Genomic DNA, 55,226 nt, shown 5'->3' with positions numbered 1-55,226 from the left:
CCGGAGGGGTAGGCCAGCATCCGCTCGATGGCGAAATGCGTCTTGCCGGTGTTGGTCGGGCCCAGAAGGGCCGTGATCCGCGCTTGCTCGCCGCCCATTGGGCCTTCTCCGATCAGGCTTTGGGGGGGTCAGATGCGCTTGCCCATCACGGTGAATTCCAGCCGCTCGACGGCCTCCTTCACGTTGGGGCGATGCGGGTGGATCTTCAGCACTTCCTGGTAGGCGCTAAGCGCGCGGGCCTCCTCGCCCATGGTCTCCATGATGACGGCCAGCCCGGTGAGGGCCGCAAAGTGGCGCGGGTTCAGCTCCAGCGTGCGGCGGATGTCCTCCAGCGCGAGGCCATACATCTCTAGCTGGAAGAAGGCCGTGGCGCGGGCATTGTAGCCCTCGGCAAACTCCGGCGCATGATCGGTCAGCGCGGTGAGGTGCTCGATGGCAAGGTCGTATTCTTCGCGCTCCAGCGCTTCGCGCCCCTGTTTCAGCAGCAGGTCCATCGGAGCGGAGCCAGAGCGCGACCACTCGATCCAGATTGCATCCTCGATGCGCTGCCAGCCCATCTGCTCGGGCTGGGCCAGTTCGGCAAAGAGCTGATCCAGCGAGCGGCGCCCGCCCTCGGGCTCGGGCGCGGCGGCATCCACATCGGGCGAGGGCGTGGGCATTTCAGGCGGCGCGCCGGGCACTTCCTCGTCCTGCGCGGCGAGAGGTGCGGCAAATGCCAGCAGCACGGCAAATGCCGTGACGTGAAAGTTGAGGTGTCTGGCCAAGGGTCGCATATCTGTGCATGAGTTTAGCGCAAGCGCCGGGGGTTCCAAGCCCCCGGTCGGTCACATTGGAAGGAGATTGCCATGAGTGCTGTTGTGGAAGGGGCCGTGAAGGCCCTGAACGAGAAGCTGGACGGCGGGTTTGACGGCACCGCGAAGTTCGTTATCGAAGACGAGGGCGCCATCATGCTCGACCAGAACGGCGCCCGCGCGGGCGACGAGGAGGCGGAGGTGACCATGACCGCCGATGCCGAAACCTTCGAGGGGATTCTCTCGGGCGACGTCAACCCGACGGCAGCCTTCATGGGCGGTCGGCTCAAGGTGGATGGCGATATGGGCATGGCGATGAAGCTCGGCGGCGCCCTGAGCTGACGCCGTGGAGCCCGCGCCGCTCTTTGACGAAGCAGACGGCCCCGAGGGGGGCCGCGCCTTCTGGCTGACCTGCGAAGACGGGGTGCGGGTGCGCCTGGGCTGGTGGCCCGCCGAGGGGGCGAAGGGCACGATCCTCTTCTTCCCCGGGCGCACCGAATACATCGAGAAATATGGCCGCGCGGCGCGGGAATACGTAGCCGCGGGCTGGAACATGACGGCGATCGACTGGCGCGGGCAAGGTCTGGCCGACAGGCCGCTGGACGATCCGGCCACTGGCCATGTGGACGAGTTCGAAGATTACCAGCGCGACGTGGATACCATGGTGGAGGCCGTCGGCATGCTTGAGGGGGCCGCGCTGCCCCGCGTGCTCATCGGCCACTCGATGGGCGGCTGCATCGGGCTGCGCGCAGCCCACAGGTTGCCGCTGAAGGCCGCGGCCTTCTCGGCGCCGATGTGGGGCATCCGGTTTCACCCGGTCGTGCGCCCCGCGGCCTGGGTGCTCTCCGCGCTCTCTCGCCCGCTCGGCATGGGCGGGCGCTATGCCCCCGGCACGGTACCCGAAACCTATGCGCTGGCCGCCGAGTTCGAGGGCAACATGCTCACCCGCGACGAGGACATGTGGCGCTACATGCGGGCCCAGCTCACCGCTCACCCCGAGCTGGCGCTGGGCGGCCCGAGCCTGCACTGGCTGAACCGCGCCCTGGTGGAGATGCGCGGCCTCCTGCGCCGCCCTGCCCCCGACCTGCCCTGCCTGACCTACCTTGGCGGCAACGAGCGTATCGTGGACCCTGCCGCCGTGCGCGCCCGCGTGGCCACATGGCCGGGCGCGGAGCTTGTGGTGCCCGAGGGGGCGGAACACGAGATCCTGATGGAGCTGCCGGAGGTGCGGGATAGCTTCATTGCGCGCACCATCGCTTTCTTCGACCAGCACGCCGATGATCCTGTTTCAGAGCCATCTATGAACGACAAAGCGGGTGCGTAAAATCTGCGCCGTCGGGATCGCCTGGCACCCCAAGGGACAGCGGGATGACCCGTTGTCAATTCAGCGATCAGATTTCGGGAGGCCCCGCAAGCAGCGCTTCCTGCCTTGGTGAACCCGGGGCATGAACTGGCTGCCCCAAGCGTCGGGGCTGTATTGGGTCGCAACGCGCGCCAAATGCGCCGGATCAACAAAAGGAATGCGCCCGAAGGGCGCGCAATTTAACACGAGCCGGGCACGAAAAAGGCCCGCGCAGGGAGCGCGGGCCAGGTCTTCTCGCCTATGAGAACTCGATTATTCCAGCGAAAGCGCCACGAAGCGGGGCTCGCCCTCGCGGCGGATCAGCAGCAGGAGCGACTTGCGGCCTGCATCGCGGGCCTCTTCCACCCGGTCTTCCAGCTCGCTCACAGCGCGCACCTTCTGTTGACCCGCCTCGGTGATGATGTCACCGGCGCGCAGGCCCTTCTCGTAAGCCTCCGCCATTTCATCGACGGCGGTGATCACGAGGCCCTCATCGCTCGCGTCGAGGTTCATCTGGCCGCGCAGCTCATCGGTGAGGGTGGTGACGGTGAGCCCGAGAAGCTCTTGCTCCTGCGGGGCCTCAGGCGCGGTCTCGTCGCCCTCGGCCACAGCAGGCACTGCGCCCTCGGCCTCTTCGCGGCGGCCAAGCGTGACCTTGAGCGTTTCAGTCTCGCCGTCGCGGAACACCACCATGCGGACGGTCTTGCCCACCTCGGTGTTGCCCACGCGGCGCACGAGGCCGCGCACGTCTTCCACCTCTTTGCCGTCGAAGCTGATGATCACGTCACCCGACTTCATGCCCGCTTCCATAGCAGGACCCTCGGGTACATCCGTCACCAGCGCGCCCTTTGCCGGCGTCAGGCCGATGGCTTCGGCCACGTCCGGGGTCACGTCCTGGATCCGGACACCGAGCCAGCCACGACGGGTCTCGCCGTACTCCTTCAGCTGGTCGACCACGCGTGTGACGACGTTGGAGGCCATGGAGAAGCCGATCCCGATGGAGCCGCCGTTGGGCGAGAGGATCGCGGTGTTCACCCCGATCACCTCGCCGTCCATATTGAAGAGCGGCCCGCCCGAGTTGCCACGGTTGATGGCGGCGTCGGTCTGGATGTAGTCGTCATAGGTGCCCGAAAGCGCGCGATTGCGGGCCGAGACGATGCCGGCGGAGACGGAGAAGCCCTGACCCAGCGGGTTGCCCATGGCAATCACCCAGTCGCCCACGCGTGCGGTGTTGCTGTCGCCGAAGGGCACGAAGGGCAGCGCCTCTTCGGGTTCCACCTTCAGGAGCGCAATGTCGGTGTTGGCGTCGGTGCCCACCACCTCGGCGTCCAGCTCCTGTCCGGAGAAGAACTCGATCGTGATCTCGTCGGCGCCTTCGATGACGTGGTTGTTCGTCACGATGTAACCGTCTTCGGAAATCACGAAGCCCGAGCCCAGCGCCGAGCTGCGGCGGGGCCTGTCCGGGTTGCCTTCGCGGTCAAGGAAGTCACGGAAGAAGTCCTCGAAGGGTGAGCCCTCGGGCACTTGCGGCGTGGGGCCGGTGCGGCGCGATACCGTGGTGGCGGTGGTAATGTTCACCACGGAAGGGCTGATCTGCTCGGCGAGGTCGGCGAAGCTGCCGGGGATGCTGCGCGATTGCGCGTTCACCGTTTGCGCGGCCAGAAGGGCCAGGCCGATGAACAGGGCGAAAAGGCTGCGCAAGGCGAAAGTGCCTCGCCGCTCCTGCGGAATGGGGGTTGCGATTGCCTGTGATGTCACTGGATGGTCTCCCTTGATCGTCGGGGCGGGCCGGCCGGCGCGGCCTGGGGGAAGGCCGGTCAGATGCCCCTTTCTGCTTCTGCCTATTTCCCAGATAGGGAGGCAGAAGCGCAACTCAATGGCTATCGCGGTGTGTCACTTGGACGTGAAGGCCGCGCGAGCCCCTTGGTGCGAAGTGTCTCAGCCGGGGGGCTTTCGTGCAAGGGGCCGCGTGGGCAAGGAGCGTGAAAACACCCGTCATCCACCGATCCACGCCGCGGCCCAGAGCGACAGCGCCCCGGCGGTGAGGGCCAGAAGGCCCATTGTGCGGCGGGCTTCGGGCGGCTGCGACACGATCCAGCGGAGGATGTCTTCGTAAAGCGAAGGGGCCAGTGCAAGCACCAGCCCCTCGACAATGCAGATCGCACCGAGCGCATAGAGCGCCATGGCCATGGGTCAGTTCCCCGTGGGTTCGGTGCTGCCCGCTTCGGCCTCTGCCTCGGGCGCTTCCGTGCCGGAACCGATGTCACCCGCGGGCGCGTCGGTGGAGGCGTCTTCTTCCGAAGCCTCCGCCGCCGGGCCCTCGGCCGGGTCCTGCGGCGCAGCCTCGCCGGTGTCATCCTCCAGCGTGATCGGGTCGGGCATTTCCTCGGTCACGGCCTCGGCCTCACCCGCCGCTTCGCTCACAGCAGCCTCGGCCGCGGCCTTTGCGGCCTCGTTTGCCTCACGGGCGGCCTGCCGCGCAGCCTCGTCCACCGGCGCGGGCCGCGGCGTGCTGCCATCGGGCAGGCTGTCGGAGCGCAGGTAGTTGAAGAACTCGGAGTCGGGCGTCATCACCATGGAGGAGTTGTTGCCCTTCAGCGCGTTTTCATAGGCGGTCAGCGAACGGTAGAACTCGAAGAACTCCGGATCCTGCCCGTAGGCCTCGGCGAAGATGCGGTTTCGCTCGGCGTCGGCCTGACCCTGGATGATGCGCGCGTCGCGGCGCGCCTCGGCGAGGATTTCCTCGTAGGTCCGGTCGGCGGAGGCGCGCACCCTCTGGGCCGCTTCCTGGCCCCGGGCGCGTTCGTCGATGGCCTCGCGTTCCCGCTCGGCGATCATCCGCTTCAGCGTCGCGTCGAAGTTCTGCTCGGGCAGGTTCGTCTGACGCAGCCGCACGTCGACAACGTCGATGCCGAGCGCCTCGGCACGGGAGTTCACCCGGTCCTCGATCTCGTCCATCAGCGCCGTCCGCTCGGGCGAAAGGATGGTGTTGGAGGTCACGCCCTCATCACCGAGCACGGCGCGGATCTGGCCTTCGAGAATGCCCGAAAGCTCGCGCTGGCCGGCGCGCTCGTCGCCAGCACCCAGTGCCTGGCGGAATTGCACGATGTCTTCGATGCGCCAGAGCACGAAGGCATCGACCACGAGGCGGCGGTCATCGGCGGGGGTAACCTCGATCAGCGGGGTCTCGATGGAGAGAATCCGGTCTTCGTAGCTGACCACCTCGTCGAGCAGCGGCACCTTCAGGTACCAGCCCGGCTCCACGCGTTCCTGCTTGATCTGGCCGAAGCGCAGCACCAGCACCTTCTCGCGCTCGTCCACGATGAAGATGGAGGAGAGCAGCGCGGCGAGCGCGATGACGACGACGGGTATGAGATAGGATAGGCGGTTCATCAGTTGCTCCCCCCGGACGTGGTGGAAGAAGAGGTGCCACGGCGCAGCTCGTTGAGCGGCAGGTAGGGCAACACCCCCTGCCCGCCGCCGGTCACGGCGCTGTCGAGGATGATCTTGTCGACATCGCCAAGCACGCTTTCCATGGTTTCAAGGAAGAGGCGCTTGCGGGTCACCTCGGGGGCATCGCGATACTCTTCGAGCACCGAGATGAAGCGAGAGCTTTCACCGGTGGCGTCGTTCACCACGCGGGAGCGGTAAGCCTCGCTCTCTTCAAGGATACGCGCGGCCTGACCACGGGCGGACGCGAGCCTGCCGTTGGCGTAGGCGTCGGCCTGGCGCACGACCTGGTCGCGCTCCTGCTCGGCGGCCTGCACGTCGCGGAAGGCGTCGACAACCGAGGTTGTCTCTGTCTGGCCGTTCACGTTGGTCACCTGCACCGGCTGGTTGGGCGGCTCGGAGCGGTTGAAGTTGACACGGATGATGTTGATGCCGGTTTCCTGCTGGTCGAGGATCGACTGGATCAGCTCACGCACGCGCGCCTCGATCTCGGCCCGCTCCCGGTTGAGGATGGGCGCCAGCTCGGACTGGGCGATGACCTCGCGCATGGCGGATTCAGCCACCGAACGCACGGTGAGTTCGGGCGCTTCCAGCGAGAACAGGAAGTCGGCCGCATTCTTGACGTTCCAGACCACCTGGAAGTCGATGTCCACGATGTTTTCGTCGGTGGTGAGCATCAACCCGTCATTTCCCGACGAGCCACGGCGCACGCCGATCTCTTCGGTGCGGTTGGTGGTGACGTCGATCACCTCGGCGGTCACAACCGGCCAGGGCGCGAAGTTGAGGCCCTCGGTGCCGATGCCGGAATACTCGCCAAGAAACAGCTCGACTGACTGCTGTTCAGGCCGCACGGTGTAGAAGCTGGCAAAGGCCCAGAGCAGCACCGCCGCCGCGCCCCCGATCAGCACGGTGCCGCGCGTGAGCCACGGGGCACCGCCCCCGCCTCCGGGGCCACGGCCGCCGGGGCGCTGGCCGTTGCCACCACCGCGCCCGCCCATGAGCACCTTCAACTGCTCCTGGCCCTTCTTCATGATCTGGTCGATCTCGGGGATGCCTCCGCCCTCACCGGGCCTGCGTCCGCCGCCGCCGGGGCGGTCTGAACGATCACGGTCGTCTCCGTTGCCGCCGCCGGAGCCACCGCCCGACGATCCGCCGCCCCAGGGGCCGCCGTTGTTACCAGCCATATGTGTCTCTTTCCTCTTCCTTGCCGCTCCGCCGCATTGGGCGGATTTAATTGTCTCGTTGTAGCACAGGTGGTCATGCGCGCGCCAAATTCAACCGCGCCCGCTGGTCGCAGCGTCCTAGCGGACCGGCGATTTCATTGTCACCAGTTCCTCTGCCATGGTCGGGTGCACCGCGCAGGTGCGGTCGAAGTCTTCCTTGGTCGCGCCCATCTTGATGGCGATGCCCGCAAGCTGGATCATCTCGCCCGCCTCGGGGGCCACGATGTGGCAGCCCAGCACCTTGCGGCTGTCCTTGCCGACGATGAGCTTCATCATCACCCGGTCGTCGGTGTGAGCGAAGGCCGTCTTCATCGGGCGGAAGGCGGTGGAATAGACCTCGAAGGCCTCGCCGCCCGCCTCCATCGCGCGTTCGGCCTCATTCTCCGTCATGCCCACGGTGCCCAGCTCGGGCTGGGTGTAGACGGCAGAAGGCACAAGCTCGTGATCGACCGGCTGCGGCTTGCCGTGGAATACGGTGTTGACGAAGGCCACGCCCTCGCGGATGGCCACCGGGGTCAGCTCTACCCGGCCCGTCACGTCGCCGATGGCGTAGATCGAGGGCACATCCGTCTGGCTGTATTCGTTGACGATCACTTCGCCGAGGCGGCCCAGCTTCACGCCCGCCTCCTCCAGGCCCAACCCTTGGGTGTTTGGCGCGCGCCCCGTGGCAAAAAGGATCTTCTCGTAGATCCCCTCATGGCCGGTGGTGGTGCGGACCGAAACGCCGTGCTCCAGCTTCTGCATGTCGGTGATCGAGGTGCCGGTGTGGATCTCGATGCCAAGGCTTTCCATGTGGTCGGCGAGGTGGCCACGAGCCTCGTCATCGAAGCCCCGCAGGATCTGGGCGCCGCGCAGGAAGATCGTGGTCTTCACGCCCAGGCCGTTGAGAATGCAGGCCATTTCGCAGGCAATGAAGCCGCCGCCGATAATCAGGATGCTCTCGGGCAACTCATCGAAGAGAAACACGTCATTGGAGCTGATGCCGAACTCCTCGGCCCCCTCCAACGGCGGGAAGCTGGGCGCGCCGCCGGTGGCGATCAGGATATGGCGGCATTTGAATTCGGTGCCGTCGGCCAGCGCCACGGTGTGCGGGTCTTTCACCACGGCACGTTGCGCGTGGATCTCCACCCCGGCCTTTTCGAGGTTGCGGGTGTAGATCTGCTCGAGCCGGTCCAACTCGGCGTGGAGGTGGTGGCGGAACTTGCCCCAATCGAACCCACCGGCGTGCACCGTCCAGCCGTAGGCCTGCGCCAGCTTCATCTCTTCGGGAAAATGCGAGGCGTAGACCATCAGCTTCTTGGGCACGCAGCCACGGATCACGCAGGTGCCGCCCATGCGATATTCTTCGGCCAGCCCCACCTTCGCGCCCGCCTCGGAGCTGGCAAGCCGCGCTGCGCGCACCCCGCCGGAGCCGCCACCGATGACGAAGAGATCGTAATCAAATTCCATGTCTTGCTCTGCCTTGCCTCTCTGGCCGCCCTCTCCTCCTCAGAGGTCGGCGAAGATGTTGTCTCCCTCGAGAAGGTCGATTTTCTCTTCCTCCTCGGTGCCTTCGTTGATGTCGCGCACCTGAACGCGCCCGTCGCCGTGACCGACGATCACCACGTCGCAGATATCGATGAACAGGCCGTTTTCAACCACGCCGGGCACCTGGTTGAGCACGAGGCTCAACTGACGCGCATTGCCGATGCGGCGCAGGTAGAGATCAAGGATGTAATTGCCCTCGTCGGTGACATAGGGCGCGTCATCGTTCATCCGGAGCGAGGTATCTCGGCCCAGAACATCCATGTTTATAAGGGTTTCCTCGACCAGCGCCTTTGTGGTCTGCCAGCCGAAGGGGATCACCTCGATGGGCAGGGGGAAGGCCCCGAGCGCGGTTACATCCTTCGCCGCGTCGGCGATCACCACCATCCGGTCGGAGGCGGTGGCGACGATCTTTTCCTGCAAGAGCGCCCCGCCGCCGCCCTTGATAAGGTTCAGTTCGCCATCGAATTCGTCGGCCCCGTCGATGGTGAGGTCGAGCCAGCGGGCCTCATCGAGGGAGATCACCGGGATGCCCAACTCGCGGGCGAGGTCGGCCGTGCGGGTGGAGGTGGGAACGCCAACGATATCAAGGCTTTCCTCCTGTACCCGCTCGGCAAGGCACCGCACCATCCAGGCCGCCGTGGAGCCGGTGCCGAGGCCCACGCGCATGCCGTCCTGCACGTAGTCCACCGCGCGTTTGGCGGCGACGAACTTGGCCTTGTCGATCGGCGAAAGGTCAGTCATCTGCGGTCTCCCCCTGGTGGCCGTCCGGGCATGGTTATAGGGGCTGGGGCCGCAGGGTGCGAGGGCAAAACGGCCTCAGCCGTGACCGATGAGCCGAGGCGCCGGGCAGGCGTGGGCGGCGCATTCCAGCTCGAGGGTGGAATGGTGGATGTGGAAGCGCGCTGCGAGGGCGGATTTCAGCGCCGATTTGATCGCGTCGGCGTCGCCCCACCGGCCCTCTTCCAACACCACATGGGCCTCCAGCGCGGCCTCGTGCTCCTGCATCTGCCAGAGGTGCAGATGGTGCACGGAAGCAACGCCAGGAATGGCCGCAAGCTCTTGGGAAACCTCGGTAATATCGAGTCCGGGCGGGGCGCCGAGCATCAACATCCGGATGACGCCGGGCACCTCGGCGAGGGCGTGCCAGAGGATGTAGGCGGAGATCAGGAGCGTGACCAGCGGGTCGGCCAGGCGCCAGTCATACAGCAGGATCAGCGTGCCGGCGACGATCACCGCCACAGAGCCCAGCGCATCCGCGAGGTTATGGAGGAAGGCGGCGCGGATGTTGGCGGAGGTTTTTGACATGGCGAAGGTGAGCAGGGCTGTCACCGCATCGACGATGAGCGCGATGGCCGCGATGATCACCACCGTCCAGCCCTCGACATCCTCTGGCGCGAAGAGCCGCATCACCCCCTCGTAGGCGAGGTAAACCGCCAGTAATATCAAGGTGGTATAGTTGATCAGCGCGGCCACCATCTCGGCCCTGCCATAGCCGAAGGTCATCCCTGCATCCGCCGGTCTGCGGGCGATGCGGCGGGCGGCGAAGGCGATGACGAGAGAGACGGCATCGGAGAGGTTGTGCAGCGCATCGGCGATGAGGGCGAGCGAGCCGGAGAGCAACCCGCCGACAATCTGGGCCACGGTCAGCCCGAAGTTCACCAGAACGGCGAGGGCGAGCTTGCGGTCTCCCATCTGGGAATCGACGTGGTGGTGGTGGTCGTGCGGCATGGGCGGGAAGGTATCGCGGTGAACCGTGCGGGCAATGCGGCAATGCGCCTGCGGAGCTGCCGAAGCGGCATTAACCTTGCCGCGACCGGGGGCACAAGTGATGCACATGCCATGCACAACCCATGCATATGCAGATTTGCAAGACGGTCGGACGTTACCGCATCGCGCGCCGGGGCTTGACGGGGCTCAACCGGGGCGGCGGATGCGGGCCACATACATCGTGCGCAGCGGGTCGCCCTCGGGGATACCCGGGTGATCGAAGGCCAGTTCGGGCGCCTCGGCCATGCCGATCCGGGCCATCACCGCGCGGGATGGGGCGTTGAGGTGCGGCGTGAAAGCGATCACCTCTGACAGCCCCTGCCCCCAGCCCCAGGCGAGCCAGGCGCGCGCCGCTTCGGAGGCCAGCCCCTTTCCCCAAGCCGAGGAGAGGAAGCGCCAGCCGATCTCGACGCAGGGCGAGACCGGGAGGCCGACCGGGCAGTTGAGGCCGCACATGCCGAGGAAGGCGCCTTCGTGGTCGGTCACGGCGGAGAAGGCCATGCCGTCGGCCCGCCATTTCTCGGTGCAACGGGCGAGCATCTCGGCGGTTTCGGCCTCTGTCTTCGGCGCGGGGAAGTAGCGCATCACCTCCGGGTCCGCGTTCATTGCGGCAAAGGCGGGGAGGTCGGCCTCGGTGAAAGGGCGCAGAAGGAGGCGTGGTGTTTCGAGCATGGGGACGGCCTGGTGCGGGCATCGTGCGGGAAGTGTCGTTTTCAGGCTTGCCGCCGGGCGCGGCGCTGCCATGGTGGCGGCCATGTTCGTCTCCGTCTTCGAAATGTTCAAGGTGGGCATCGGCCCGTCATCGTCTCACACCATGGGGCCGATGGTGGCCGCCGCGCGCTACCTTGAGAGGCTGCGCGGCCTGCCATTTGCCGTCACCGGCGTGCGCGCCCGGCTGCATGGTTCGCTGGCCTTCACCGGGGTGGGCCACGCGACCGACCGGGCGGTTATTCTGGGCCTCGCGGGCCTCGTGCCCGAGACCTACGAGGCCGAGGCGGGCGAGGCGGCGCTGGCGGAGGTGAAGGCCACCGGCATGATCGCGCCCGAGGGGTTGGGCGAGCTGCGTTTTGCCCCGGCGAACGACCTGATCTTCGACTATGACGCCCCCCTGCCCGGCCACCCCAACGGGCTGGCCTTCGAGGCGCTCGACGGCCAGGGCGACGTGATCGACCGCGAGGTTTACTACTCGGTCGGTGGCGGCTTCGTGCTGAGCGAGGCGGAGCTGGCGGCGGGAGCGGACACGGCGCAGGGCGCGCCGGTGCCCTTCGCCTTCAAGTCGGCGCAGGAGATGCTCGACATGGCCGCCGAGAGCGGGCTTTCGATTGCCGCGATGAAGATGGCCAATGAGCGGACGCGGCGGAGTGCCTCGGAGATCGAGACCGGGCTGGCGCGGATCTGGGAGGTGATGAACGGCTGTTTGCAGCGCGGGCTGGAGAATGAGGGCGTGCTGCCGGGCGGGCTACGGGTGAAGCGGCGGGCGGCGAAGATCTGGGAGGCGTTGCAGGCCGAGCGGGGCATGAACCTCACCGCGCCGCACACGATCAACGACTGGATGAGCTGCTACGCCATGGCCGTGAACGAGGAGAACGCGGCGGGCGGACAGGTGGTGACGGCGCCGACCAATGGCGCTGCGGGGGTGGTGCCTGCGGTGATCCGCTATTGGCTGGACCACGTGCCCGGCGCGGTGCCCTCGAAGGTGGGGCAGTTCCTGCTGACGGCGGCGGCGGTGGGCGGGCTGATCAAGCACAACGCCTCGATTTCCGGCGCCGAGGCGGGGTGCCAGGCCGAGGTGGGTTCGGCGGCGGCAATGGCGGCGGCCGGTTTGTGCGCGGTGATGGGCGGCACGGCGGAGCAGGTGGAGAACGCGGCGGAAATCGCGCTGGAGCATCACCTCGGGATGACCTGCGACCCGGTGCGCGGGCTGGTGCAGGTGCCCTGCATCGAACGCAACGGGCTGGGGGCAATCAAGGCGGTCTCGGCGGCGAGCCTGTCGCTGCGGGGGGATGGCTCGCACCTTGTGCCGCTGGATGCCTGCATCAAGACGCTGATGGAAACCGGGCGGGACATGAGCGAGAAGTATAAGGAGACGAGCCTTGGCGGGCTGGCGGTGAATGTGCCGAATTGTTGAGGGGTAAAGGCGGCCCTTGCTGATAGATTAGATATCTTTAGGCTTTTCCCTGTTTTGGGGAGGGTTGGGATTTGGAAATATTTCTTTTCGCAGTTGGGGCCATTCTCTTTTTATTACTAGGCGGCGCAATCAATAACGCAAAACGCTCTGCTAAGAGAGCCGTCAAGCGAGCGATCCGCGAAGGCTTCTCATCGCCAAAGCAACAGCACCGCACTCCGCCCCTGAGAAAACCTGCACAACGACACGCCACGTCGTCGCGGGATCCTGCTATACCAACACAGTCAGCTCCAACATCGACTCCGGCACCGCCCAGCGGTTTCGACGAGGCCTCGCGTTTCGATGAAGCCAGCGCCAGACCTAGCCTACATCACAACGAAATTCATGGCGCGGCGTATGTGGTGGATGGAGACACTATAACGATCAACAAGACCCAGATCAGACTGTTCGGAATTGATGCCCCCGAGCTGAACCACCCCTACGGCAAGAAAGCCAAGTGGGCACTGGTCGCTATGTGCAAAGGCATGAAGATTCGGGCGGTAATTACGGACACCGATGACCACGGGCGCACGGTCGCGAAATGCTTCCTGCCCGACGGGCGGGATATCTCTGCGGAAATGGTCAAGATTGGCATGGCCATCGACTGGCCGAAATTCTCAGGTGGGATCTATCGGGGCTTGGAGACCGAAGACGCCCGAAAGAAGCTCTGGCTCGCGGATGCCCGACAGAAGGGACGTATGCATGTTTGGGCTAAGTTCGAGGCTCGGCAGAAAGCAAAGAGCGCTTCGACTGAGTGACTTGGCGCGTCATTCACCCCTCTCGCCCGGCCAGCCTTGGGCTTGTTTCACGGTTTGGTCGGTGGGGTCAGTTCGGGTTGGTGACCACCCCTAATACATCGACCTCCGATAGGCCTCTTCCAGTTCGGCATCCAGCTTTTCCAGCTCCGCCGGGTCTGCGGGCCGCCCCTTCGTCTGGTCGTGGATCATGGCGCGCAGGGAGGGGAAGTCTTTGCGGTCTTGCAGGGTTTCCGGGTCCCAGAGGCGCGAACGGCGGAAGGCCTTGGCGCAGTGGAGGAAGGCTTCGTGCACCGTGACGGCGATGGCGGTGGTGGGGCGGCGGCCCTGCACCTCCATCGTGGCCAGCAGCGCCGGGTCGCGGGTGAGGCGGGCGGTGCCGTTGACGCGCAGGGTTTCGTCGAAGCCGGGCACCATGAAGAGCAGGCCGACGGCGTGGTTGGCGAGGATGTTGCGCTGGGTGTCGAGCCGGTTGTTGCCGGGGCGGTCGGGGATGAGCAGCGTGTGGTCATCCAGCGCGCGGACGAAGCCCGGCGGATCGCCGCGCGGGCTGACATCGGCCAGCCCGTCGGGCGACTGGGTGGAGATGCAGAGGAAGGGCGCGCGGGCGATGAAGGCGCGGGAATGCGCGTCGAGCGCGGGCATGCATTTGTCGAGCGCCAGCTGGTGGGTGGGCGGGAAGAGCGCGGCGAGCTCGGCCTCGTCGGTGATCAGGTAATCGGGGTTGAGCGGGGTGTCGTCTGCCATGTGATCCTCCCTCGGGGCGCCGGGCTGTGGCGCGGCGCCATTGAGGCATGAAGCCACCGGGGAGACAAGGCAGGCGGGCCTGCATCTTCCGCTTGCCCCGCCGCGCGCTCTCCCCCACTCTCGCCGCATGACCACCAAGCCTCACACCCGATCCGCCCCGATGGCGCTTCAGGGCGGTGCCGCCCCGGCGGCCTCCCTGCCCTCCTCGGCCCTCGTCTTCGCCCGCACCGAATACCACGAGCGGCTCGCCGCCGTGCGGGCCTCGATGGAGGAGAAGGGGCTGGAGGTGCTGGTCATTTCCGACCCCTCCAACATGAACTGGCTGACGGGCTATGACGGGTGGTCGTTCTACGTGCATCAGGCGGTGATCGTGAGCCTGAAGCACGATCCGGTCTGGTGGGGCCGCGGGATGGATGCCGCCGGGGCCAAGCGGACGGTGTGGATGAGCCATGACCACATCCTCGGCTACGAGGACTGGCTGGTGCAGAACCCCGAGGCGCATCCGATGACGGTGCTGGCGCAGCTCATGGTCGACTCGGGCCACGGCACCTCGCGGATCGGGGTGGAGCTGGACAATTACTATTATTCCGCCGCCGCCCATATTGCCCTCTGCGACGGCCTGCCGGATGCGCAGGTGAGCGATGCCACCGGCCTCGTCAACTGGTGCCGGGCGGTGAAATCCCCCGCCGAGATCGCCTATATGCGGCGCGCGGGCGAGATCGTGACCGAGATGCACGCGGTGATCGCCGAGGTGGCCGAGCCGGGGATGCAGAAGAACGCGCTGGTGGCCGAGATCCTGAAGGCGGGGGCGCTGGGCACGCGGGGGGCCTGGGGCGATTACCCGGCGATCGTGCCGATGACGCCCTCAGGGATGGATGCCACCGCGCCGCACCTGACGTGGGACGGCGCGCCCATTCCGCGCGGCTTGCCGACCTTCTTCGAGATCGCGGGCTGCCACGCGCGCTATCATTGCCCACAGAGCCGGACGCTGTTTTTCGGCGAGCCGCCCAACAAGTATCGCAAGGCGGAGGAGGCGCTGATGGCCGCCACGGCGGCGGTGATGGGCGCGGCGCGGCCCGGCGCGACCTGCTCGGAGGTGGCCCGCTCTTTCACACAGACGCTGAACCGCTACGGCTTCGAGAAGAACAGCCGCTGCGGCTACTCAGTTGGTCTCTCCTACCCGCCGGACTGGGGCGAACGCACGATGAGCCTGCGCGAAGGCGACGAGACGGAGTTGCAACCGGGCATGGTGTTTCACTTCATGCCGGGGCTCTGGCTGGACGACGGGGGCATCGAGCTGACCGAGACGATGCTGATCAACGATGCCAGCTCGGAGTATCTGGCGAACACCCCGCCGGGGTTGGTGGTGAAGCCGTAGGTCGATAATCTACTAGTGTCGCGCCATGGAGTGTGACACAGGATGCAACCGCACTTGCCGCTTCAGAATGTTTCGACCGGCCCGCCGTCGTCATGATTGCGCGGCAGCCGTCCCTCTCCAGGATATTGTGCAAACCACTCGAACATGTCTCCGGCCTCGAACCCGGAGATCCGGCTCGGTAGGCCTTTGTGGTAGCGCGCCCAATGGACCAGTTCGTGCAACAGGAGGCGGGCGGCCTTCCAGTCAGGGATATTGCCATTCTCGTAGCCTTCGGCCTCGCTTTCCAGGATATGGATCTTCGAGGGCGATGCCGGGCAAAAGGAGCCGGGCGCCATCTTGCGCCAATTGAGGTTGAAATTGCAAAGCTCGGGGTGAATCTCGACCACCTCGACAGTCGGCAACTCTCCGTCCTTGACCGTCTTTCGCGCCAAGTCCCGATCGCCTTGGAGCGCGGTGACATAGGCTTTGAATATGAATGGCTCGTCATCTTCGAAGCGAGTCATTTGAGCGCTGATGAAGCTTCCGTATTTCGGAAAACGACTGTGTTGGAAAAAGACCATGGTGAATCCTCTGGGGCAAAATTGACCTAACGCAATGGAAGCAGTCGGGGATCGTTGGTAATGCAGACTGTGCCACGAGCATCGTCGCGCGTCGCACACCGCACAAGCCTGTGGGTGCTGGCAGGTTGGAACCGGCGGACAACCGCTAGTTGCTCGGGTGATCCGGCACCACGACAATGGATAATGACCTTCGAAATATGGAGCAAAGGCAGAGGTCGTCCGTTGTAGCCGGAGAGACTGGCTGCACTGTGACCTTCACTTGCCAGTCTCGCAGGAAAGCGCTTGCCGTTTCGGTTCGGACCTGTGCTACCCTCCCCGAAGGCCCACCGAGCAGGAGGTTCCTCATGAGACGCAGAATGCGCATTTTCGCTGCCGTGATCTTCGCCCTGTCCGGCCTCGCGTCCGGCCCATCCACGGCGCAATCAGGCATTCCCGGCTGGCTTGCGCCCCATATTGGCACCGGGGAGGGGCAGATTGCCCCGGTCGTGCTGGAGCGGGCGCGGGGGCTCTATCGGGACCGGGTCAGGCGGGGGCAGGTGAAGAACCCCTGTTACATGGCGATGGATGCCACGCGGCCGGGCGGATCGCGCCGGTATTATACGATTTGCGAGGCGCAGAAGGTGTTTCGGGCCGTCTCTTCGGGGCATGGCAACGGGCGGAAGCTGCAGAAGGCGAATTTCGCCAACGGGCGGCAATGTGCGCGGCATTTCAGCAATGCCGAGGGCTCGAAGCTGACGATGGGGGGCGAATACATCACCGCCGAGACGCGGACCTCGTTCAAGGGATACGTGCGTCAGTCCGGCAAGCTGACGCCGTTTCGGCGGACGTTCCTGCTGTTCGACGGGCGCGGCGAGACGTCGAACGCGCGCGAGCGGGCGATTGGCGGGCATCAGGCGATCTTCGTGAAGTGGCAGTGCCGGATGAAGAAGCCGGCCAGCCCCTATGCCGACGAGGAAGGCTATGTGCCCGTGGGGCGGCTGGTGGATTATACCGGGGGGCGGAGCAACGGCTGCACCACGTGGTCGGGCGAGGCCACGCGGGAGATTTTGCGGCTGGTCGAACGCAACCCGACGACGCTTTACATCTACCCCGAGGGCCGGGATATCGAGGCGGTGGCGCGGGCAGTGAAGGCGCGGGCCTCGCTGGAAAGCGCCGGGCTTTACTGGCACGGCGCCTGCCTGCGCGAGATCGGCGCGCCGACCTTCTGGCCAAAGCGGAAGTTGCAGCCGGTCATCAACCGCTGGCGCCGCTCGTTGCCGGACTACGAGGCAAAGCCGCTGCCGATCTGCCAGTGAGGCTGTGCCCCGAACGGCAGGGCGTGTCCCGCCTTAGCGGTCCTGCCTGTCATCCGATGTCGGGACAGGTCCCGACCTGCGGGCATTGGGGCCGGGGGGCGCGGGTCGCCCTCGGTTCGGGAGCACTGGCCCGTCGGTGACACCTTATCTGAGCCTCTTCCTCACGGCGTTTGTTGCTGCCACGCTGCTGCCGGCACAGTCGGAAGTGCTGCTGGCCTGGCTGCTGACCGATCCGGCCCTGTCGGTGTCGCTGCTCTTCACGGCGGCCACGCTGGGCAACGTGCTGGGGTCGGTCGTCAACTGGCTGGCCGGGCGCTTTTTACGGCAATTTCAGGGGCGACGCTGGTTTCCGGTTTCCGCTGCGGCACTGGCGCGGGCGGAGGCGCAGTATCATCGCTGGGGGCGGTGGAGCCTGCTGGCGAGCTGGATGCCCTTCATCGGTGATCCGCTGACGGTGGTGGCGGGGGTTCTGCGGGAGCCGTTGCCCAGTTTCCTGCTGATTGTCACCCTCGCCAAGGCGGGCCGCTACATGGTGGTGATCGCCCTGACGCTGGCCTGGGTATAGCGGCACAGCGCGGGGCCTTGCCGGGGGCGGCGGGGCGAAATATGACTCCGTCATGCAACAGGCCGATCGCCCTCTTCTCGGGATCACGCTTATGCTGGGGTTCTGCCTGCTGGCCCCTTTGGGCGACTCCATCGCAAAGCTGCTGGGCGGGCATGTGCCGCTGAGCCAGCTGGTGTTTTTCCGCTTTGCCATTCAGGCGCTGATCCTCGTGCCGATCGTGCTTCTCGCGGGCGGCACGCTGCGGATGAGCCGCCGGGCACTGGGGTTCACCGCGCTGCGCACGGTGCTGCATATCTTCGGGATAGGGTCGATGTTTCTGAGCCTGCGGTTCCTGCCGCTGGCCGATGCGGTGGCCATCGCCTTCGTGATGCCGTTCTTCATGCTGCTGCTGGGCTGGGCCTTTCTGGGCGAGGAGGTGGGTGTGCGCCGGCTTGGGGCCTGCGCGGTGGGCTTCGTGGGCACCTGCATGGTGATCCAACCGTCCTTCGTCGAGGTCGGCTGGGCCGCGCTGCTTCCGGTGCTGGTTGCGGTGAACTTCTCGTTCTTCATGCTGGTGACGCGGGTGATGCGCGCCGATGTGGACCCGGTGGCGATGCAATCGGTGAGCGGGCTGATGGGCACGGCCCTGCTGGCGCCGCTGCTGCTGATCGCCGATGGCACGCTCTGGGCGGAGTTCGACGTGGTCTCCCCCGCCCCGCGCACCTGGGCCCTGATCGCGGCGATGGGCTGCATCGGAACCCTGGCGCACCTGCTGATGACCTGGAGCCTGCGCCACGCCCCCACCGCCACGCTGGCACCGATGCAATACCTGGAGATTCCCTTCTCGACCCTCGTCGGCTGGCTGATCTTCAAGGAGTTTCCCAACGGGCTCGCGCTGGCGGGCATCGGGGTGACGATGGCCGCGGGGCTCTACATCATCTGGCGCGAGCAGAGGGCCGGGCGGCAAAGCCTTCAATCAGAGCGTCCAGCGCCTCCGGCGGCGTGATCACCACCATCCCCGGCGCGTCGAACGAAAGGCGGACGGGGCCGGTGACGCGGTTCGAGGTGCCGATCTGCCCCGAGGGCGAGAAGGTGAGCCCCTCGATCGGCCATTCCAGCCCCTCCGAGCGGCCCGTGACCCGGGCCAGCGGATAGAGCGAAAACCGGCTGCCGCGTGGCAGCTCCAGCGCAAGCTCGGGCGGCGCGGCAAAGGCGATGTCATCGCGGCCCAGCAGCAGGCAGGGCTGGGTGGCGTGGCGGGTGAGCGCGGTGAGCGCGGCGAGCTGGTGATCGAGCCGCCGCCCGAGGAAGCCCACCGCCAGCAGCAGGGGCGCGCGCACACGCTGAAGCACCTTCTCGAAATCGGTGCTCTCCTGCTCGGCAACGTGGTGCAGGGATTCGGGCGGCAGGCTGGTGCGGGCCTGGGGCGATATGCTGTCGAAATCGCCCACCACGGCCTCGGGGATTAACCCCCGCGCCAGCGCCGCATCGGCCCCGCCGTCCGCGGCCACCAGCCGGGGTGCCCGGATTAAGGCGTTCTTAAGGCAGGCGTCGTTAACCTCGCCCCCACCCAGAAGGGTAATAATATCAGGTGAATCGATGAGGAACGGCGCCATGGGGAGGGTATGCCCGCTTTGCGACGGGGTCACAATGAAGCCCAAATCTCATACCCTAAAATTCCCCAGTCTGTTGCTTCTCTCGAACCAATACATGGTAAACAGACCCCGCTGGGCTATGAGAAAGCGAGCACAAAGATGATCGGATCGAGCAAGATTCTGACGGTGTCCTACGGCACCTTCTCGTGCACGCTGGAAGGGTTTGAGGACTCTTTCGGCACGATGAAGGCAATCGCGGAGTATTTCCGTGATCTTGCCGCTGACGACCGCTACTTCGGCGCGGAGCCTCCGACGCCGGATGCCGACATGCTTCAGCGCATCGCCGAAAAGGAGATTCAGCGCCGGGTCGAGACGAAGATTTCGGACACGGGGATCTTGCTGCGCGCCGCCGAGGGCGCCGGTGGCGCGGAGAGTGCCGTCGAGGCCCCGCGCGAGCCCGCCTCCGCCGCGATGCCACAGGCGGAGGCCAGTGAGGCCGACGCCGAGGAGGCTGCTCCTTCGGGTGATGTTTCGGATCATGTCGCCGCCCCTGCCCCTGCCGAGGGCCCCTCGTCCGAGACGGACGCCGAGACGGAAGACGCCGCTGAGGCTGAGGCTGAGGTGACGGACGCCCCCCAGGGCCGCAGCGTCAAGGGCAAGTCGAAGCCCAAGAAGTCCAAGGGCAAGAAGTCCAAGCGCAAGGCGCTGCCCGCACCGGCGCCCGAGCCCGAGCCGCTTTCGGTAATGGATGCCGACGACCCCTATGCCGATCTGCCCGCCCCCGTCGCCCCCGCAATGGGCAGCAGCGTGGCCGCCAAGCTGGCGCGTATCCGCGCCGTGGTGAACAGCGGCCATGTGGTGGAAACCGGCTTTCAGCCTGACACCATCGAAGAGGAGCCCGTCGCGGCCTTCCTCGCCGATGCCGCCGCCAGCCCCGCCGAGGCGGATGTGGCCGAGGAATTCCCCACCGCGCCGCTGGCCGTACCGGAGGAAGATGCGGCAGACAGCGCCTCGGGTGAGGCTGCCGTTGAAGCCGAGGTCGAGGCTGCGACCGAAAGCGCCGATGAAGGCCCCGCCGCCCTGCCCGAGGGCAGCGTGACGGAGGTGGCCGAGGCCACTGCCGACGCCGCCGAAGAGGCGCAGGACGAAGACACAACCGCCGCCGTGCTCGCTTCGCTGAACGAGGTCGATGCACCGGTTGAAGAGCCCGCAGGAGAGGACGCCCCGGCAGAGGCGGTGGCCGATGCTGAGGAGATGGCCGAGGCTGTCACCGAAGAGACGGTCGACGCCGCGCCGGTGGACGGCACCTCCGGTGAGGAGGCCCCTGCCGAGGAGGCAGCCGATACCGAAGTCACAGCCGACGCTGTGGCCGAAGAGATGGTCGATGCCGCGCCTGTGGAAGACACCGCGGGTGAACCCGCTGCCGGCGACGTTGCCGAAGAGGGTGCACAAGAAGCCGCCGCGGAGGCGGAGGAGGCTTCTGCCGAAGTGGTCGCCGAGGACGCGCGCGCCGAGGAGACCGCTGCCAGCGAGGGGGCGGAAGAGGCCGTCGAAGAGACGCTCGAAGCCGCCGACGATGAGAGCCCTGCCGAGACGGATGAAGTTGCCGAAGCCGTGGTGGAAGAGACCGCTGCGGAAGAGCTTGAGCCAGGCGCAGACCAGGCGGCCCCGGAAGACCTGATCTCCGAAACCGCGGCTGATGCAGCGGCGGAAGAGGCCCCGGCCGAGGCATCCACACCGGAAGAGACTGCCGAGGTTACCGCTGCGCCCGACGCCGAGATCACCGCCACGGTTGACGTGTCGGCGGAGGAGGTTCGCGAGCCTGTGGCCGAAGCATCGACCGAGGACGCCGAGGGCACCGACCCGGTCGAAACAGCCGCCGAGGACAGCACCCCGGACGCGCCTGCCGAAGCCACGGGCCAGGACGAGAGTGACGAGGTCGACATGGCCGATGTGATCGGCGCGCTCTCGGAGGAGGACTACGGTTTCGGAGCGCTGGACAGCGACGCCGAGGACAAGCCCGCGGCCCAGGAGGACAGTGCCGAGGCAGAAGAGCTGGACGCCGCCTTTGCCCGGCTCGACGCGAAGGAAGCCGAGGCGCAGGAACAGGCCGGTGCCGAGGGTGCGCCGGAAGAGTCCGCGCCCGTGTCGCCGCGCCGCCCCCGCGTGATCAAGGTCAAGCGGTCGGCTATGGCCTCCGCCCTCGCCGCGATCGGGCTGCGCCGCAGCGCCCCGGAGGAGGAAGTCGAGGAAACAGCAGCGGTGGAAGAGACCGCAGCGGTGGAGGCCGAGGCCCCTGCGGCGACGGATGAATTGGCAGGTGAAAGCAGCCTGTCCCCGGAAGCCGAAGCCGAGCTTCTGGCCGAGCTGGCCGCTGTGGAACAGGAACTGGGCGCCGAGGCGCCGGAAGCGGAACCGGCCGAACCGCAGGCCCCGGTCGAGGCCGAGGCAGATGATGGGCTGGAAGCCGAGATCGCAGCCTTCACCGAAGCCGAGGAGGCCGCAGAAGCGGCAGCGGCAGCTGAGCCAGAAGCAGCGGCTGAGCCTGAGGCGGACGCAGAAGCAGAAGCTGAGGCTGAGGCTGAGGCTGATGCAGAGGCGGAAGCAGAGGCCGGAGTGGCAGCAGAGACTGACGCTGTGGCTGACCCCGCGCATGACGCCGAGGCCGAGCCCGAAGCCGCCAGTGGCGCGCAAGAGAGCTCCGAAGATGGCGACATGGCCCCTGAAGCGCTTGAGCAACTGGCCTCGGAGGTGATCGACCTGGAGCAGGACGAGCCCACGCCGCAAGAGGCCTCCGCCGAGTCCGAAGATCAGCCCGAAGCGGCAGAAGATGCGGACGGCGACGTGGAAGGCGACGGAACCGGGAGCAACGTGGAAGGGCTGGTGGCGAAGATGGCCGCCGATGCCCAGAGCGAGGCCCGCTACGAGGCCGCGCGCTTCCGCCGCGACCGGATCGTGGAGACCGAGAAGGCCGACGCCAAGATGGACCGGCTGATGAGCGAGACCGAGGGCAAGATGCGTGGCCCCGAGATGGAGCGTCGCCGCTCGGCCATCGCTCACCTCAAGGCCGCCGTGGCCGCCACCAAGGCCGAAGGCGACCGACTGAACGACGGTAATGACGAGGCCCGCGCCTACCGCGACGATCTCGCCTCGGTGGTGCGCCCGCTGCGCGAACCGGAGGCCCCTGCACAGGAAGAGGCGAAGGCCGAAGCGCCCGCCGCGACGCCGGAAGCCACAGAGGCCCCGGTGCAGCAGGAGCAGGAGCCGCAGGAGGCCGCGGCGGAAACGCCCGAAGAGGCAAGGCCCGCCCGCCCGCGTCGCCCGGTTCTGCGCAAGTCCGAGACCCGCCGCCCGCGTGGCAGCTCGCCGCTGATGCTGGTGACCGAGCAGCGCACCGATGCCGGCGATACATCCGCGGCAGACGCCCGCCCCGCCACGCCGGTGCGGCCCCGTCGGGTGACCGACCACAGCCTCGACGCGACGGCCGAAGACACCGGCAGAAAAACCGCGAAAGCGCCTGCCAGCGCGGACGCGGCAGAGGCCAGCAGCTTCGAGGAATACACCCGCAAGATGGGCGCCGAGGGGCTGGAAGAGCTGTTGGAGTGCGCGGCGGCCTATACCTCCTTCGTAGAGGGCCACGGTCACTTTTCGCACCCGCAGATCATGCAGCAGGTGGCGGAGCTCGGCACCGTGGAGAGCTTCACCCGCGAAGACAGCCTGCGCTCCTTCGGTCAGCTCCTGCGCCAGGGCAAGATCCGCAAATTGAGCCGGGGCCAGTTCACCCTTTCTCAAGCCTCCCGCTTTACACAGGAGGAGCGCCGGGCGATGCTCTGAGCGACCCGGCGTTTGTCCGGTATCGAGTTCGGGCGGGGCGGCCAGTGCGGCGCGCCCCGCCTCGTCGTTTCAGCGGTCAGCCACGCGGGCCAACAGCAGGCGCCTGCGCAGAACGAGCAGGCTGGGTGCTTCAACAAAAAATGGAATGCGCCCGCATGGGCGCGCCGTTTGGCAACAGCCTGTCACAGGGCGCGCGGCGGGTGCGTATCGGCCATGATGCTTGCAGCGAGGCGCGGCGGGTGTGGCGCCTTGTGGGCGCCGCGCCCCTGAGAGGTCAGGCGTCGGGGTCGTCCTTGCCGACACCGTAGAACACCTTGCGCACCGGGATCGTCCAGGCGACGCCGAGCACGATGAAGACCAGCAGCTCGACCAGAACGGGCAGGTCGGGCAGCAGGCTGGTGATCCACCATGCGAAGGCGATGTAGAGCGGGAGCCCGACCAGCAGGATCACCAGCGACCAGCGGCGGCGCGCCTTGTAGCTGAGTGCCATCGCCCTGCCCCCTCAGTCCGCGAAGGGGTCGGTGACGAGGATGGTATCTTCGCGCTCCGGCGAGGTGGAGAGCAGCGCCACGGGGCAGCCGATCAGCTCTTCCACCCGCTTGACGTATTTGATCGCCCCCGCCGGAAGATCGTTCCACGAACGGGCGCCTTCGGTGCTCTCCGACCAGCCGGGCATTTCCTCGTAGACCGGCGTGCAGCGGGCCTGTTCGTCGGCGGCGGTGGGCAGGTAATCGAGCGTCTTGCCGTCCAGCTCGTAGCCCACGCAGATCTTCAGCGTCTCGAAGCCGTCGAGCACGTCGAGCTTGGTGAGGCAGATGCCGTTGATGCCCGAGATGGCGCAGGTCTGGCGCACCAGCGCGGCATCGAACCAGCCGCAGCGGCGCTTGCGCCCGGTGGTGGTGCCAAACTCGTGGCCGCGCTCGCCCAGCCGCTGGCCGTCATCGTCGTGCAACTCGGTCGGAAACGGCCCCTCGCCGACGCGGGTGGTGTAGGCCTTCACGATGCCGAGCACGTAGTTGACCGCGCCGGGCCCCATGCCGACCCCGGTGGCCGCCTGACCTGCGATCACGTTGGAGGAGGTCACGAAGGGATAGGTGCCGAAGTCGATATCCAGAAGCGCGCCTTGGGCGCCTTCGAAGAGGATGCGCTTGCCCGCCTTGCGCTTCTCGGAGAGCACCTTCCAGACCGGGGCGGCATATTCGAGGATGCCCGGCGCAATCTCTTTGAGTTGGGCCAGCAACGCCTCGCGGTCGATCTCTTCCACACCCAGGCCTTTGCGGAGCGGGTTGTGGTGCTGGAGTGCGCGGTCCACCCGGGCCTCAAGCGTGGCGTCATCGGCAAGGTCGGCCACGCGGATCACACGGCGGCCCACCTTGTCCTCATAGGCCGGGCCGATACCGCGCCCGGTGGTGCCGATCTTTGTGCCCTTGCTCGCCGCCTCCTCGCGCGCCCGGTCCAGCTCACCGTGGAACGGCAGGATGAGCGGCGTGTTCTCTGCGATCATCAGGGTTTCGGCGGTGATTTCGACGCCCTGGGCGCGGATCGTCTCGATCTCTTTCAGCAGGTGCCAGGGATCGAGCACCACGCCGTTGCCGATGACGGAGAGCTTGCCTTTGCGCACCACGCCAGAGGGCAGCGCGTGCAGCTTGAACACCTCGCCGTCGATCACCAGCGTATGGCCTGCGTTGTGCCCGCCCTGGAAGCGGCAGATCACATCGGCCCGCTCCGAGAGCCAGTCGACGATCTTGCCTTTTCCCTCGTCACCCCACTGGGCGCCGACGACGACGACATTGGCCATGATGAATCTCCTGCATGGAAAGCCCGCGCCCGTATATCGGGGCGGGCGGTGCGGTGAAACCTCAAATATGCAACAGCCCGCGCGGGCCATCCTTCGACCAAAAGGATGCCCGGCGCCCACCGTGCGACCAGCCGGAACCCACGGAGAAGGCGGGCTGCACATCTGCATAGCCCCGGGCCGCCCCGCGCGGTGGCACAGTGCAAGCGGAAAAGGCACAGACAGGCTGGGGCGGCGAGGGGTTGCGGCGTGGGTCGGGAGGGATTAGATAGCCCGCCGAACCACGCGGGAAAGCTACATGGAAAACGTCCTCCTCATCGTCCACCTGATTCTGGCGCTCTGCCTGATTGGCGTGGTGCTGCTTCAGCGCTCCGAGGGCGGCATGGGCTCGATGGGCGGCGGCGGTGGTGGCGGCGGCGTTATGAGCGGCCGCGCGGCGGCGACGGCCATGGCCAAGCTCACCTGGATCTTCGCGATTGCCTTCATCTGCACTTCGATTGCGCTCACCATTCTGGCCGCGGCCGATGCGGGCTCGTCCTCGGTGGTCAGCCGGATCACCGAAACCGACGAGGGCGAGGCCCCTGCCAGCGAAGGCGCTCTGCCCGCGGGCGAAGACCTGCTGCCGCCTTCGGCGGACGGCGACGCGCCGCTGGTGCCCCAGGCCGCCGACTAAGCGCAACCGCGCACCCTGAACGCCCGAACGCCGGCCCGCGCCGGCGGCGGGCGACCCACCTGAAAAACCGACCACAACCCGTTGGGGCGACCCGACGAAACCCAACATCATGTTGCGGCAGGCATGGACTTTGCCGCGCGAATCTTTTATATCTCAAATCCCGTGATGCAGCGTGGTTTGAGCCCGCGCTGCGGCGCATTTCAAGGCGAATACACGGGAGTTCCACACCACATGGCACGTTTCATTTTCATCACCGGCGGTGTGGTCTCTTCGCTCGGCAAGGGCCTCGCCTCGGCGGCCATGGGGGCGCTCTTGCAGGCGCGCGGCTACTCGGTGCGGCTGCGCAAGCTGGACCCTTACCTGAACGTCGATCCGGGCACGATGAGCCCGTTTGAGCATGGCGAGGTTTTCGTGACCGACGATGGCGCGGAAACCGACCTCGACCTTGGGCATTACGAGCGTTTCACCGGGGTGGCCGCGCGGCAGACCGACTCGGTTTCTTCCGGTCGGATCTATTCCAACGTGCTGGAGAAGGAGCGCCGGGGCGACTACCTCGGCAAGACCATCCAGGTCATTCCGCATGTCACCAACGAGATCAAGGATTTCATCTCGATCGGCGAGGACGAGGTGGATTTCATGCTCTGCGAGATCGGCGGCACCGTGGGCGACATCGAGGGGCTGCCCTTCTTCGAGGCGATCCGCCAGTTCGCGCAGGACAAGCCGCGCGGGCAGTGCATCTTCATGCATCTCACCCTGCTGCCCTACATCAAGGCCTCCGGTGAGCTGAAGACCAAGCCGACGCAGCACTCGGTGAAGGAGCTGCGCTCCATCGGCCTCGCGCCCGATATTCTCGTCTGCCGGGGCGAGGGCGCGATTCCGAAGAAGGAGCGGGAGAAGCTGGCGCTGTTCTGCAATGTGCGGCCCGAGTCGGTGATTGCCGCGCCCGACCTCAAGAGCATCTATGAGGCGCCCTTGGCCTATCACCGCGAAGGGCTGGATCAGGCGGTGCTGGATGCCTTCCAGATCTCCCCTGCCCCGCGCCCCAACCTCAGCCGCTGGGAAGACGTTTACGACCGCATCCACAAGACCGACGGCGAGGTGAAGGTGGCCATCGTGGGCAAATACACCCAGTTGGAGGATGCCTATAAGTCCATCGCCGAGGCGCTGACCCATGGCGGCATGGCCAACCGGGTGAAGGTGAAGATCGAGTGGGTCGACGCCGAGCTGTTCGACCGCGAGGATGCCGCGCCGCACCTCGAAGGGTTCCACGCAATCCTGGTGCCTGGCGGCTTTGGCGAGCGCGGGACGGAAGGCAAGATCAAGGCCGCGCAGTTCGCCCGCGAGCGCGGGGTGCCCTACCTCGGGATCTGCCTTGGTATGCAGATGGCGGTGATCGAGGCCGCGCGCAACCTTGCCGGGCTGGAGAAGGCAGGCAGCGAGGAGTTTGACCATGAGGCCGGGAAGAAGCGCTTTGAGCCAGTTGTCTATCATCTCAAGGAGTGGGTGCAGGGCAACGAGAAGGTGAAGCGCAAGAAGACCGACGCCAAAGGCGGCACGATGCGGCTTGGGGCCTATGACGCGGTGCTGAAGGGCGGCAGCAAGGTGGCCGATATCTATGGCAGCACCGCGATCGATGAGCGCCACCGCCACCGCTACGAGGTGGACATCGCCTATAAGGACAAGCTCGAGGAGAGCGGGCTGGCGTTTTCGGGGATGAGCCCGGATGGCCGCCTGCCCGAGATCGTGGAAGTGAAGGATCACCCGTGGTTCATCGGGGTGCAATTTCACCCCGAGCTGAAGAGCAAGCCCTTCGCGCCTCATCCGCTGTTTGCCGATTTCGTGCGGGCGGCGGTGGAGAATTCGCGGTTGGTGTGAGGCGAGAGACGCGGGGGCGCTTATGTTCACGGAATTTCTGCAACGACTGACGGGCACGGCAAAGGCCGCGGACAAGGTGCTGCCGCCGCTGGATTCGCGGTTGGCCCTGGCCGCCCTGCTGGTGCGGATGGCGAAGAGTGACCACAGCTACCAGGCCAGCGAGATCGGGCGGATCGACAAATTTCTTTCGGCGCACTTCGGGCTGAACCCGGTGGAGGCGGCGAAGCTGCGGGCCACGGCGGAGAAGCTGGAGCATCAGGCGCCGGAGACGGAGGTGTTCACCGGGCTCATCCGCGATGCGGTGAGCTACAATGAGCGGGTCGAGGTGCTGGACGCGCTCTGGCAGGTGGTGATGGCCGATGGCGAGGAAAAGCCGGAGGAGGCCGAGATGATCGGCTTTGCCGCCGGGGCGCTGGGGGTGGCCGAGGCGGATGCCGCGGCGCTGGAGGCGCGCTACCTGGGCTGAGGGGGCAGCTCTTCGGCCCTTGCGGGCCTCATCGCAGCTGCGAGGAGGGGTCGACGGGCCCCGAGGAGCGGCTTGCAGTGCGCACAGGGGCGGCTATATCTCCTCTCATGTTTGGAGACCTCATCAGGCGCCTGACCGGCGAAACCGATACCACCCCCAGCGATGTTGAGCCGCAGGTGGCCCTCCCAGCCCTTCTGGTGCGGGTCGCGCGCGCCGATGGCGATTATGCGGCCAGTGAGAAGGACATGATCCGGGGCATCACCCAGCGCTGGATCGGCGGCTCGCCCTTCGAGGCGGCGGAGGTGCTGCGCGAGGCCGAAGAGCTGGAGGCGGGTGCCTCGGACACGGTCCGCTTTACCCGGGCAATCAAGGATGCGGTGGCCTATGAGGCGCGGCGCGGGGTGATCGCGGATGTCTGGCGCGTGGTGCTGGCCGACGGACGGCGCGACGAGGAGGAAGACGCGCTGATGCGGCTCATCGCCAACCTTCTGGGCGTGAACGACCGCGACAGCAACATCGCCCGCCAGAACGTGGAAGCCGGGCGCTAAACGATGCTCCGGGCCGGATTGCCGATGTATCTGCGGGCCGAGACGGAGCCCGCGCTCAACCTCTTCTGGGGCCTCATCCGCGATGGCATCATCGCGCGCGGCGCGGCGCTGGCCGAGGATCTGCCAGAGGCGCTGGAAGCTCCGGAAAGCCTTTGGCAGCTGTGGGAATCGCCCGAGATGATTCTGGGCCAGTGCTGTTCGCTGCCCTGGCGCGGGCGGCTCAGGGGCAAGGTGGAGTACGTGACCACCCTCGACCACGCTTTGCCGGGCTGCCCGCCGGGCCACTACAACTCCGTGGTCGTCACCCGCCCCGGTGGGACCCCCGAAGGCGTGGTGGCATACAACAGCCGCAATTCGCAATCGGGCTGGGCCACGGCGCGGGAGGTGATGGCCGAGGGCCGGGCGCGGGTCAGCGGCGTGCTCTCGACCGGTGCGCATCTGGCCTCGGCCCATGCGGTGGCCGAGGGCCGGGCCGACTGGGCCTGCATCGACGCGCAGACATGGGCGATGTTCGGGCGCTGGGAGCCGGTGACCGGGCAACTGGAGGAGCACTTTCGCACCGCGCCGACACCCGGATTGCCGCTGATCTGCGCGCCGGGGCAGAATGCCTCCGAGATCGCCGGGGCCGTCGAGGAGGCGGTGCAGCTGCTCGACGCGCAGCCGCGGGAGACCCTTGGCGTGCAGGGGGCGGTGTGGCTGGGGCCGGAGGTGTATCTCGCGATGCCCATTCCGGAGGCACCTGCTGCCTGAACAGGCGGACGCGGCGGAAACAAGGCCCCTTCCAACTTGCAATCGCAGCAATTCTGCGCCCTACTCCGGGCTTGCAACCGGCAAGACGAGGCCCCGTGCCAGACAGCGTACCCAACCCGCACCCCGTGATCGAGATCCGTGGCCTGCACAAGGCTTATGGCAGCCTGGAAGTGCTCAAGGGGGTTGATATGCGCGCCCGCAAGGGGGAGGTGATCTCGCTCATCGGCTCTTCCGGCTCGGGCAAATCCACCCTTCTGCGCTGCGCCAACCTGCTGGAAGACAGCCAGCAGGGCGAGATCCTGTTTTCCGGCGAGGCGGTGCGGTGGAAGGGCGAGGGCCCGGCCCGGCGGCCTGCTGACGCGCGGCAGGTGCTGCGCATTCGCACCAACCTTTCCATGGTGTTTCAGCAGTTCAACCTCTGGTCCCACATGACCATCCTGCAAAACGTGATGGAGGCGCCGGTAACGGTGCTGAAGCGCGACCGCGCCGAGGTGGAGGCCGCCGCGCGGAGCTACCTGGAAAAGGTCGGGATCGGCGACAAGGCCGATGTCTACCCGGCCCAGCTTTCGGGCGGGCAGCAGCAGCGCGCCGCCATTGCCCGGGCGCTCGCGATGGAGCCCGAGGCGCTCCTGTTCGACGAGCCGACAAGCGCGCTCGACCCGGAGCTGGAGCAGGAGGTGGTCAAAGTGATCAAGGCGCTGGCCGAGGAAGGCCGGACGATGATCCTTGTCACCCATGACATGCGGATGGCGCGCGACGTGAGCGACCATGTGCTGTTTCTTCACAAGGGGCTGGTGGAGGAAGAGGGCGCACCGGATGCGCTCTTCGGAGCGCCGAAATCCGAGCGGCTGTGGCAGTTTCTGTCGCACAGCGGCGAGATGGCCTGATGGCGTGGCGGCCCGCCCTGGCCCTGGTGGCGGTGCTGGCGCTCGGCGCGACCGAGACGGCAGCAGCGCAGGATGTGCGGATCGGCACCGAGGGGGCCTTTCCGCCCTATACCTTCCGCGACCGGGCCGGCAGCCTGCGCGGCTTCGACATCGAGCTGGGCAACGAGATTTGCCGCCGTACGGGGCTGGATTGCGCGTGGGTCGTGAACGACTGGGAGAGCATTCTGCCCAACCTCGTGGCCGGAAAGTATGACGTGGTGATGGCCGGCATGGCGGTGACCAGCGAGCGCGCCCGCCTGGTGGCCTTCTCGATGGGCTACGAGGTCGGCGGCAGCACGGCCAGCGCGGTGCTTGTGCGCAGCGGCGAGCCGGGCACCAACACGGCGCGCGTGGCCGTGCAGGGCGCGACCATCCACGAGGACTGGGCCCGAGAGATGGGCCATAGGGTGGTGACCTACCCTTCGCTGGTGGCCGCCGTCGAGGCGCTCTTCGCCCATCGGGTGGATGAGGTGCTGGGCCCGCAGGCCTTCCTTGAAGGCGTGGCGCGCAACAGCGGGGGCAAGGTGGAGATTGCCGATGTCTTCGGCATCCCCTCGGGCGACACCGCCGCCGCCTTCCGCAAGGAGGACGTGGCGCTGCGCCGCACATTCGATTCCGCCATTGCCGAGATGCTCGCCGACGGCAGCATCGACGCAATGGCCGAAAAGTGGTTCCAGGCCGGAGACGGCACGGAATGAACAAAGCAAAACAAAGACCAACGGGAGTTATACCATGTTGAAATCCATTCTGAGCCTTGGCACGGCCATGGCCCTGACCGCTGGCGCGGCCTTTGCCGAGAGCCATGCCATGACGGTGCGGATCGGCACCGAGGGCGCCTATGAGCCCTACAATTTCATCAACGACGCGGGCGAGATCGACGGCTTCGAGAAGGAGCTGGGCGACGAGTTGTGCAAGCGCGCCGAGCTGACCTGCGAGTGGGTGAAGAACGACTGGGATTCGATCATCCCCAACCTGGTGTCCGGCAACTACGACATCATCATGGCCGGCATGAGCATCACCGATGAGCGCGACGAGGTGATCGACTTCACCCAGAACTACACCCCGCCCAGCGAGTCGAGCTATGTGGCCGCTTCGGAGGATGTGGATCTCGAGGGCGGCGTGATCGCCGCGCAGACGGCCACCATCCAGGCCGGCCACGTCGCAGAGGGCGGCGCCACGCTGCTCGAGTTCGCCACCCCGGAAGAGACAGTGGCCGCCGTGCGCAACGGCGAGGCCGACGCGGTGTTTGCCGACAAGGACTACCTCGTGCCGGTGGTCGAGGAATCGAGCGGCGAGCTGATGTTCGTGGGGGATGACGTGCCGCTCGGCGGCGGCATTGGCATCGGCGTGCGCGAAAGCGACACCGAGCTGAAGGAAAAGCTCAGCGCCGCGATCGGCACGATGAAGGACGACGGGACGCTGAACGAGATGATCGTGAAGTGGTTCGGCGACCAGGCGCTGACCTTCGAATAACGCCTTGAGACACGAGGGGCCGCCCGGCGCAGGGCGGCCCCTCTGCACCCCGGATGTTTGAATACTGCACAGACCCCCAGGAGCTCGAAGGCCTGACATGGCTGAGCTGCTACCTCACCACGGGGGTGCACTTCCTGTTCTACTGGGCCTTCGGCAAGGTGCTCTTGCTGCTGGCCATCGCGGCCCCCTCGGCGCTGGCGTTCGGCTTCCTGGGCGCCATGGCGGCCCGTTCGCTGATCGCGCCGCTGCGCTGGTTCGGCAAGGCCTATATCTCCGTCGTGCGCGGCGTGCCGGACGTGGCCTTCTTCCTTTTCTTCGTCATCGCGCTGGACCAGTTCTTCGAGTGGACCCGCCATCAGGTGAAATGCCCCGACTGGGATCAGCCGATCCGGCAGGGTAATGATTTTCTCGTCTGCCCCGCCGCCAAGCTGCCGTTGAACACCGCGCCCGAGTGGCAGCACGAAACCTATGGCTTCCTGCTCGCGGTGCTGACCTTCGCCATCGTCTTCGGGGCATTCGCCGCCAACGTGATCTTCGGTGCCATGAAGGCGGTGCCACGGGCGCAGATGGAGACGGCGGAGGCCTATGGCATGACCCGGCGCCAGAGCTTCTGGCGGGTGATGGTGCCGCAGATGTGGGTCTACGCCCTGCCCGGCCTCTCCAACACCTGGATGGTGCTGATCAAGGCGACGCCGCTGCTGTTCCTTCTGGGGATCGAGGATATCGTTTACTGGGCACGGGAGCTGGGCGAAAGGAGAACGGCCCGGTTTTCTGACTACCCGCACGAAGATTGGCGCATGTGGTACTTCTTGGCCCTGCTGATTTTCTACCTGGGATTCACTCTCTTGTCGGAAACTGTCCTGCGTCGGTTGCAGCTTCGACTTTCGCGCGGGCAAGCGACGGCCGCCGGAGAAGCGCAGAGAAAGACGGCGAAATGAGCTGCTACGAAACAATCGCCGACTACGCCTTCCGGTCCCTCGGTTTTGGGGAGAGACTTCTGCCGCGATCGGATTTCACGCTCTGCCAGCATTTCGTGCTGATCGGGTCCGGGCTGATCTGGAACATATATTTCGGCACTGTCGCGCTGTTAACAGGCTTCATTCTGGCGATCACGATGGCGCTCGGGAAAGCCTCGACGCAGCCCTGGCTGCGATGGCCAGCGGAGGGCTTCATCCTACTGTTCCGAGGCACTCCATTCTTCATCCAGTGCTTTTTTGCCTATTTCGTCTTTCTGTCCCTTAAGGGCTCTTACGCCTTTTTCGACAGTTTCACCGCCGCATGGCTGGGGGCGGTGATCGTGCTCTTTCTCAACACCGCCGCATATTCGGGCGAGATATTCTATGGCGCGCTGCGGTCGATCCCGAAGGGGGATATCGAGGCGGCGGATGCCTACGGGTTGCACGGGTGGAAGCGGTTCCGGCGCATCACCTTTCCCACGATGATGCGGCTGGGGTGGCCGGCCTATACCAACGAGGCGATCTTCCTGTTCCACACCACGACCTTGGTGTTTTTCAGCGGCTTCCCGGCGCGGCAGCAGGCGGGGGACGCGCTGTATTATGCCAGCTACTTCGCGGACAAGACGTTCAACCCCTTCGTGCCCTACCCGATCCTCGCGTTCTACTTCATCCTGCTCACCCTCTGCATCATCGGGGTGTACAGCCTGATCGGGCGGCGGCTGAACCGGCACCTGCCGCAGGAGACGCGGGCAAAGTTCCGCTTCAGGCCGCAGTTGATCCGATGAAGGAGACGATCCGTTTTGGCGCCGTTGACCTCAACGGGCAGGCGCGGGGCAAGCGGGTGCCCGCGAGCTATGCCGAGAAGCTGGAGAGCGGCGTGGCGCGGCTGCCGCTTTCAGTGCTGAACGTCGATCTCTGGGGCGAGGACATCGAGGACAGTCCGCTGGTGTTCAAGAGCGGCGACCGGGACGGGGTGCTGCGCCCCTCCCCGCGCGGCCCACTCGCCCTGCCCTGGATCGACCGGCCCAGCGAGCTGTGGCTGATGCGGATGCATTTGCAGAGCGGCGCGCCGTTCGAGGGCTGCCCGCAGCGGGCGCTGGGACGGGTGCTGGAGCGCTATGCGGCGAAGGGCTGGCGGGTGGAGGCAGCCTTCGAGATGGAGTTTCATCTGCTCGATGACGTGGATGGCACCCTGAGCGCGCCGATCAGCCCGCGCACCGGGCGGCGGGTGCGGCGGGCGGATGTGAACTCGCTCCTGGGGCTGGATGCCTTCGACGATTTCTTCACCGATCTCTACGACGGCTGCGACGAGATGGGCATTCCCGTAGAGGCCGCCATTTCGGAGGCGGGTGTGGGGCAGTTCGAGCTGTCGCTCACCCATGAGGCGGCCGAACGGGCGGCCGAGAGCGCCTGGGCCTTCAAGCAGCTGGCGCGGGGGCTGGCGCGGCGGCACGACATGGCGGCGAGCTTCATGGCCAAGCCCTTCGAGGATGACACCGGCAACGGGTTGCACGTGCATTTCTCGGTGCTGGATGAGGACGGGCGCAACGTGTTCGACGATGGCTCCGAGCAGGGCAACGACTTGCTGCGCAGCGCCGTGGCCGGGTGCCTTGCCGCCCTGCCCGCCTCGATGCTGATCTTCGCACCGCACGCCAACAGCTACGAGCGGCTGGTGCCCGGTGCCCATGCCCCGGTGCAGGCGAGCTGGGCCTATGAGAACCGGACTGCGGCCATTCGCATCCCCGCCGGGCCGGGCAAGGCGCGGCGGATCGAGCACCGGGTGGCGGGGGGCGATGCGAACCCCTTCTTGCATCTGGCTGCCGTGCTGGGGGCCGCGCTGAACGGGATGGAGGCGGGCACGGTGCCGCCTGAGCCGATCAGCGGCAATGCCTATGAGCAGGACTTGCCCGAGCTGCCGACCGATTGGGCCAGCGCGATTGACGCCTTCGACGAGAGCCCGGAAGTGGCAGAGATCTTCCATCCGAGGCTGATCGACTGTTTCACCCGGACCAAGCGGCAGGAGCTGCGGCGCTGCGAGGGCATGGCGCGGGACGATTTGGTGCTGCTTTGTCTGGAGACGGTCTAGGGGCAGCTCCTCGGGGCCCTCCGGCCCCTCCTCGCATCTGCGATGAGGACCGCAAGGGCCGAAGAGCAGCCCCCAACCACCGCTTGCAGCCCCCTGCGCCGAAGAATACCGTTTAGCCAGCCAGAAGGAGGCCCCCATGCTCATCGGCATTCTGCAATGCGGCCACATCCCGCCCGAGTTGCAACCGCACACGGGCGACTACCCCGAAATCTACGCCAAGCTGCTGGAGGGGCACGGCTTTCAGTTCGCCCATTGGGCCGTCTGCGACATGGAGTTCCCCAACTCCATCGACGCCGCCGACGGCTGGCTGGTGACCGGGTCGCGCTATGCCGCCTATTCCGACGAGCCATGGATCGAGCCGCTGGAGCAGATCATCCGCGCCGTCTACGCCGCGCCGAAGCCGATGGTCGGCATCTGCTTTGGCCACCAGGTGATCGCCCAGGCGCTGGGGGGCAAGGTGGAGCAGAGCGAGAAAGGTTGGGGCGTGGGCCGACAGGAGTATCTCTGGGGCAACGAGGTGGTGGCGCTGAACGCCTGGCACCAGGATCAGGTGGTAGAGCCGCCGAGGGAGGCCGTGACCATCTCGTCCAACAAGTTCTGCGAGCACGCGGCGTTTCTCTATGGCGACAAGATCCTGAGCGTTCAGGCGCACCCTGAGTTTGACCGCAAGATGATACAGGGCCTCATCAACGTGCGCGGCGGCACGGTGCCCGAGGCTCGGCTGGCTTACGCCCAGAAGATGCTGGATGCGCCGGTCGACAACGCCCGACTGGGCAATGACATCGCGGATTTCTTCAAGGCTGAGCGTGACTGGCAGGAGGCCGACGCATGAAGGACTACCGTGACCAGCTGCCCGAGGCGGCGCGCGCCTACATTGAGGGCCGACGGCTTGACGAGGTGGAGTGCATCGTGGGCGATCTTGCCGGCGTGGCGCGCGGCAAGGCGGCTCCGGCCAGCAAGTTTGCCCGGCAGACCCATTTCTACCTGCCCAACTCGATCTTCCAGCAGACAATCACCGGCGAATGGGCCGACCTTGAGGGCCAGCCCTTCACCGAGCCCGACATGGTGCTGACACCCGATTACTCCACCGCGACGGCAGCACCTTGGACCGCCGACATCACGCTTCAGGTGATCCACGACATCAACGACCAGCAGGGCAACCCGGTGCCGGTGGCCCCGCGCAACGTGCTCAAGAAGGTGGTCGCGCTTTACGAGGAGATGGGGCTGACGCCGGTGGTGGCGCCGGAGATGGAGTTTTACCTCGTCGCGCCCAACGTGGACCCCGGCCACGAGATTCAGCCCCCCATGGGCCGCACCGGGCGGCGGGCGGCGGCGCGGCAGGCCTATTCGATGGCCGCGATCGACGATTTCGGCGCGGTGATCGACGACATCTACGATTTCGCCGAGGCGCAGGGCTTCGAGATCGACGGCATCTTGCAGGAGGGCGGGGCCGGGCAGATCGAGATCAACCTGCGACACGGCGACCCGGTGCTGCTGGCCGACGAGATCTTCTATTTCAAGCGGATGATCCGCGAGGCGGCCTTCCGGCATGACAGCTATGCCACCTTCATGGCCAAGCCGATCCAGGACGAGCCGGGCAGCGCGATGCACATCCACCACTCGGTGGTGGAGGCGAAGACCGGGCGGAACATCTTTTCCAACCCCGACGGCAGCGAGAGCGAGGCATTCGCGCATTTCATCGGCGGGCTGCAACGGCACCTGCCCGCCGCCGTGGCGCTTTTTGCGCCTTACGTGAACAGCTATCGCCGCTACGTGCCGGACTATGCCGCGCCGATCAACCTCAGCTGGGGGCGCGACAACCGCACCACCGGCCTGCGTGTGCCGGTGAGCGGGCCGGAAGCCCGGCGGATCGAAAACCGCCTGCCGGGGATGGATTGCAACCCCTACCTCGGGCTGGCCGCCTCGCTGGCCTGCGGCCTTCTGGGCCTGCGCAACAAGATCGCACCGACCGAGGAGTTCACCGCCGAGGCCTACACCCAGGAGGCCGAGATTCCGACGACGCTGGGCGAGGCGCTGGACCTCTTCGAGGAGGACGAGGCGCTGCACGAGCTGGTCTCGCCCGCCTTCTGCAAGAATTACCTCGCGGTGAAGCGGTTGGAATACAAGGGCTTCATGCAGGTGATCTCGCCATGGGAGCGTGAGCACCTGCTGCTGAACGTATGAGGCTGCTCTACGCCAACGGAACACGCGGCGAGCATGCTGCCAGCTGGTATGCCGCCAGCGCGGAGGCGCCCGGCCCCTACCCTGCGCTGAAGGGCGAGCTGCGGGCCGATGTGGCCGTGGTGGGCGGCGGGTTTACCGGGCTTTCGGCGGCGCTGCACCTGGCGCGCGCCGGGGCGAAGGTGGTTCTGGTCGAGGCGCAGCGGGTTGGCTGGGGGGCCTCCGGGCGCAACGGCGGGCAGGTCGCGCCAGGGCTGAACATGCATCAGGACGCGCTGGAGGCGAAGCTGGGCCGCGCGGCGGCGGAGGGCTACTGGCGGATCGGGCAGGAGGCGGTGGCGCTGGTGCGCGGGTTAGTGGAGGAACTGGCGCCGGAGGCCGATTGGCAGCCCGGCGTGCTGCATTCCTTCTGGAAGGCGGGCGAGGCCGAGGAGGCCGCGCGCTATGCGGAATATCTGCGCCGGAACTATGGCTACGAAAGCCAGGAGGTGCTGGACGAGGCCGGGGTGCGGCGCTTCGTGGGCACCGAGGTTTACAAGGGCGGCGTGGTGGATTGGGTGGCCGGCCACATCCAGCCGCTCGCCTATGCCTTTGGCCTCGCGCGAGGCGCCGAGGCAGCGGGGGCCAGCCTGCACGAGATGAGCGAGGTGCATCGGATCGCGCCGGAGGGCAACCACGTGCTGGTGGCCACCGATCGCGGGCGGGTGCTGGCCGATCATGTGATCCTCGGGTGCAACGGCTACATGGAGGGGCTAGCACCGAAGGTGCAGGCGCGGGTCATGCCGATCAACAACTACGTGGTGGCGACCGAGCCGCTGGGCGCGCGCGCGGCGGAGGTGATGCCGCGCAACGTGGCGGTGGCTGACAGCAAGTTCGTCATCAACTATTTCCGGCTGTCGGGCGACGGGCGGCTGATCTTTGGCGGCGGCGAGAGCTATGGCTACCGCTTTCCGCGCGACATTGCCACCAAGGTGCGGGGGCCGATGGAGAAGATCTTTCCGCAGCTTGAAGGCGTGCCGATCACCCATGGCTGGGGCGGTACGCTGGGGATCACGGTGAAGCGGGTGCCGCTCTTCATGCGACCGGCGCCGGGCGTGATGGCGGCGGGCGGCTACTCCGGCCACGGGGTGGCGCTGGCGACTAAGGCGGGCGAGATCATGGCCCGCGCGGTGGGGGGCGACCCCGGGGATTTCGACCTGATGGCGCGGCTCCCTGCCCCGCCCTTCCCCGGCGGGCCATTGCTACGCACACCGATCACCACGGCGGCGATGATGTGGTATGCGATGCGGGACAGGTTGGGGGTTTAGCGCGGGTGAGAAGGTGTGCCCGCCCGATGCGCGCCGAAGGCGCCGGGCAGCGCCAGCCCGCCCCCCGGGCTGGTGCTTCTTCAACGTCAGGGCGACCGCAGAGGTCAGATGACCACCCAACCATAAAGCGCCCCCAAACTGGCGTTGCGTGCACCATCCCGCGGGCTGGCTCTGCCCGTCTTGCGTGGGTGGCGGAGGCGGAGTCGGGACAAGTCCCACCCTTCGGGCGGAATGGCAGAACATCCTCCTCCCCACGGCTCTGTTATCGAAATTTCACTTGGGCGTGCCCGCGCTTTCAGCTACATGTTTCCTGAAAGAGCATTTCAGAAAACCTGAAAGAGGACGCAGCGATGACACAGGCCCCCAACGTCTACGACGCCGAACCCATCCCCGAGGCTGCGCGCGCCGAGATCGACCGGCTGCTGCAATCGGGCGACCTGTTTCGTTACACCGCACCGGAAAACGCGCCAGTGGCCCTGCTGGAGCGCGAGTTTGCCGAGCTGATGGGCGCCACCTATGCGCTGGCCGTCTCCTCCTGCTCCGCCGCGCTGTTCCTGTCGCTGAAGGCGCTCGACCTGCCGCGCGGGGCCAAGGTGCTGATCCCGGCCTTTACCTTTGCCGCAGTCCCCTCCGCCGTGGTCCATGCCGATTGCGAGCCGGTGCTCTGCGAGGTGGGCGAGAACTACCGGGTCGACCTTACGGATTTCGAGGCCAAGCTGCCCGGCGTCGACTGCGTGCTGATCTCCCACATGCGCGGGCACACCTCCGACATGGACGCCATCATGGCGCTGGCCGATGCCGCCGGGGTGCCGGTGGTCGAAGACGCGGCCCATTCGCTCGGCACCGTCTGGCATGGCCGCAAGATCGGCACCATCGGCAAGGTGGGCTGCTTCTCGTTCCAGAGCTACAAGCTGGTGAACGCGGGCGAAGGCGGCATCCTTGTCACCGACGATGCCGAACTGGTCGCGCGCGCCGTCATCATGTCGGGCGCCTATGAGCACGCCTGGAAGAAGAACATGGGGCTCGAGGCGCATTACAAGCGCTGGCAGAACAAGCTGCCGCTCTACAACATGCGGATGCAGAACCTCTCCGCCGCCGTCATCCGCCCGCAGTTGGCCGAAGTCGCTCGCCGGGTGCGCGATGGCCGCGCCGGGCATGACCGGGTGGCCGCGCGGCTGAACATGAGCGACTGGCTGGAGGTGCCCGCGCCGCTGCCGGGCGAACTGCGTGCGCCGGATTCGATCCAGTTCAACCTCGTGGGCATGAGCGATGCCGAGGTGGGCGAATTCACCGCCGCTGCCGCCGCGCAGGGGGTGAAGGTGCAGGTCTTCGGGATGAGCGAGGACAATGCCCGCGCTTTCTGGAACTGGCAGTTCCTTTGTGATCTGCCCGAACTGCCGCAAACCCGGGCGATGCTGATGCGCGCCTGCGATGTGCGCCTGCCCGCGCGGCTGACCGAGGCGGAGCTGGACTATATCTCCGGCGCGTTGGTTGCAGCGGCGCAGCAGGCCAAGGGCGCGATCGCCGCCGAGTGAGCGAGGCGCGCCGCCGCCATCGCATGGCGGCGGGGCACATCCGTCCCTACGGAAGCCTGCCTGCCGCTTCGATGATCTCGGCTTCGGTCATGCCGTGGATCACGGTGCGGACCTTTTCCCAGGAGCCATAGTAGAGCTCGAGCGCGCCATAGGCGAGGCGCAGCTCCTTGAGGTGTTTCTCCACCTCACCGCGCGCCTGCACCCATGCCGGATCAGCATCTTTCACCAGCGCGTAGAGCTGGTCGAGATCGTAATTGAGCACCAGCCACTCGAGCGCCCGGTTGAACTCGGGCAGCCCGGCCTCGGGCACTTCGTCCCGCAGCCGGGCGATCTCGGCATTGGTGGCCGCCATGAGCGGGTCGCCCTCCTGCCCCCATGCGGGGCCGGGGAGAGACCCGGCATCAAGCAAGAGCAGTGCGCAGCTCGTTATAAGCACTTTCAAGCTGGCCGACGATCGTCGGGTCATAAAGCTGGTCGCCAAAGTAGCACTCCTTCACGGCTTTCTCGGCATTGTTCGACGCGCCGCCGGGGGCCCCGGCGCAATGGGCCGTTTCATGGCACAGCGTGGCCGCGATCATCCAGTGGTTCTTGTTGACCAGCGCCCACTCGTGCAGGGCGATGTCCTTCTTGTTGGAGTGGGTATCGGCATATTCACCGGCCACGTTGCGCGACGAGTAGTTGATGAAGAGCCCGCCGCTGTTCCACAGCTCGGTGAAAGTCTTGTTGATGCCGAGTGTCTTGAAGTACTTGTTGCAGCGCCCTGTGGGCGGCTCCCTGTCGGCAAGGCGGTCGAGGATGCGCATCGCCGAGCGGACCTTGCCGAGGTGGGCGTAGTTCTGGGGAAAGCTGTTGTAGTCGATCGTCACGCCGCCGGCATAGTTTTCGGAGCGGTCGCCGTGGGCGTGGCCGTGGGTGTTGAGCGTGGCCATTGGGGCCTCCTTTGCAATGTGTTCGATTGAATGGCCCCTGAAAACGGGGCGGTCTTGCTGTGTAATGACCTACAGATAGGCACTGAGAGGCGCGGCCAGAAGGTGCGCACGCGTGAAAAAAGCGCGAATGCGCCTGTCAGAGCAGGCGAAGCTGGCCCGCGAGCCACGGCAGGCGCGCCACGGAGGGCCTCACCACCAGCTCGTCGATCAGCGGGCGCAGCGTGCCGGCCATGCGGGCGGGCATCGCCGAGAGCACGCCAGCGCGGGCATTGAGGGAGATTGTGCGCGAGAGCGGCGCAAAGGGCAGCGGCAGGATATCGGCGCTTTGCTGAAAGCGATGGGCTCGGGCCAGCGCGAGCGGCGTCAGGATTGTCCATCCTGCCCCTTCAGCCACCAGCGCCATGATCGCGTGGTAGCTATCCAGCTCGAAACGATGCGAGAGGCGCAGGTTCTGCCGTGCGAGGTGATCGGCGATGGTGCGCCCCATCAGGTGGCGCTGGGTGTACTGGATGAGAGGCAGCTTTTGCAGCTGGGCAGCCACGTCGCTGCCCGCGTCCACGGCACCGGGAGGCGCGGCCACCACGAAGGGCTCTGCCATCAGCGGGTGCACCTCCATCCAGTCTTCGGCCACCCCGATGTCGGCGGCCACGATCACGTCGAGCGCGCGGGTCTCGAGCAGGGTGAAGAGGTGATGCGAGGCGCCGGTTTCGAGCAGGAACTGGCAGGCGGCCAGCTCGCCCGCCATGGAGCTGAGCAGGCGCGGGGTCACGTCGGCGTCGAAATCCTCGATCATGCCGAGGCGCAGCGAGGTGAGCGCGGCCATGTCGCCGCCTGCGATCTCGGCGCGCGCCGCCGCCGCCTCGTTGAGGATGTTCTGCGCCCGGCGTTTCAGCGCCTCGCCTGCAGGCGTCAGGGCAAGGGGCCGCGTGGCGCGGTCGACCAGCGGCACGCCCATCGCGGATTCCAGCGCCGTGAGCTGCTGGCTGACGGCAGAGGCCGAGGCCCCGAGCCGCCGCGCCGCCGCCGAGACTGCGCCTTCCTCGGCGGTGGCGAGGAAGACCTCGACCTGCCAGAGGGTGATGCGTCCGGTCTTGTCGGGCATGGGGAGGCTCCTTGGATGAGCCGCACGCTATGGCCATTGCGGAGGGGGCGCAACTGCGTCAGGGTCGCGGCGACACCACAACATCTTCCGGAGGCTCCATGACAAATGCCGCGCAAAGCTGGGAGGCCCGCGCCGAAGCCGCCACCCTTTATGGCTTCACCGATCTGCCCACGATCCATGACCGCGGGACGGTGGTGCTGACCCACGGGGAAGGCCCCTATGTGGTGGACGTGCACGGGCGGCGCTACCTCGATGCCAACTCGGGCCTCTGGAACATGGTCGCCGGCTTCGACCATCCGGGCCTGACGCAGGCGGCGCAGGAGGCCTATGCGCGCTTCCCCGGCTACCACGCCTTCTTTGGGCGGATGAGCGACCAGACGGTGATGCTTTCGGAGAAGCTGGTGGAGGTTTCGCCGTTTGACCGCGGGCGGGTGTTTTACACCAACTCGGGGAGCGAGGCGAATGACACGATGGTCAAGATGCTCTGGTTCCTCGCGGGCGCCGAGGGCAAGCCGCAGCGCCGCAAGATCCTGACCCGGAAGAATGCCTATCACGGGGTGACGGCTGTGAGCGCCTCGATGACGGGCAAGCCTTATAACGAGGTGTTCGGGCTGCCGCTGGAGGGCTTCATCCACCTCACCTGCCCGCATTACTGGCGAGAGGGGCGTGACGGTGAGAGCGAGACCGAATTCGTGGCCCGGCTGGCGGCGGAGCTGGAGGCGGTGATCGCCGCCGAGGGCGCCGACACGATTGCGGGCTTCTTCGCCGAGCCGGTGATGGGCGCAGGCGGGGTGATCCCGGCACCTGAGGGGTATTTTGCCGCGATGCAGGCGGTGCTGAAGAAGCACGGGATTCCGCTGATTTCCGACGAGGTTATCTGCGGCTTCGGGCGCACCGGCGAGGTCTGGGGGTGCGAAAGCTACGGCTTTGTGCCCGATGCGATCATCTCGTCGAAATGCCTCACCGCCGGTTTCTTCCCCATGGGGGCGGTGATCCTCGGGCCGGAGCTGGCCGAAAGGGTGCAGGCGGCCTCTGAGGCAATCGAGGAGTTTCCGCACGGCTTCACGGCGTCCGGGCATCCGGTGGGCTGCGCGATTGCACTGAAGGCGATTGAGGTGATCCTGAACGAAGGGCTGATCGAGCGGGTGCGCGAGCTGACGCCGCTGTTTGAAGAGGGCATGGCGCGGATCGGGGAGATGGCCAACATCGGTGAGGTGCGCGGACGCGGGTTGATGGGGGCGCTGGAGGCGGTGGCGGACAAAGCCACCAAGACGCCCTTTGACGGCAGCCTTTCGGTCAGCGAGCGGATTGCGAACGCCTGCACCGACGAGGGGCTGATTTGCCGGCCCCTGGGGCAGTCGATCGTGCTCTGCCCGCCCTTCATCATGACGGACGCGCAGATGGAAGAGATGTTCGGCAAGCTCGAAGGAGCACTTGGCAAGGTGTTTGCAGAGGTCGCTTGAGGCGGGCGTCGGAGTTGGGGGGCCAGCCCCGTCGCCATTGGGCTCGAACCAATGGCGCCACAATGGCGACCCCCCGGAGATATTTGCAGCAAGAAAATGAACAGGGCGGCGCTCTTGGGGGCGGCGGCGCGTTAACCTTGATTTTGGGCTAACCGGCTTCGACGGATTGGCCAAGGAGCGCGATGGCGAGGGCGGCGGCGGCGAGGGTGTAGAAGAGTGCGGCGCGCGTGCCGGTGCAGGCGCGGGCGGCGAGAAGGGATTGCAGCGCATAGTAGAGCGCGAAGGCGCGGCTGGCGAAGGCGATGATTTCGAACACGTGGAAGCCCCAGGTGAGGGCAAGGCCGGCGGCGGTGAGCAGGGCATAGGCGGCGGGCTGTTTGATCCGGCCGCGGGTGAGCTCCTGCACGAGGCCGCCGGAGCCGCCGGTATCGGCCACCGCCGCCGAGAACTGGGCGGCCAGGGCGGCGGCCACCAGCAGGGGCGGCAGGATGGCGGCGACGACCCGCATCATGTCGATGATCGCGGTTTCGGAGGTTTCGATCTCGCCGGGCGGAAAGACATAGGCCGCGAGCAGGATATAGGCCATGTAGATCGCGGTGGCGATGATCTGGGCGTGGCGCATCGAGGCGATGCGGCGCCGCGCGCTGTAGCTGTGGCCAAGGTAGCGGGAGGTTTCAAACCCCTGCACGGTGACGATCAGACCCATGCCAAGCGTGAGCGCCTGCCACGGGGCGACCTGCACGGGATTGACGATGAGGGCCCCTGCCCCGGCCTTCTGCACGAAGAACGCCGCGAGGCCGACGAGCAACCCGGCGATGATGGCGAGCTTCAGGGTGACGGCATATTTCTCCATCCCCTCCAGCGCGGAGAAGCCCCGGAGCCAGCCGGTGGCGAGGATCAGCGCATAGGCGGCCGAGGTGACGACATGGGCGGCAGTCGGGCTGTGCCACGGGGTGAGGTTGACGGCGAAGCTGCCGAAAAGGTTCAGGTAGTAGGCGACCGAGATGACGTAGGCGAAGGCGAGGGCCCATGAGGCCAGCGTTTCGACATGGGAGTCGAGCGCGGGCCGCTCCCCCTCTTCGATCCGGGCGATGTTGCGACGGATGGCGGCGCCGAAGCCCCAGGCGATGGCGCAGAGGGCGGCCATGACGGCGGGGGCGAAGGCGCCATATTTGTGGTCGAGCAGAGGGCCGAGCACAAGGAAGCCCGAACCGATGATGGAGGCCAGAGGCGTGACGGTGGCGCGCCAGGCCTCGGCCCGGGCGATGCGGGGCCAGAGCAGAGCGCCGCCCGTGAGACACACGGCGGCGAGGATTGCGATGCCGAGCACGGGTCGGAGCCGGAGGCCTTACTTCCCGAGCTTGGAAAGCTGCTCCTGCAGTGCGGCGAGCTGGCTCTTGATCTCGTCGAGATCCTGCTCGCCCTTGGCCGGGGCGGGTTTGGCGGCGGGTGCGCTACCCTCGTCTTCCGGCGCGGGGCCGGACATGCCGAAGGGGGTCTGCCCGCCGGTCATGGCCTTCAGGAAGGCCTCCTGCTGCGCGCGCATCGCGTCGAACCCTGGCATGTTGGCCATCGGGTTCATCTTGGTCATGTTCTCCATCATGGTGCTCTGGCCGTTCTGAAGCATCTCGAAGGAGGATTGCAGGAAGGCTGGCACGATGGACTGGGCCTGGCTGGCGTAGCTGCGCACGAGATCGGTGAGCACGCCGGTGGGCAGCACGTTGTCGCCCTTGCTTTCATGCTCGGCGATGATCTGGAGCAGGTACTGGCGTGTCAGGTCATCGCCCGATTTCAGGTCGACGATCTGCACTTCGCGGCCATCGCGGATGAAGTTGGAGATGTCTTCGAGCGTCACGTAGTCGGACGTCTCGGTGTTGTAGAGCCGCCGGCTTGCGTACCGCTTGATCAGCAGCGGAGCCTTTTCGTCCGACATGCAAATTTCTCCCATATTGCAGTGCAGCGAAACGCAGCGTAGTGCAGCATTTCTGAAAAAGAAAGCGTTTAGAGGCGGCGCCCCGAAAACGAGAATGGGCGGACCCGACGGGTCCGCCCACGTGTTCACGCCCTCAGGGAGGAGGAAGGGCGCGTATCTGTCGCTGCGCGCCTTACTTGGCGGCGGCGGCTTTCTTGGCGGCCGAGGTCACGTCTGCGGTGGCCTTCTTCATGGTCGCGGTGGCTTCTTCGGAGAAGTCCTTGCCGGCGGCCAGCATCAGCTCGACGGTTTCCATCTGCACCTTCTTCGCAACTTCGGCGAAGGCGGCCATGTGCTCGGCGGTCATTTCGGCCTGGGCCGAAGCGAAGTCGGTCATGGCTTTGGTGTAGTCGGTGGGCTCACCCTTCACCTTGGTCAGGGCGGTGGCCTTCTCGATGGTGTCCTTCGTCCACTTCGAGGAGATCTCGGTGGAGGTGGCGGCAGCTTCGAGAGCAACCGAGGACAGCTTCTCACCGAAAGCGGCGGAAGATTTGAAAGCGTCTTGCATGGCAGAGGCGTCCACGGGGAAAGCGGACATCATGTCTTGCATCATCTTGGTCATGTCGTTGGTGGTCTTGGCCATTGGTCTATCTCCTTTGTGGTGCGGCGGGCACCGATGTTTCGTGGTGCGCTGGCACCGTTCCGGGCGTTGTCTTCGAGGAGATAGATACATGCTGCGGTGCAGAATTTCAAGGTTTTTTCTGCACTGCAGCAAAAATTAGTTTTCAGCAAAAACAGCTATTTAGATGAAACCACGTAGGTTCCGGGTGCTTTTGCGAGTGCAGGATGGCTGGAATCGCCCGGTGTGCGGGCCTCCACCTTCTTGCCGGAGCGCTTGCGCAGCCAGCTCTCCCAGCGCGGCCACCAGGAGCCCTCGTTGTATTCCGCCGCGCTTTGCCAGTCATCCGGGTCGGCGGGCATGTCGGGGTTGGTGTAGTGGCCGTACTTCTTTTTGGACGGCGGGTTCACGATGCCAGCGATATGGCCGCTCTCGGAGAGGATGAAGGTCTTGTCCTTGGAGCCCATCTGCCGCACGCCGCGATAGCTCGCCTTCCAGGCGGCGATGTGATCGGTCTCGCAGGCAATGGCACAGATCGGCACGTCGATGTCCGAGAGCGACAGCCGGGCATCGCAAAGCTCGATCTCGCCCTTGGCCAACTCGTCGTTCTGGCAAAGCTTGCGCAGGTACTCGACCGACATCTTGGCGGGCAGGTTGGTGCTGTCGCCGTTCCAGTAAAGCAGATCGAAGGCCGGGGGCGTCTCACCCATCATGTAGCTGCGGATCGCGGGGCGATAGATGAGATCGTTTGAGCGCAGGTAGGAGAAGGTGCGCGACATGTAGAAACTGTCGAGATAGCCCTTTTCCGTCACCTCCGCCTCGATCCCGTCGACGAAATCATCCGTCAGGAAGACGCCCACCTCGCCCTGGTCGGAGAAGTCGGTGAGGGTGGTGAAGAAGGTGGCACTCTTCACCGTGTCGTCGCCGCGCTGCTTCAGGAGCGAGAGGGTGAGTGCCAGGGTGGTGCCGGCGATGCAGTAGCCGATCACGTTGACCTTCTCTTCCCCGGTGATCGCCTTCACCTCGTTCAGCGCCGTCAGGTAGCCCTCTTCGATGTAGTTGCCCATGCCGACATCGGCATAGCCTGCATCGGGGTTGACCCAGCTCACCACGAAGAGCGTGTAGCCCTGTTCGGTGATCCACTTGATCAGCGAGTTCTGCGGCTTCAGGTCGAGGATGTAGAACTTGTTGATCCAGGGCGGGAAGATGATGAGCGGGGTGGCATATTGCTTGTCGGTCGCGGGCGCATACTGGATCAGCTCGAACATGCGGTTGCGAAACACCACCTCGCCCTCGGTGGTGCCGATGTTGCCGCCCACCTTGAAGGCGTCCTTGTCGGCGAGGTTCACCACGAAGTCGCCGTGATGGTCTTCGAGGTCCTTCACCAGGTTCTCCAGCCCGTCGACAAGGCTCTGCCCGTCGGTTTCCACCGCGCGCTCCAGCGCCTCGGGGTTGGTGGCGAGGAAGTTGGTGGGCGCCATCAGGTCGACGATCTGCTTGGAGAAGTATTCCAGCCGCTTCTTGTCGGCGGGCTCCATGCCATCGAGTTCGTTCACCGCGTTGCCGATGGCCTCGGAGGAAAACAGATACTGCTGCTTGATGTAGTTGAAGTAGGGATGCGTCTGCCAGAGCGGCGAGGCGAAACGCGGATCGTGGCCGCTTTCGTCTTGCGGGGGTTCGAGCTGGCCCTGCACCAGCTTTTGCTGGCTGTCGATGTAGTGCTTGAGCGTCTTGCCCCAGTAGCCGACCTGCTGCTCGAAGATCTTGGAGGGATTCGACATCATCTCCTGCCAGTAGGCCGCCGCGGCCTTGGCGTAGAGTTCAGGCGACGGGCCTTGCAGAGACGGGTCAACCTGCCGCTGGTGACTCAGCGCTGCAACCAGACGTTGCGACAGAGCCTCTATCTTGGCCAGATTGGCCTCTAGCTTCGAGGGATCGAGCGGTGCGTCGGTTTCGTCAGTTGTCATGATAATCATTCCCCCCTAACTTCTCCTTAAAACGTAGCGCCGCAAGCTTGGGAGGGGCAAGCGGCATGTTGCCCCGCCGGCATTTCGGTGCTGACGGGCAAAGAAAGGCGCGAAATGAAGAGCATGATGAGCTACGATGTGATGGAGACCCTTCGCATCACCAACCAGTGGCTAGGGGCTTCGGCCAAGGCCTTGTATTCCTACCCCGCATTCGGACTTTCCACCAACCCCTTCGTCGCCATGACGGCCGCCTGGGGCGAGGTGACGGAGCGCAGCTTCGCCCGGATGGTGACCAAGCCGGACTGGAACATTTCGCACGTGGTGGGCGAAGATGGGCGCGATCACCTCGTCGAGATCGAATCCGTTGTGGGCCGCCCCTTCGGTGACCTGATTCACTTCAACGTGCTCGGACGCAAGGAGAAGGACCGCAAGGTTTTGCTCGTCGCGCCGATGAGCGGGCACTATGCCACGCTGCTGCGCTCCACCGTTGTCAGCCTGCTGCCCGACTGCGAGGTGTACATCACCGATTGGCACAATGCCCGCGACATCCCGGTGAGCGAGGGCAAGTTCGACGTGGAGGATTACACGCTCTACCTCGTGGACTTCCTGCGCGAGATGGGTCCGGACACCCATGTGATCGCCGTCTGCCAGCCCGCGCCGATCGCGCTGGCGGCCACCGCCTACCTCGCCGCGGAAGATCCGGACGCCCAGCCCAACACGCTGACGCTCATCGGCGGCCCGATCGACCCGGGCGCGGCCCCCACCGAGGTGACCGACTTTGGCCGTTCGGTGACGATGGGCCAGCTGGAGCAGCACGTGATCCAGCGCGTCGGCTTCAAGTATCGCGGTGCGGGGCGGCTGGTGTACCCGGGCCTGCAACAGCTTGCCAGCTTCATCGCGATGAACGCCGACACCCATTCCACCGCCTTCTTCGACCAGATCGTGGCCACCGCCAAGGGCGAGGCCAGCGAGAACGACCGGCACAACAAGTTCTACGACGAATACCTCGCCGTGATGGACATGACGGCCGAGTTCTACCTCTCCACCGTCGAGCGGATCTTCAAGGAGCGCGAGATTGCGCGGAACGTCTTTGTGGTCGACGGCAAGCAGGTGGATATCTCCAAGATCACCGATGTCGCGGTGAAGACAGTGGAGGGTGCGAATGACGATATCTCCGCCCCCGGCCAATGCGTGGCCGCGCTGGAGCTTTGCACCGGCCTGCCGGACAATATGAAGGCCAGCCACCTCGAGCCGGGCGCAGGCCATTACGGCATCTTTGCAGGCCGCAGCTGGCGCAACAACATTCGCCCGCTGGTGCTTGAGTTCATCGACGCCAACTGCCGCCACGCCAAGAAGGCACCCAAGCCGCGGGTGGTGAAGAAGGCCTCCTAAACAGAGTTTGGATTGATATGCAGGGCGGGAGCGATCCCGCCCTTGTCGTTTCCGGCCCTCAGCGCAGCACGAGCGGGGCGTCGAGGAAGCCCTTGAGCGCGTGGTTGACGGAGGTGGGGTGCTCAAGCGTCAGGTAGTGGCCGCCCCCGGCGATCACCTTCAGCTCGGCATTGGGGATGAGTTCGGCGAGGAATTCGTGGCGTTTCACGCCATAAAGCTGGTCTTCGTCGCCGCACATCACCAGCACCGGCTGCTTGGCCTTGCGCAGCACGCGCTGCGGATCGGGGCGGCGTTGCAGGGCACGGGACTGACGGACGAAGGCATCGGGGCCGAGCGCCTCGGCCATGTCGAGCACCAGGTCGATCACCTCGGCGCGGTGCCCCACCTCGCCCACGCCCGCCGCCTCGATCTGGGCCTTGGCCACCTCGATCAGCCGTCCGTTGCGCACGCCGATGATGCCCGGCTCCCTGTCGGCGGCCACGTGGGGCGGCTCCGTGAGCGCGGTGGTGGAGATCAGCGCCATCCGGCTCACACGGTCCGGCGCGCGGTTGAGCACCTCCATCGCCACCATGCCGCCAAGGCCGACGCCGCAGAGGGCGAAACGCTTGGGTGCGCCGTCGAGCACACGCTGGGCCAGCGCGCCCACACTGTCGGCATGGGCCATCGAGCCGATCTGCACCGCGCGGCTGGCGGAGAAATGCATGATCTGTGGCCAGAAGGCCCGCGCATCACACAGAAAATCCGGTAGAAAAACAATGGTATCGGCCATTGGCTGCCAGTCCTTGCCTCGCGCCGCACTCTCCGGGCGGCTTTGCGCGCAAGGCTACCCGCGCGCCCGCGCCGCTGCAAGGGCACAAGCCCGTGTGGGCTGGGCGGAGACCCGCCGCCGGTGCAACTTGCCTAGGCTGCCCCGTTCCACTGGAACTCGCCCCTTGGCCCGAGCGGGGAATGGGGGTTCCACGCGACTTCCCAGATATGGCCCTCGGGATCGGCGAAATAGCCGATGTGGCCGCCCCAGAAGATATCATGCGCAGGCTTCAGCACCTTGGCCCCGGCAGCCTCGGCCGCTTTCAGCACCGCGGCAACCTCTTCCTTCTCGCGGACGTTGTAGGAATAGGTAGCGGCGCCATGGCCCAGGCTTTCGATGGTCACCCCCATGTCACGCGCCAGCATCTCCAACGGGTAGAGGCCCAGCGTCTGCCCGAGAAGATCGAAAGCGATCACCCCGTCGGGCACCTCGACGCGCTGCCATCCGAGCGCCTCGTAGAAGCCTGCCGCGGCCTCAGGGTCGCGCACGCCGAGGGTGATGAGGCTGATCCGCTGATCCATGTGAGTCTCCTAAGCTGCTACGGGCAGGCTAGGTGAACAAAAGATGAACGTCTAGCCCTTCTTGCGGGTCAGGATGACATACATCGCGAGGCAGAGGGTGATGATGTCGGTGATCATCGTCGGCGCGGGGGTGTAATCCGCCCCGCCTGCGCCCTTGTCGAGCTGCTGGAGCGAGGCCGTCAGCTCTTGCGCATCGCCTGCGGAAAGACCCATATCGTCGCCGCCTTCCACCAGCTTCTCCAGCGCCTTGGCGAAAGTTTCCCAGGCCAGGTCCGGCCCGACGAGGGCGGCGAGCAGATCGGCAATGGCCTGGGCCAGCGCCACCGCCTGCTCACGCAGCCCGGCGATGTTGGCCTGGTGCGAGCGCATCGACTGGCGCTCGGGGTAGCTGAGTTTGCGCGGGTTGCCGAAGCGCACCGAGAGGAAGCCCTCGGAGGAGCGGATATCGCGCTGGATCAGCTCAAGCTGGCCCTTCCAGCGCTCGACCTTGGCCATGATCTCGGCATGGGTGGTGGAGGTTGTCTTGACGGAGGCCCCGGCCTGCACCTTCATGGTTTCGGCCACCACCTGGGCGGTCAGGGTGCGGAGCATGATCTTCTTGGCTTCGTGGTTCATGGCAGTCTCACTGGTGATGCGAAATCGATTTTCGGAAAGCTTGGGAGCCAAAATTTCTCCCGTGGGGTCAACCTAAGCAGCGGCGCGGGGGCGCGCAACCGGGCGGTGTGCTTTTTACAAAGGCGTCACGCAGGGCTAGCCGAGGGCGGCCAGAACCTGCGCAACGGCCTGCTCGATGAGGGCCAGCTCGGCAGGGCCGGAGAAGCGATGATCGGCGCCTTTCACCAGCGTCAGGCGGATGTCATCGCCCTCGGCGTGCTCCAGCAGGCGCAGCGCGACGGACAGCTCCACATCCGCATCCGCCGTGCCTTGCAGCATCCGCACCGGCACGGGCAGCGGCAGGGGATCGCGCAGCACGAGCTGGCTGCGGCCCTCTTCGATCAGCCGCTTGGTGATGATGTAGGGCTCGCCATAGTCCGAGGGCAGCGCCACCTGCCCGGTGCTGGCCAGTTCGGCCTTCTGCGCCTCGGAGAAGCCGGCCCACATGCTGTCTTCGGTGAAGTCCGGCGCGGCGGCAATGGTGACCAGGCCCGCCACCTTATGCCCAAGCCGCCTGGCCATCAGCAGCGAGATCCAGCCGCCCATGGAGGAGCCGACCAGCACTTGCGGGCCGTCCGTCAACCGGGTGGTCGCCTCTGCCGCATCCTCGGCCCAGTCGCCAATGGCGCCTTCGGTGAAGGCGCCCGAGCTTTCGCCGTGGCCGGAATAGTCAAACCGCAGGAAGGCGCGGCCCTGCGCCTGCGCCCAGGCCTCCAGATGCACCGCCTTGGTGCCGCCCATGTCACTCTTGAAGCCTCCGAGAAACACCACGCCCGGCCCCGCGCCCTCGGTTCGGTGATAGGCGATGCGGCGGCCCTGCGGGGTTTCGAGCATGGCGGGCATGGGGGCGTCTCTCCTGTTGGTCGGCGGCCAACCTAGGCCACGCCCCCTGCCCCATCAACCCTCTTGCCCCGGCGCGCATTTTCAGCGCAAATCCGGCCCCATGACATACCCGCGTTACACCGATCTGGCCCAGGGCCTGCCCTCCACCGTGCCCTTCGTCGGCCCCGAAACCCAGGAACGCGCCCGGGGCCGCGCCTTTGACGCGCGGCTCGGGGCGAACGAGAACGGCTTTGGTGCCTCGCCCGCCGCGATCCGCGCCATCGGAGAGGCCGCGCGCGAGGCCTGGATGTATGGCGACCCGGAGATGCACGACCTGCGCCGGGCGCTTGGCAGCCATCTGGGCGTGGCCCCCGAAGCGGTCATGCCGGGCTGCGGAATCGACGGGCTGCTGGGCGACCTTGCCCGCCTGCTGGTGGCACCGGGCGATGCGGTGGTGACGTCGCAGGGCGCCTACCCGACCTTCAACTTTCACGTCGCGGGCTTCGGCGGGGTGCTGCACAAGGTGCCCTACCGGGACGACGCGGAAGACGCACAGGCGCTGGTGGCCAAGGCCGCGGAGGTGGATGCCAAGATGGTGTACCTCGCCAACCCCGACAACCCGATGGGCACCTTCCACGGGGCGGAGGCTCTGGCCGAGATGCGCGCCGCCCTGCCCGAGGGCTGCCTCTTGGTGCTCGACGAGGCCTACGTGGAATTCGCCCCCGAGGACGATCTGATGGAGCTGGACCCTTCGGATGAAGGGATCATCCGCATGCGCACCTTCTCCAAGGCCTATGGGCTGGCGGGGCTGCGGGTGGGCTATGCGGTGGGCCACCCCGAGCTGATCGACGCCTTCAACAAGATCCGCAACCACTTCGGCCTGGGCCGGGTGGCACAGGCAGGCGCGCTGGCCGCGCTGGCCGATACCGCGCATCTGGCACGGGTGCAGGGCGAGGTGGCGGCGGCCAAGCGGCGGATCGGCAAGATCGCGCAGGCCAATGGCCTCACGCCCCTGCCCTCGGCCACCAACTTCGTGACGCTCGACTGCCACGGCGGCGTGGCCCGGGCCAAGGCGCTTGTGGCAGAACTGGGCAAGCGCGGCGTATTCGTGCGGATGCCCTTCGCCGCCCCGCAGGACCGCTGCATCCGGATCTCGGCGGCGCCGGATGCGGAGCTGGGCGTGCTGGAGCGGGCGTTGCCGGAGGCGCTGGCCGCCATCGGCTGAGACGTTCACGAAAATTAGACTCGTCGCGGCGTATTCAGGGGGTAGGCTTGTGCCACCACCGGAGGCTGCCATGCGCCATCATCGCCCGATCGGACGGGTTGAAGACTACACCGTGCCCTTCCTCGTTTCGGCGGGATTTACCCTCTTCGCCGGGCTGATGATCGTGGCCGCCCATTGGGGCTGGCTGGGCGTAGCGCTGGTGGCGGGCGGGCTCGACCGGTTGATCGCGCGGCTCGGGCGCTGACCGCGCCGGTCAGGCGCAGGCCCGGGCCGCCGCTTCCAGCGCGCCGCGCCCGTGGTCGATGCCAAGCGCCGTCATGCCCGCCTCGATGCTGCCCAGCGCGCCCAGCACCATATGGGTGTTGAGGTGCCCCATGTGCCCGATCCGGAAGAAGCCATCGCCCTCGGGATCGTCGCGACGATACATGCCCAGCCCGATGCCCAGCGTGACGCCGGTGTTGGCCTCCAGCCACTTGCGCAGCCGCGTGCCGTTCTCGCGCCCGATGGAGAGCGCGGTGACGGCATGGGTCCGCAGCGCCGGGTCTTCGACGTTGAAGCGCAGCGGCCCACCCTGCCCCCAGGCCGCGACGGCGGCCCAGACGGCACCGGAGAGCCTGCGGTGCCGCTCCCATACGTTCTCCAGCCCCTCCTCGTGGATCATGGTCAGCGCCTCGCGCAGCCCGAAGAGGTGGTGCGTTGGGGCGGTGCCGCCGAAATACTGGTAGAAGAACTGCGGATTGGCACGCGGCGTCCAATCCCAGTAGAGCGTGACCATATCCGCGCTCTTGTGCACCTCGTCGGCCCGGTCGCTGAAGAAGACGAAGCCAAGGCCGGGCGGGGTCATCAGGCCCTTTTGCGAGGCCGCAACCATCACATCGACGCCCCAGGCATCCATCTCGAAGCGGTCGCAGGCGAGCGAGGCGATGCAATCGACACAGAGCAGCGCGGGATGGCCAGCCTTGTCGAGAATGTCGCGCAGGGCCTTGATATCGTTGCGAATGGAGGTGGCCGTATCGACATGGGCCACCAGCACCGCCTTGATCGCGTGCCCCTTGTCCGCCGCAAGCGCTTCGGCAAAGGCGGCATGATCAACGGTGCCCTGGCTGCCGAAATCCAGCCGCTCCACATCGGCCCCCAGCTTGTCACCCACATCGGCCCAGCCGTGGGTGAAGCGCCCGGTGCAGAGCGCCAGCACCTTCTCGCCCCGTGAGAGCACGTTGGTGAGCGCCGCCTCCCATGCGCCGTGGCCGTTGCAGATGTAGATCGCGGCGTTCTGCGTCGTGCGCGCCACTGCCTTCAGGTCGGGCACCATGGCGTCCACCATGTCCGAGAGCGCGCCCTCGTAGATGTTGGGCGCACCACGGTGCATGGCTTGCAAAACGCGGTCCGGCATCACAGATGGGCCGGGGATGGCAAGATATTCGCGACCGTGGGCGAGGGACATGGGCTTTCTCCGGGGAGGGTCTTCATCGGGCACCTTATGCCCGCCCCGCGCGGCGTCAACACCGGGTGTGCTTGTTTGGTGCGGACGCAAAGGCTATGCCCCCTGAGAAATGGTGAAAGGAGCCCCATGCTGGATGGGCTGAAGAAATGGCTGAAGAGCAAGGAGCGGGCGATCCGCACCTCCTTTGGCGATGATATCTCGACGCCCAAGGCACGGCGGCAGGCGAAGTGGCATTTCAACCTCTTCGACCACGCCTGGCTGCGCACCTTCTGGACCAATTTCGACAAGGTGGCCGAGGGGGTGTACCGTTCCAACCATCCAAGCCCTGAAAGGTTGAAAAAGTACAAGGCCATGGGGATCACCACCGTGCTGAACCTGCGTGGGCAGGAGAGCGGGTTTTCACCCTGGCTCTTCGAGGAAGAGGCCTGCCGGGAGCTTGGGCTGAACCTCGTGGTGGCCAAGATTTATGCAAGGCGTCCAGCGACAAAGGCCGAGATGTTGAACCTCATCCACACGCTGAAAACGATAGAGAAGCCCTTCGTGATGCACTGCAAATCAGGCGCCGACCGGGCCGGACTCGCCTCGGTGCTCTACAAGCTGATTGTTGAAAAATCCTCGGTTGAAGAGGCACGAAAGCACCTGTCGCCGCGCTATCTGCACCTGAAATTCACCAAGACCGGCATCTGCGACCACATCATCGACATGTGGGAGGCCGACCATATCGCCACGGGCATCGGGGCGGAGGAGTGGTTTCTGACGAAATATGACCCCGCCGAGGTGAACCGCAGTTTCGCCGCCCGAAACCGCCGCGAGGCGGCGTGAGCG

General features: G+C 66.3%; 56 protein-coding genes (1 of these 56 running past the window's edge). 29 read left to right on the top strand and 27 right to left on the bottom strand.

Annotated elements, in window-relative coordinates:
• Together DYI42_RS02185 and DYI42_RS02180 are read right to left on the bottom strand one after the other, a co-directional pair.
• On the bottom strand, positions 1–98 hold the 5' end (the start) of the coding sequence (locus DYI42_RS02185; RefSeq protein ID WP_213544275.1) for a helicase-related protein. Its footprint begins 2,815 nt before the window's first position; only the first 98 of its 2,913 coding nucleotides appear in the window; its start codon is at positions 96–98; its stop codon lies beyond the left edge, outside the window.
• A 30-nt stretch (positions 99–128) separates the two neighbouring features.
• Positions 129–764: a tetratricopeptide repeat protein gene (locus DYI42_RS02180; RefSeq protein ID WP_244867419.1), complete on the bottom strand. Its 636-nt coding sequence runs from the start codon at positions 762–764 to the stop codon at positions 129–131.
• Between the two features lie 81 nt (positions 765–845).
• Between DYI42_RS02180 and DYI42_RS02175 the strand changes: the two genes are divergently transcribed.
• Entirely contained in the window at positions 846–1,133 is a 288-nt protein-coding gene (locus DYI42_RS02175; protein WP_213544274.1) for an SCP2 sterol-binding domain-containing protein, read from the top strand.
• A gap of 4 nt (positions 1,134–1,137) precedes the next feature.
• On the top strand, positions 1,138–2,115 hold the full coding sequence (locus DYI42_RS02170; protein ID WP_213544273.1) for an alpha/beta fold hydrolase: 978 nt from the start codon (positions 1,138–1,140) through the stop codon (positions 2,113–2,115).
• A 291-nt stretch (positions 2,116–2,406) separates the two neighbouring features.
• On the opposite strand, the gene DYI42_RS02165 is transcribed toward DYI42_RS02170, so the two are convergent.
• From DYI42_RS02165 to DYI42_RS02130, 8 genes are all read right to left on the bottom strand, one after another.
• Positions 2,407–3,891 (bottom strand): Do family serine endopeptidase, encoded by a 1,485-nt coding sequence (locus tag DYI42_RS02165; RefSeq protein ID WP_213544272.1) that lies wholly within the window; start codon positions 3,889–3,891, stop codon positions 2,407–2,409.
• Between the two features lie 237 nt (positions 3,892–4,128).
• The gene (locus DYI42_RS02160; RefSeq protein WP_213544271.1) at positions 4,129–4,323 is read right to left on the bottom strand and encodes a DUF2065 domain-containing protein; all 195 of its coding nucleotides are present in this window, start codon (positions 4,321–4,323) and stop codon (positions 4,129–4,131) included.
• Between the two features lie 3 nt (positions 4,324–4,326).
• Positions 4,327–5,526 (bottom strand): protease modulator HflC, encoded by a 1,200-nt coding sequence (hflC, locus tag DYI42_RS02155; RefSeq protein ID WP_213544270.1) that lies wholly within the window; start codon positions 5,524–5,526, stop codon positions 4,327–4,329.
• The gene (gene hflK, locus DYI42_RS02150; protein ID WP_213544269.1) at positions 5,526–6,767 is read right to left on the bottom strand and encodes an FtsH protease activity modulator HflK; all 1,242 of its coding nucleotides are present in this window, start codon (positions 6,765–6,767) and stop codon (positions 5,526–5,528) included. Before hflK ends, hflC begins: the two co-directional genes overlap by 1 nt.
• 117 nt (positions 6,768–6,884) lie before the next feature.
• Positions 6,885–8,255, bottom strand: coding sequence for a glutathione-disulfide reductase (gene gorA, locus DYI42_RS02145; protein WP_213544268.1), 1,371 nt, complete (start codon positions 8,253–8,255; stop codon positions 6,885–6,887).
• 39 nt (positions 8,256–8,294) lie between these two features.
• Positions 8,295–9,074 carry a ribose-5-phosphate isomerase RpiA gene (rpiA, locus tag DYI42_RS02140; RefSeq protein ID WP_213544267.1) on the bottom strand — a complete coding sequence of 260 codons (780 nt, stop codon included), beginning with the start codon at positions 9,072–9,074 and terminating at the stop codon, positions 8,295–8,297.
• A 75-nt stretch (positions 9,075–9,149) separates the two neighbouring features.
• Positions 9,150–10,061, bottom strand: a complete 912-nt coding sequence (locus DYI42_RS02135; protein ID WP_213544266.1) for a cation diffusion facilitator family transporter — start codon at positions 10,059–10,061, stop codon at positions 9,150–9,152.
• A gap of 186 nt (positions 10,062–10,247) precedes the next feature.
• Entirely contained in the window at positions 10,248–10,856 is a 609-nt protein-coding gene (locus DYI42_RS02130; RefSeq protein WP_213544265.1) for a GNAT family N-acetyltransferase, read from the bottom strand.
• Between DYI42_RS02130 and DYI42_RS02125 the strand changes: the two genes are divergently transcribed.
• The gene (locus tag DYI42_RS02125) at positions 10,855–12,228 is read left to right on the top strand and encodes an L-serine ammonia-lyase (RefSeq protein WP_213544264.1); all 1,374 of its coding nucleotides are present in this window, start codon (positions 10,855–10,857) and stop codon (positions 12,226–12,228) included. The two genes, DYI42_RS02130 and DYI42_RS02125, sit on opposite strands and share 2 nt — an antisense overlap.
• A 71-nt stretch (positions 12,229–12,299) precedes the next feature.
• Positions 12,300–13,022 carry a thermonuclease family protein gene (locus DYI42_RS24135; RefSeq protein ID WP_244867418.1) on the top strand — a complete coding sequence of 241 codons (723 nt, stop codon included), beginning with the start codon at positions 12,300–12,302 and terminating at the stop codon, positions 13,020–13,022.
• 90 nt (positions 13,023–13,112) lie between these two features.
• Here the strand turns inward: DYI42_RS24135 and DYI42_RS02115 are convergent, their stop codons facing one another.
• A complete protein-coding gene (locus DYI42_RS02115) occupies positions 13,113–13,766 on the bottom strand; it encodes a pyridoxamine 5'-phosphate oxidase family protein (protein WP_213544263.1) in 654 nt (217 codons plus the stop codon).
• 160 nt (positions 13,767–13,926) lie between these two features.
• On the opposite strand from DYI42_RS02115, the gene DYI42_RS02110 reads away from it, so the two are divergent.
• Positions 13,927–15,144 carry a M24 family metallopeptidase gene (locus DYI42_RS02110; protein ID WP_213544334.1) on the top strand — a complete coding sequence of 406 codons (1,218 nt, stop codon included), beginning with the start codon at positions 13,927–13,929 and terminating at the stop codon, positions 15,142–15,144.
• Positions 15,145–15,206: 62 nt separating this feature from the next.
• Here the strand turns inward: DYI42_RS02110 and DYI42_RS02105 are convergent, their stop codons facing one another.
• Positions 15,207–15,704 (bottom strand): hypothetical protein, encoded by a 498-nt coding sequence (locus tag DYI42_RS02105; RefSeq protein WP_213544262.1) that lies wholly within the window; start codon positions 15,702–15,704, stop codon positions 15,207–15,209.
• A 344-nt stretch (positions 15,705–16,048) separates the two neighbouring features.
• Here DYI42_RS02105 and DYI42_RS02100 point away from each other — a divergent pair, with 344 nt between their 5' ends.
• The 3 genes from DYI42_RS02100 (at position 16,049) to DYI42_RS02090 (ending at position 18,549) form a co-directional block, all read left to right on the top strand.
• Complete coding sequence (locus tag DYI42_RS02100; protein WP_213544261.1) at positions 16,049–16,999, top strand: murein L,D-transpeptidase catalytic domain-containing protein; 951 nt, start codon at positions 16,049–16,051, stop codon at positions 16,997–16,999.
• A gap of 136 nt (positions 17,000–17,135) precedes the next feature.
• Complete coding sequence (locus DYI42_RS02095) at positions 17,136–17,564, top strand: YqaA family protein (protein WP_213544260.1); 429 nt, start codon at positions 17,136–17,138, stop codon at positions 17,562–17,564.
• Between the two features lie 52 nt (positions 17,565–17,616).
• A complete protein-coding gene (locus tag DYI42_RS02090; protein ID WP_213544259.1) occupies positions 17,617–18,549 on the top strand; it encodes a DMT family transporter in 933 nt (310 codons plus the stop codon).
• On the opposite strand, the gene DYI42_RS02085 is transcribed toward DYI42_RS02090, so the two are convergent.
• On the bottom strand, positions 18,479–19,159 hold the full coding sequence (locus tag DYI42_RS02085; RefSeq protein WP_213544258.1) for a thiamine diphosphokinase: 681 nt from the start codon (positions 19,157–19,159) through the stop codon (positions 18,479–18,481). The genes DYI42_RS02090 and DYI42_RS02085 overlap by 71 nt on opposite strands.
• Before the next feature lie 138 nt (positions 19,160–19,297).
• Between DYI42_RS02085 and DYI42_RS02080 the strand changes: the two genes are divergently transcribed.
• Positions 19,298–22,972 (top strand): hypothetical protein, encoded by a 3,675-nt coding sequence (locus tag DYI42_RS02080; RefSeq protein ID WP_213544257.1) that lies wholly within the window; start codon positions 19,298–19,300, stop codon positions 22,970–22,972.
• Between the two features lie 274 nt (positions 22,973–23,246).
• Here the strand turns inward: DYI42_RS02080 and DYI42_RS02075 are convergent, their stop codons facing one another.
• On the bottom strand, positions 23,247–23,462 hold the full coding sequence (locus DYI42_RS02075; RefSeq protein WP_213544256.1) for a DUF2842 domain-containing protein: 216 nt from the start codon (positions 23,460–23,462) through the stop codon (positions 23,247–23,249).
• A 12-nt stretch (positions 23,463–23,474) separates the two neighbouring features.
• A complete protein-coding gene (locus DYI42_RS02070) occupies positions 23,475–24,770 on the bottom strand; it encodes an adenylosuccinate synthase (RefSeq protein WP_213544255.1) in 1,296 nt (431 codons plus the stop codon).
• A 295-nt stretch (positions 24,771–25,065) separates the two neighbouring features.
• Between DYI42_RS02070 and secG the strand changes: the two genes are divergently transcribed.
• The 15 genes from secG (at position 25,066) to DYI42_RS01995 (ending at position 39,543) form a co-directional block, all read left to right on the top strand.
• Positions 25,066–25,440, top strand: a complete 375-nt coding sequence (secG, locus tag DYI42_RS02065; RefSeq protein ID WP_213544254.1) for a preprotein translocase subunit SecG — start codon at positions 25,066–25,068, stop codon at positions 25,438–25,440.
• A gap of 231 nt (positions 25,441–25,671) precedes the next feature.
• Positions 25,672–27,315, top strand: a complete 1,644-nt coding sequence (locus DYI42_RS02060) for a CTP synthase (protein WP_213544253.1) — start codon at positions 25,672–25,674, stop codon at positions 27,313–27,315.
• Positions 27,316–27,337: 22 nt separating this feature from the next.
• Positions 27,338–27,781, top strand: a complete 444-nt coding sequence (locus tag DYI42_RS02055; protein ID WP_213544252.1) for a TerB family tellurite resistance protein — start codon at positions 27,338–27,340, stop codon at positions 27,779–27,781.
• Between the two features lie 107 nt (positions 27,782–27,888).
• Entirely contained in the window at positions 27,889–28,329 is a 441-nt protein-coding gene (locus tag DYI42_RS02050; protein WP_213544251.1) for a TerB family tellurite resistance protein, read from the top strand.
• Between the two features lie 3 nt (positions 28,330–28,332).
• Positions 28,333–29,079 (top strand): PhnD/SsuA/transferrin family substrate-binding protein, encoded by a 747-nt coding sequence (locus DYI42_RS02045; protein ID WP_213544250.1) that lies wholly within the window; start codon positions 28,333–28,335, stop codon positions 29,077–29,079.
• A 95-nt stretch (positions 29,080–29,174) separates the two neighbouring features.
• Positions 29,175–29,966 (top strand): ABC transporter ATP-binding protein, encoded by a 792-nt coding sequence (locus DYI42_RS02040; RefSeq protein ID WP_342344591.1) that lies wholly within the window; start codon positions 29,175–29,177, stop codon positions 29,964–29,966.
• Positions 29,966–30,703: a transporter substrate-binding domain-containing protein gene (locus DYI42_RS02035; protein ID WP_213544249.1), complete on the top strand. Its 738-nt coding sequence runs from the start codon at positions 29,966–29,968 to the stop codon at positions 30,701–30,703. The genes DYI42_RS02040 and DYI42_RS02035 overlap by 1 nt, the downstream gene beginning before the upstream one ends.
• Positions 30,704–30,737: 34 nt before the next feature.
• Positions 30,738–31,478 (top strand): transporter substrate-binding domain-containing protein, encoded by a 741-nt coding sequence (locus tag DYI42_RS02030; RefSeq protein WP_213544248.1) that lies wholly within the window; start codon positions 30,738–30,740, stop codon positions 31,476–31,478.
• Positions 31,479–31,531: 53 nt separating this feature from the next.
• Entirely contained in the window at positions 31,532–32,416 is an 885-nt protein-coding gene (locus tag DYI42_RS02025; RefSeq protein ID WP_213544247.1) for an ABC transporter permease, read from the top strand.
• Positions 32,413–33,219 (top strand): ABC transporter permease, encoded by an 807-nt coding sequence (locus DYI42_RS02020; protein ID WP_213544246.1) that lies wholly within the window; start codon positions 32,413–32,415, stop codon positions 33,217–33,219. Before DYI42_RS02025 ends, DYI42_RS02020 begins: the two co-directional genes overlap by 4 nt.
• The gene (locus DYI42_RS02015) at positions 33,216–34,520 is read left to right on the top strand and encodes a glutamine synthetase family protein (RefSeq protein ID WP_213544245.1); all 1,305 of its coding nucleotides are present in this window, start codon (positions 33,216–33,218) and stop codon (positions 34,518–34,520) included. The genes DYI42_RS02020 and DYI42_RS02015 overlap by 4 nt, the downstream gene beginning before the upstream one ends.
• A 136-nt stretch (positions 34,521–34,656) precedes the next feature.
• Complete coding sequence (locus DYI42_RS02010; protein ID WP_213544244.1) at positions 34,657–35,352, top strand: type 1 glutamine amidotransferase; 696 nt, start codon at positions 34,657–34,659, stop codon at positions 35,350–35,352.
• Positions 35,349–36,704 (top strand): glutamine synthetase family protein, encoded by a 1,356-nt coding sequence (locus tag DYI42_RS02005; RefSeq protein ID WP_213544243.1) that lies wholly within the window; start codon positions 35,349–35,351, stop codon positions 36,702–36,704. Before DYI42_RS02010 ends, DYI42_RS02005 begins: the two co-directional genes overlap by 4 nt.
• On the top strand, positions 36,701–38,008 hold the full coding sequence (locus DYI42_RS02000; protein ID WP_213544242.1) for an NAD(P)/FAD-dependent oxidoreductase: 1,308 nt from the start codon (positions 36,701–36,703) through the stop codon (positions 38,006–38,008). Before DYI42_RS02005 ends, DYI42_RS02000 begins: the two co-directional genes overlap by 4 nt.
• A 350-nt stretch (positions 38,009–38,358) precedes the next feature.
• Positions 38,359–39,543: a DegT/DnrJ/EryC1/StrS family aminotransferase gene (locus tag DYI42_RS01995; RefSeq protein ID WP_213544241.1), complete on the top strand. Its 1,185-nt coding sequence runs from the start codon at positions 38,359–38,361 to the stop codon at positions 39,541–39,543.
• Between the two features lie 46 nt (positions 39,544–39,589).
• Here the strand turns inward: DYI42_RS01995 and DYI42_RS01990 are convergent, their stop codons facing one another.
• The 3 genes from DYI42_RS01990 to DYI42_RS01980 form a co-directional block, all read right to left on the bottom strand.
• Entirely contained in the window at positions 39,590–39,895 is a 306-nt protein-coding gene (locus tag DYI42_RS01990; protein WP_213544240.1) for a hypothetical protein, read from the bottom strand.
• Between the two features lie 49 nt (positions 39,896–39,944).
• Positions 39,945–40,472: a hypothetical protein gene (locus DYI42_RS01985; RefSeq protein WP_213544239.1), complete on the bottom strand. Its 528-nt coding sequence runs from the start codon at positions 40,470–40,472 to the stop codon at positions 39,945–39,947.
• A 136-nt stretch (positions 40,473–40,608) separates the two neighbouring features.
• Positions 40,609–41,574, bottom strand: coding sequence for a LysR family transcriptional regulator (locus DYI42_RS01980; protein WP_213544238.1), 966 nt, complete (start codon positions 41,572–41,574; stop codon positions 40,609–40,611).
• Positions 41,575–41,672: 98 nt separating this feature from the next.
• Between DYI42_RS01980 and DYI42_RS01975 the strand changes: the two genes are divergently transcribed.
• Entirely contained in the window at positions 41,673–43,037 is a 1,365-nt protein-coding gene (locus DYI42_RS01975) for an aminotransferase (RefSeq protein ID WP_213544237.1), read from the top strand.
• A 148-nt stretch (positions 43,038–43,185) separates the two neighbouring features.
• Here DYI42_RS01975 and DYI42_RS01970 read toward each other — a convergent pair whose 3' ends face one another.
• The 4 genes from DYI42_RS01970 to phaC all read right to left on the bottom strand — a co-directional run bounded on the left by DYI42_RS01970 (position 43,186) and on the right by phaC (position 47,535).
• Positions 43,186–44,367, bottom strand: coding sequence for a hypothetical protein (locus tag DYI42_RS01970; RefSeq protein ID WP_213544236.1), 1,182 nt, complete (start codon positions 44,365–44,367; stop codon positions 43,186–43,188).
• Between the two features lie 18 nt (positions 44,368–44,385).
• On the bottom strand, positions 44,386–44,970 hold the full coding sequence (phaR, locus tag DYI42_RS01965; protein WP_213544235.1) for a polyhydroxyalkanoate synthesis repressor PhaR: 585 nt from the start codon (positions 44,968–44,970) through the stop codon (positions 44,386–44,388).
• Between the two features lie 172 nt (positions 44,971–45,142).
• On the bottom strand, positions 45,143–45,592 hold the full coding sequence (locus DYI42_RS01960) for a phasin, PhaP (RefSeq protein ID WP_213544234.1): 450 nt from the start codon (positions 45,590–45,592) through the stop codon (positions 45,143–45,145).
• 155 nt (positions 45,593–45,747) lie between these two features.
• The gene (gene phaC / locus DYI42_RS01955; protein WP_213544332.1) at positions 45,748–47,535 is read right to left on the bottom strand and encodes a class I poly(R)-hydroxyalkanoic acid synthase; all 1,788 of its coding nucleotides are present in this window, start codon (positions 47,533–47,535) and stop codon (positions 45,748–45,750) included.
• A 114-nt stretch (positions 47,536–47,649) separates the two neighbouring features.
• Between phaC and phaZ the strand changes: the two genes are divergently transcribed.
• Positions 47,650–48,927 carry a polyhydroxyalkanoate depolymerase gene (phaZ, locus tag DYI42_RS01950; RefSeq protein WP_213544233.1) on the top strand — a complete coding sequence of 426 codons (1,278 nt, stop codon included), beginning with the start codon at positions 47,650–47,652 and terminating at the stop codon, positions 48,925–48,927.
• Between the two features lie 58 nt (positions 48,928–48,985).
• Here phaZ and DYI42_RS01945 read toward each other — a convergent pair whose 3' ends face one another.
• The 4 genes from DYI42_RS01945 to DYI42_RS01930 form a co-directional block, all read right to left on the bottom strand.
• Positions 48,986–49,696 carry an alpha/beta fold hydrolase gene (locus DYI42_RS01945; RefSeq protein ID WP_213544232.1) on the bottom strand — a complete coding sequence of 237 codons (711 nt, stop codon included), beginning with the start codon at positions 49,694–49,696 and terminating at the stop codon, positions 48,986–48,988.
• A 131-nt stretch (positions 49,697–49,827) separates the two neighbouring features.
• A complete protein-coding gene (locus DYI42_RS01940; RefSeq protein WP_213544231.1) occupies positions 49,828–50,256 on the bottom strand; it encodes a VOC family protein in 429 nt (142 codons plus the stop codon).
• 51 nt (positions 50,257–50,307) lie between these two features.
• Positions 50,308–50,871: a hypothetical protein gene (locus DYI42_RS01935; protein ID WP_213544230.1), complete on the bottom strand. Its 564-nt coding sequence runs from the start codon at positions 50,869–50,871 to the stop codon at positions 50,308–50,310.
• A gap of 135 nt (positions 50,872–51,006) precedes the next feature.
• Positions 51,007–51,753 carry an alpha/beta hydrolase gene (locus tag DYI42_RS01930; protein WP_213544229.1) on the bottom strand — a complete coding sequence of 249 codons (747 nt, stop codon included), beginning with the start codon at positions 51,751–51,753 and terminating at the stop codon, positions 51,007–51,009.
• A gap of 100 nt (positions 51,754–51,853) precedes the next feature.
• Here DYI42_RS01930 and DYI42_RS01925 point away from each other — a divergent pair, with 100 nt between their 5' ends.
• Entirely contained in the window at positions 51,854–52,957 is a 1,104-nt protein-coding gene (locus DYI42_RS01925) for a pyridoxal phosphate-dependent aminotransferase (protein ID WP_213544228.1), read from the top strand.
• A gap of 70 nt (positions 52,958–53,027) precedes the next feature.
• Positions 53,028–53,201: a hypothetical protein gene (locus tag DYI42_RS01920; protein ID WP_213544227.1), complete on the top strand. Its 174-nt coding sequence runs from the start codon at positions 53,028–53,030 to the stop codon at positions 53,199–53,201.
• 9 nt (positions 53,202–53,210) lie between these two features.
• Here DYI42_RS01920 and DYI42_RS01915 read toward each other — a convergent pair whose 3' ends face one another.
• Complete coding sequence (locus DYI42_RS01915) at positions 53,211–54,401, bottom strand: pyridoxal-phosphate-dependent aminotransferase family protein (protein WP_213544226.1); 1,191 nt, start codon at positions 54,399–54,401, stop codon at positions 53,211–53,213.
• A 126-nt stretch (positions 54,402–54,527) separates the two neighbouring features.
• Between DYI42_RS01915 and DYI42_RS01910 the strand changes: the two genes are divergently transcribed.
• Complete coding sequence (locus DYI42_RS01910) at positions 54,528–55,223, top strand: tyrosine-protein phosphatase (protein WP_213544225.1); 696 nt, start codon at positions 54,528–54,530, stop codon at positions 55,221–55,223.
• Positions 55,224–55,226 lie beyond the last annotated feature (3 nt).

This window comes from Vannielia litorea, assembly GCF_018424695.1.
GTDB lineage: Bacteria > Pseudomonadota > Alphaproteobacteria > Rhodobacterales > Rhodobacteraceae > Vannielia > Vannielia litorea_A.
Note: the sequence above shows the minus strand (reverse complement) of the source record. Positions and strands in the feature narration are given on the sequence as shown.

Bases quoted from the DNA above. Each gene is read 5' to 3' on its own strand.
- DYI42_RS02025 (WP_213544247.1), top strand. From the start codon at position 31,532: ATGTTTGAATACTGCACAGACCCCCAGGAGCTCGAAGGCCTGACATGG.
- DYI42_RS02035 (WP_213544249.1), top strand. From the start codon at position 29,966: ATGGCGTGGCGGCCCGCCCTGGCCCTGGTGGCGGTGCTGGCGCTCGGC.
- DYI42_RS02160 (WP_213544271.1), bottom strand. From the start codon at position 4,323: ATGGCCATGGCGCTCTATGCGCTCGGTGCGATCTGCATTGTCGAGGGG.
- DYI42_RS01915 (WP_213544226.1), bottom strand. From the start codon at position 54,401: ATGTCCCTCGCCCACGGTCGCGAATATCTTGCCATCCCCGGCCCATCT.
- DYI42_RS02030 (WP_213544248.1), top strand. From the start codon at position 30,738: ATGTTGAAATCCATTCTGAGCCTTGGCACGGCCATGGCCCTGACCGCT.
- DYI42_RS02090 (WP_213544259.1), top strand. From the start codon at position 17,617: ATGCAACAGGCCGATCGCCCTCTTCTCGGGATCACGCTTATGCTGGGG.
- DYI42_RS02060 (WP_213544253.1), top strand. From the start codon at position 25,672: ATGGCACGTTTCATTTTCATCACCGGCGGTGTGGTCTCTTCGCTCGGC.
- DYI42_RS01910 (WP_213544225.1), top strand. From the start codon at position 54,528: ATGCTGGATGGGCTGAAGAAATGGCTGAAGAGCAAGGAGCGGGCGATC.
- secG (WP_213544254.1), top strand. From the start codon at position 25,066: ATGGAAAACGTCCTCCTCATCGTCCACCTGATTCTGGCGCTCTGCCTG.
- DYI42_RS01920 (WP_213544227.1), top strand. From the start codon at position 53,028: ATGCGCCATCATCGCCCGATCGGACGGGTTGAAGACTACACCGTGCCC.
- DYI42_RS02055 (WP_213544252.1), top strand. From the start codon at position 27,338: ATGTTCACGGAATTTCTGCAACGACTGACGGGCACGGCAAAGGCCGCG.
- DYI42_RS02110 (WP_213544334.1), top strand. From the start codon at position 13,927: ATGGCGCTTCAGGGCGGTGCCGCCCCGGCGGCCTCCCTGCCCTCCTCG.
- DYI42_RS02105 (WP_213544262.1), bottom strand. From the start codon at position 15,704: ATGGTCTTTTTCCAACACAGTCGTTTTCCGAAATACGGAAGCTTCATC.
- DYI42_RS02075 (WP_213544256.1), bottom strand. From the start codon at position 23,462: ATGGCACTCAGCTACAAGGCGCGCCGCCGCTGGTCGCTGGTGATCCTG.
- DYI42_RS02125 (WP_213544264.1), top strand. From the start codon at position 10,855: ATGTTCGTCTCCGTCTTCGAAATGTTCAAGGTGGGCATCGGCCCGTCA.
- DYI42_RS02115 (WP_213544263.1), bottom strand. From the start codon at position 13,766: ATGGCAGACGACACCCCGCTCAACCCCGATTACCTGATCACCGACGAG.
- DYI42_RS02020 (WP_213544246.1), top strand. From the start codon at position 32,413: ATGAGCTGCTACGAAACAATCGCCGACTACGCCTTCCGGTCCCTCGGT.
- gorA (WP_213544268.1), bottom strand. From the start codon at position 8,255: ATGGAATTTGATTACGATCTCTTCGTCATCGGTGGCGGCTCCGGCGGG.
- DYI42_RS01980 (WP_213544238.1), bottom strand. From the start codon at position 41,574: ATGCCCGACAAGACCGGACGCATCACCCTCTGGCAGGTCGAGGTCTTC.
- DYI42_RS02135 (WP_213544266.1), bottom strand. From the start codon at position 10,061: ATGCCGCACGACCACCACCACCACGTCGATTCCCAGATGGGAGACCGC.
- phaZ (WP_213544233.1), top strand. From the start codon at position 47,650: ATGAAGAGCATGATGAGCTACGATGTGATGGAGACCCTTCGCATCACC.
- phaC (WP_213544332.1), bottom strand. From the start codon at position 47,535: ATGACAACTGACGAAACCGACGCACCGCTCGATCCCTCGAAGCTAGAG.
- DYI42_RS02050 (WP_213544251.1), top strand. From the start codon at position 27,889: ATGTTTGGAGACCTCATCAGGCGCCTGACCGGCGAAACCGATACCACC.
- DYI42_RS01935 (WP_213544230.1), bottom strand. From the start codon at position 50,871: ATGAACCACGAAGCCAAGAAGATCATGCTCCGCACCCTGACCGCCCAG.
- rpiA (WP_213544267.1), bottom strand. From the start codon at position 9,074: ATGACTGACCTTTCGCCGATCGACAAGGCCAAGTTCGTCGCCGCCAAA.
- DYI42_RS02130 (WP_213544265.1), bottom strand. From the start codon at position 10,856: ATGGCCGCCACCATGGCAGCGCCGCGCCCGGCGGCAAGCCTGAAAACG.
- DYI42_RS02000 (WP_213544242.1), top strand. From the start codon at position 36,701: ATGAGGCTGCTCTACGCCAACGGAACACGCGGCGAGCATGCTGCCAGC.
- DYI42_RS02070 (WP_213544255.1), bottom strand. From the start codon at position 24,770: ATGGCCAATGTCGTCGTCGTCGGCGCCCAGTGGGGTGACGAGGGAAAA.
- DYI42_RS01930 (WP_213544229.1), bottom strand. From the start codon at position 51,753: ATGCCCGCCATGCTCGAAACCCCGCAGGGCCGCCGCATCGCCTATCAC.
- DYI42_RS02175 (WP_213544274.1), top strand. From the start codon at position 846: ATGAGTGCTGTTGTGGAAGGGGCCGTGAAGGCCCTGAACGAGAAGCTG.
- DYI42_RS02010 (WP_213544244.1), top strand. From the start codon at position 34,657: ATGCTCATCGGCATTCTGCAATGCGGCCACATCCCGCCCGAGTTGCAA.
- DYI42_RS02005 (WP_213544243.1), top strand. From the start codon at position 35,349: ATGAAGGACTACCGTGACCAGCTGCCCGAGGCGGCGCGCGCCTACATT.
- DYI42_RS01940 (WP_213544231.1), bottom strand. From the start codon at position 50,256: ATGGATCAGCGGATCAGCCTCATCACCCTCGGCGTGCGCGACCCTGAG.
- DYI42_RS01985 (WP_213544239.1), bottom strand. From the start codon at position 40,472: ATGGCCACGCTCAACACCCACGGCCACGCCCACGGCGACCGCTCCGAA.
- DYI42_RS01975 (WP_213544237.1), top strand. From the start codon at position 41,673: ATGACAAATGCCGCGCAAAGCTGGGAGGCCCGCGCCGAAGCCGCCACC.
- DYI42_RS02015 (WP_213544245.1), top strand. From the start codon at position 33,216: ATGAAGGAGACGATCCGTTTTGGCGCCGTTGACCTCAACGGGCAGGCG.
- DYI42_RS01925 (WP_213544228.1), top strand. From the start codon at position 51,854: ATGACATACCCGCGTTACACCGATCTGGCCCAGGGCCTGCCCTCCACC.
- DYI42_RS01960 (WP_213544234.1), bottom strand. From the start codon at position 45,592: ATGGCCAAGACCACCAACGACATGACCAAGATGATGCAAGACATGATG.
- hflK (WP_213544269.1), bottom strand. From the start codon at position 6,767: ATGGCTGGTAACAACGGCGGCCCCTGGGGCGGCGGATCGTCGGGCGGT.
- DYI42_RS01995 (WP_213544241.1), top strand. From the start codon at position 38,359: ATGACACAGGCCCCCAACGTCTACGACGCCGAACCCATCCCCGAGGCT.
- DYI42_RS01945 (WP_213544232.1), bottom strand. From the start codon at position 49,696: ATGGCCGATACCATTGTTTTTCTACCGGATTTTCTGTGTGATGCGCGG.
- DYI42_RS02100 (WP_213544261.1), top strand. From the start codon at position 16,049: ATGAGACGCAGAATGCGCATTTTCGCTGCCGTGATCTTCGCCCTGTCC.
- DYI42_RS01990 (WP_213544240.1), bottom strand. From the start codon at position 39,895: ATGGCGGCCACCAATGCCGAGATCGCCCGGCTGCGGGACGAAGTGCCC.
- DYI42_RS02045 (WP_213544250.1), top strand. From the start codon at position 28,333: ATGCTCCGGGCCGGATTGCCGATGTATCTGCGGGCCGAGACGGAGCCC.
- DYI42_RS02085 (WP_213544258.1), bottom strand. From the start codon at position 19,159: ATGGCGCCGTTCCTCATCGATTCACCTGATATTATTACCCTTCTGGGT.
- phaR (WP_213544235.1), bottom strand. From the start codon at position 44,970: ATGTCGGACGAAAAGGCTCCGCTGCTGATCAAGCGGTACGCAAGCCGG.
- hflC (WP_213544270.1), bottom strand. From the start codon at position 5,526: ATGAACCGCCTATCCTATCTCATACCCGTCGTCGTCATCGCGCTCGCC.
- DYI42_RS02080 (WP_213544257.1), top strand. From the start codon at position 19,298: ATGATCGGATCGAGCAAGATTCTGACGGTGTCCTACGGCACCTTCTCG.